The following is a 56,834-nucleotide window of genomic DNA, read 5'->3' as shown; positions in this document are numbered from 1 at the left end:
AAGACTGCGATCATCGATCCGGCCTGGCAGCAATTCTCCGTCGAAGTCTACATCTTCGTCGCCGGGATCTATTTTGTCTTCTGCTTCGCGATGTCGCGCTACAGCCGGAGCCTGGAGGCGACAAGCGAGCGGTGAGGATTCCGTGTCCCGGACAAGGTGCGGCGCGCCAGCGCTGCGCCGCAGAGCCGGGACCCAGGGAAGCACGGGAGGTCGCGGATCGTTGGCCCCCGGCTCTGCAGCGCAACGCTGAAGGAGCGCTGCGCTGCGTCACGAGCGGAGACTATTTCTTCGCCCGCGGATCAATCGGCGTCGTGCCGCGCAGGCCCAAAATATCCTCCAGCACCTTCGCGCCGGCGATCACCTGCGCATCCGCACGCGGAGCCCCGACGACCTGCAGGCCGACCGGAAGTCCCGACGCCGTGAAGCCGCAGGGCAGGGACAGCGCGGGACAGCAGGCGAGCGTGATGGCATAGACGATGCCGAGCCATTCGACATAGTTCTCGAACTTCTTGCCTGCGCATTCGGCGACATAGCGGTGCTCGACCGGGAAGGGCGGCACGATTGTGGTCGGTACCAGCAGCAGATCGTAGGTCTGGAAGAACTCGATGGCGCGCGCGGTCATGCCGACGCGCTGTGCTTCGGCGCGTTCGAGCTGCTCGACCGTGAGCTTGAGGCCTTCCTCGATGTTCCAGATCACCTCGGGCTTGAGCAGGTCGCGCTTTGTGCGCAGCAGCTGCGCCTTGCTGATCGCGAAGTCGAATGCACGCAGCACGTGGAAGCACTCATGCGCCTCGCGCCAATCCGGATGCGCCTCCTCGACGATGGCGCCGGCCTCGGCGAAGCGTTCCGCCGCCTTCCGCGTGATCGCTGTGACTTCGGGATCGACCGGCGTGATACCGAGATCTGGCGAGTAGGCGATGCGCTTCGGTTTCTTGCCTGCCTGCGTCGCCGAGAGAAACGACGTCAAGGGCGCCGGCAATGACAGCGGGTCGGCGGCATAATCGCCGCTCATGGCATCCAGCAGCAGAGCGAGGTCTTCGACGTTGCGGGCCATCGGACCGACGACGCCGAGGTTGCGATCGATGGCTGATTTGGGCGTGTGCGCGACGCGGCCGATGCTTGGCCGCATGCCGACGACGCCGCAGAAAGCTGCCGGACTGCGCAGACTGCCGCCCATGTCGGAGCCTTGCGCGAGCCAGGCCATGCCGGTGGCGAGCGCAACGGCCGCGCCGCCCGACGAACCGGCTGCCGATTTGGACGTATCCCAGGGATTGAGAGTTGCGCCGAACACCTCGTTGAAGGTGTTGGCGCCCGCACCGAATTCCGGCGTGTTCGACTTGGCATAGATGACGGCGCCGTTGGCCTCGAGATTTTCGACCAGGATGTCGGACTTCGCCGGGATATTGTTCTTGAAGATCGGCGAGCCCTGGGTGTTCAGCACGCCTGAAACATCGGTCAGGTCCTTGATCGGCACCGGCAGGCCTGCGAGCAATCCGCGCGCACCGGCCGGCTTCTGCATCAGCGCCCTTGCGCTATTGCGCGCGCGATCGAAGCACAGCGTCGGCAGCGCATTGACCTTGCCATCGACGTCGCTGATGCGCTCCTCCAGCACATCCAAGAGCTCCAGCGGTGAGACGTCGCCGGATCGCAGCTTGTCGACGACGGCGCAAGCGGTTTCGCGGATCAGGTCCTGAGACAATTATTTACTCCTGTGCTTATTCTACACTCCGTCATTGCGAGAAGCGAAGCGACGAAGCAAATCCAGACTTTTGCCGCAGATACATTCCTGGATTGCTTCGCTTCGCTCGCAATGACGTGGATAGAGTTAACCCCATCCCGCGCTGATGCCGCCATCCACCGTGTAGATCACGCCGGAGGTATAGCCGGCGCGATCCGACGCCAGGAACGCCATGAGATCCCCGATCTCGCGCGCATGCGCAGGTCGGCCGAGCGGCAGGCTCTTCTGGAATTCCTTGTAGCGGCTCTCGTCGCCGAACTGGTGCTTTGCCCGCGTCTTCAGCAGGGTGACATGACGGTCGGTGCCAACAGGGCCGGGATTGATGCCGACTACGCGGATGTTGTCGGCGAGGCTCTTTCCCCCGAGCGCGCGGGTGAAGGCCATCAGTGCGGCATTGCCGGCGCTACCGCAAATGTAGTTGGCGTCAAATTTCTCGCCGGCCGCGCCGATGTCGTTGACAATGACGCCGCCGCCCTTCGCCTTCATCTGCGCATAGATCATGCGCGTGAGGTTGATATAGCCGAACACTTTCAACTCCCAGGCGTGTCGCCAGGTCGCCTCGTCGATCTTGTCGATGGAGCCGCCGGGGATGTCGCCGGCATTGTTGACGAGCACGTCGAAATCGGCGGCTTCCTGGGCGAGCCGTGCCAAATCCTCGCTCTTGCGCAAATCGACGATGCTCGTGGCGGCGTCGATCTGGTGCGCCGCGCGCAAGCGCTCGGCCAGAGCCGTGAGCTGATCGCCGTTGCGGGCGGCGAGCAGGAGATGAGCGCCTTCCTCGGCGAACGCTTCGGCGGCAGCTGCGCCGATACCCTTGGACGCGCCTGTGATCAGGACGCGTTTGCCACGCAGATGCAGATCCATGGGAGTTACTCGCAGGACAGGAACAGGATGAAATCAGTAGGCGGTCGGCCGCGCCATGGTCAACATTGCAGTGCAGCGTTGCACTGCCGCCGCGTTTGGTCCATTGCAGTGCGGTCAAAAAGGGCGGCGGCTGCCGGACCAATCAAGGACGTTCTCGATGAGCAAGAAACAATACCGGATCGCAGTCATTCCCGGCGACGGCATCGGCAAGGAAGTGATGCCGGAGGGTCTGCGCGTTCTGGAGACCGCGGCGAAGAAGCACGGCGTGTCCCTTCATTTCGATCATTTCGACTTCTCGTCCTGGGACTATTACGAGAAGCACGGCCAGATGATGCCGGACGATTGGAAGGACAAGATCGGCAAGCACGATGCCATCTATTTCGGCGCGGTCGGCTGGCCGGCCAAGATTCCCGACCACGTCTCGCTGTGGGGTTCGCTGATCAAATTCCGCCGCGAGTTCGACCAGTATGTGAACTTGCGTCCGGTGCGGCTGATGCCGGGCGTGCCGTCGCCGCTGGCAAACCGCAAGCCCGGCGACATCGATTTCTGGGTGGTGCGCGAGAACACTGAAGGCGAATATTCGTCCGTCGGCGGCCGCATGTTCCCGGACACCGACCGCGAGTTCGTGACGCAGCAGACGGTGATGACCCGCATCGGCGTCGACCGCATCCTGAAGTTCGCCTTCGAGCTCGCGCAGTCGCGGCCGAAGAAGCACCTGACCTCGGCGACCAAGTCGAACGGCATCTCCATCACCATGCCCTATTGGGACGAGCGCGTGGAGGCGATGGCGAAGAAGTTTCCGGGGGTGAAGTGGGACAAGTACCACATCGACATCCTGACCGCGAACTTCGTGCTGCACCCCGACTGGTTCGACGTTGTGGTCGGCTCCAATTTGTTCGGCGACATCCTGTCCGATCTCGGTCCGGCCTGCACCGGTACCATCGGCATCGCGCCGTCAGGCAACATCAATCCCGAGGGCAATTTCCCATCGGTGTTCGAGCCGGTGCACGGCTCGGCGCCTGACATCGCGGGGCAGGGCATCGCCAATCCGATCGGCGCAATCTGGTCCGGCGCGATGATGCTCGAGCATCTCGGGGAGAAGGAAGCCGGCAAGTCGATCGTCGAAGCGATCGAGCGCACGCTGGCAGAGCGCACGCTCCGCACCAAGGATCTCGGCGGCAACGCCGACACGACGGCTTGCGGCAAGGCAGTCGCGGACATGGTGGATTAGTCTGATCCGCTAACCGCGGGGGTGGTCGTCCCGGCCTCGCCGGGACGACATGGAGGCTACCCGGCGATCTTCTCGATCGCCGCCTGATCCAGCCCGAACTTCTTCCCGGCCTCCAAAATCTCCTGCCAGGTGGTCGGATCGACCGGGATGCCTTCAGCAAGCCGCTTCTTCTTGGTCTCGCGCTCGGGCTCGCCGGCGATCTTCACCTTCTCGACGCCCGGGGCGGACGGCGAGCCGGTGTGCCAGGCGACGAAGCTTTCCACTTCGCGCGCGAGATTCTCCGCGGTGCCGAGCTTGGTCGGATCGATGATGATCGAGAGCATGCCGTTGAGGACGTTGTGCTTGCCGTCGGACGGACCCTTGACCACCTGCCCGCCCGAGAGTGCGCCGCCGAGGATCTCGCACACCAGCGCGAGCCCCGAACCCTTGTGCTCGCCGAACGGCAGGATGGCGCCGTGCGGTGGGATCACGGTGTAGCGCGGATTGACGGTCGGCTTGCCTTCATTGTCGATAATGGTGCCGGGTTCGAGCTCGACGCCCTTGTTGTGGGCGACGCGGGTCTTGCCCTGCGCGATCCTGCTGGTGGCGAAGTCGAGCACGATCGGCTCCTTGCCTGCGCGCGGGATGCCGACGCAGAACGGGTTGGTGCCGTGGCGCGCGTCGCTGCCGCCCCAGGGCGCCACGATCGGGCGCGAGATCACGTTGACGAAGTGGATCGAGACCAGCCCATGGCCGATGCACTGCTCGGCCCAGTGGCCGATGCGGCCGATATGATGCGAGTTGGAGAGGCCGACGAGACACACGCCGTTGCGCTTGGCGCGCTCAGCCGCCAGCTCCATCGCTTCATAGCCGATCACCTGGCCGTAGCCGGTGAGGCCGTCGAGGGTGAGAAGCGGACCAGTGTTGAGCACGATCTTGACGTGCTGGTTCACGGCGAGGCCGCCCGTGGTGACGCTCTGGACATAGCGCGGGATCATGCCGACACCGTGCGAGTCGTGTCCCTTCAGATTGGCCTCGACTAGGTTGGTGGACACGAGTTCGGCCTCGCGGTCTGTCGACCCGCCGGCCTTGACGATGGCACTGATAGCTTCGATGAGCGGCTTTGCCTTGATGGTGCGATAGTCGGCCATTGTTGTTGCTCTTAGCCCTTTACGATTCTGCGGCAGTGCTCCCATGCCGCATGAATGAGGTTCTCGCTCGCCTCGGGCGTGCGGAACGCCGAATGCGCCGACAATGTTACGTTCGGCAATTTTGTCAGCGGATGATCGCCGGGCAATGGCTCGACGTTGAAGACGTCGAGGCCGGCATGGCGGATGTGGCCCGACCTCAGCGCGTCGATCATGGCGGCCTCGTCGACGACGGCGGCGCGCGCGGTATTGATGAGGATGACGCCTGGCTTCATCCTCGCGATCATCTCGCGCGTGATCATGCCGCGGGTCTCGTCGTTGAGCAGCAGATGCAGCGATACGACGTCTGCTCTCGCCAACGCCGTGTCGAGATCGACGAATTCCACGCCCGGATGGCTCTTCGGCGAGCGGTTCCAGGCAATCACCTTCATGCCGCTGCCCGAGGCAATGCGTGCGACCTCCGCGGCAATACCGCCGAAGCCGATCAGGCCGAGCGTCTTGCCAGTGAGCTGCATGCCATCCTCGCGCAGCCAGTTGCCGCCGCGCATCTCGCGGTCCATCATCGCGATGCCCCGCGCCGAGGCCCACATCAGCGCGATCGCGGCTTCCGCGACCGCCGTGTCGCCATAGCCCTTGATCAGGTGCACGGAGATGCCGAGCTCAGCGAGCTCCTCCGGATTCATGTAGCTGCGCGCGCCGGTACCGAGGAACACGACATGCTTTAGCCCCGTGCACTTCTTCGCGACCTCGGTCGGCAGCGCGGTGTGGTCGACGATCGCGATCTCGGCGCCGTCGAGGATTTCCGGGTACTGCTCGGGCTTGATGTCGGGATCCCTGTGGATCCGCACCTTGGGATCGCCGGGCTGCTCCAGCCGCTCCATGATCACGGCCAGGGCTTCGTTGGCGTCGACGAAAACTCCGCGCATGACTCTCTCTCCGGTCAGGATGCGACGCCGGCGATCGCCAGCACCGTGTGCATGAGGACATTAGTGCCCGCGGCGCAATCGGGTTGCGTGGCGTCTTCCAGCTCGTTGTGGCTGATGCCGTCCTTGCAGGGCACGAACACCATTGCGGCCGGCATGATTGTGTTGAGATTGCAGGCGTCGTGGCCGGCGCCGGAGGTGATGCGGCGAGAGGAGTAGCCGAGCGTCTTCGCCGCGTTCTCGACGGCCGCAATCAACTTGGGATCGAAATGCGTCGGCGGCTTGCGCCAGACCAGGTCGATCTTCACCTCGACCTTGCGGCGTGCGGCGATCTCGGCAATCGCGCTGCGCAGATCGCGATCGAGCGCATCCATGATCGCGCCATCCGCACTGCGGCAATCCATCGTGAAGGCGATCTCGCCGGGAATGACGTTGCGCGAGGGGTTTGCGATCACGGCTTCGCCGATGGTGCCGACTGCTTTCGGCCCGTGCTTCCTCGCAATGGCCTCCATCGCCAGCACGATCTCGGACAGCGTCGCCAGCGCATCGCGCCGCAGCGGCATCGGCGTCGATCCCGCATGGCTCTCGAAGCCGGAAATTTTGCCGTCGTACCAGAGCACGCCCTGGCCGGAATCGACCACGCCGATGGTCTTGCCTTCGGCTTCCAGGATGGGGCCCTGCTCGATGTGCAACTCGACGAAGCAGCCGAGCTTCTGGAAGCCGACCGGCTTGTCGCCGCGATAACCAATGCCATCGAGCGCCTGCCCGACGGTGGTTCCATCGACGTCCTTGCGCGACAGGATGTCGTCGGTGGTGAAGTCGCCGACATAGGCGGCCGAGGCCATCATCGCGGGAGCGAAGCGCGAGCCCTCTTCGTTGGTCCAGTTGACGACGCAGATCGGCGCCTCGGTCTCGATGCCGGCGTCGTTCAGCGTGCGGATCACTTCGAGAGCACCGAGCGTTCCCAGAATGCCGTCATACTTGCCGCCGGTGGGTTGGGTGTCGAGATGCGAGCCAATGCCGACCGGCAGCTTCGACATGTCGCGTCCCTTGCGCAGGCCGAACTGCGAGCCGAGTGCATCGGTGTGCACTTCAAGGCCGGCGTCCTCGCAGGCCTTGCGGAACCAGTCCCGCACCTGCTTGTCCTCGGCGCTCAGTGTCAGTCGCCGCACCCCGCCCTTGGCCGTCGCGCCGAACTGCGCGGTCTCGTGAATGGAGCCCCAGAGGCGGGCGGAATCGATTTGCAAGTTGGTGGCGGCTCGGCTCATGCGGTCAGTCTCTCAGTGGTCCGGCGCCTGTTTCAATGACGCGCCGGCGCGGGCGCGTCAACTGCGAGGCTGCCCTGCGCAATCTGACATGCAAGCTCTGCAACGCGCTCCACCGCCACGACGTCGGGCGAGGCGAGCCAGCTTGCGGTGAATGTCAGCGGCGCGATTTCGAGATCCGTATCGAGCAGTTGCAATCGCCCGTCTGCGAGCTGGTTCTCGACGATGGCGGCGGGGATCACAGCGATGCCGAGGCCCTCGATCGCCATGTGGATCACGGTCGCAAGCGAGGCGGAGGCGTGCAGCCGGATCGGCGGCAGCTCCGGCCGGTCGAACACTTCGCGCACGACCTCGTAGGGCCGCGTCTTCCGCGGGAATGTGATGATCGGAAACCGCGCGAGCTCAGCCCGCGTGACCGGTCCATGGCCGAGGCCGAGCGAGGGGCTGGCGAGAAAGCCGATCGGATAGTCGGCAAGCAGGCGATTGTGCACCCCGGAGGCCGAGAGCGGGCCGACGACGAAAGCAAGCTCGATCTCCTGCGCAAGCAGGCGCGCGGTGAGGTTCGGCGTGATGTCGACCTCGATCTCCAGCGACAAGTTCGGATAGACCTCGTTCATGCTCTTCACCAGCCGCGGCAGCCAGGTGTGCACGATGGTCTCGGCGACGCCGAGCCGCATCACGCCGCGCATCGCGGAGCGGTCGCCGATCTCGGCAATCATTGCGGCGCGCAGGCCGATCAGCTTCTCCGCGTAGACCATCATCTGCCTGCCGCTTGGCGTCGGCGAGGCCACGCGGTGGTCGCGATTCAGGAGCTTCACCCCCATCTCGCGCTCGAGCTGGGCGATGCGCTGGGAGATCGCCGGCTGGGTCGTGTTGAGGCGTGCTGCGGCGCCGCGAAAGCTGCCGAGCTTCACAACCCAGAGGAACGTCTCGATCGATCTGAAGTCCAGCATTGGAAGGATTTTCCCAAGCGATAAATGAAATTTATCGATATTGATTAGAAAGGAAGATTAGACTTTATAGCATGCCTGGTGTTGGCTGTCTTTGTCGAGTTTATAGGCAGATCGATCACATGACTGTTTTGGTGGCAGTGCAGCAAACTGAAACGCCCGACACCCTCCCCAGCCGCAAGGCGCGGCTCGCCTATCGCGAGGGGCTGGTCGCCTCCACCGCCGGCGTTGCCCCCGGCTTCGTCCAGGGCAATCTGGCGATCCTGCCGGCGGAATATGCCAGCGCCTTTCACCGCTTCTGCCAGCTCAATCCCAAGCCGTGCCCGATCATCGGCATGTCCGATGTCGGCAGTCCGCACATCCCGGCGCTGGGCGCCGATCTCGACATCCGCACCGACGTGCCGCGCTATCGGGTCTGGCGCGACGGCGAGGTCGTGGATGAGCCGACCGATGTGACAAAGCATTGGCGCGATGATCTCGTGACGTTCGTGCTCGGCTGCTCGTTCTCGTTCGAAGAGGCGCTGCTCGACGAGGGCATGCCGATCCGCCACATCGAGCACAATGTGCGCGTGCCGATGTATCGCACCAACATCGCCTGCGGCGCCTCCGGTCCTTTCGCCGGCCCCATGGTGGTGTCGATGCGTCCGTTCAAGCCGGCGGACGCGATCCGCGCGGTGCAGATCACCTCGCGCTATCCGGCCGTGCACGGCGCGCCCGTCCATCTCGGCCATCCGCATCTGATCGGCATCAAGGACATCACCAAGCCCGATTATGGCGATCCGGTGCCGGTCGCCGACGACGAGATTCCGGTGTTCTGGGCCTGCGGCGTGACACCGCAATCGGTCATCAACGCTGCCAGGCTGCCGTTCGCGATCACGCATTCGCCCGGCCTGATGCTGGTGACGGATCTCAAGAACAGGACCATGGCCGTGATTTAGTGGGCAGCGTTTGCTGCTTCTTCGGGCTTTACCGCATCCATCAATCGCTTCATTCGATCAGCCGAAATTCAGTAACAGGGGACTTGCCATGACGATCACTCGCCGCGACGTACTGTTGGGAGCCACCGCTACAGCCGCGCTGGTGCCGCTGGCAACGCGCGCACAGACTTCCGAAGTCGTGATCGGCGTGATCTATCCGTTCTCCGGCGGCAGCGCGCAGCAGGGCGTCGACGCGCAGAAGGCCTATGAGACCGCGCTAGAGGTCATCAACAAGGACACCGACTTCGACCTGCCGCTGGCGAAGGGCGAGGGCTTGCCGGGTCTCGGCGGTGCAAAGGTCCGGCTTGTTTTCGCCGACCACCAGGCCGATCCGCAGAAGGGCCGCGCCGAGGCTGAGCGCCTGATCACGCAGGAGAAGGTCTCCGCCATCATCGGCACCTATCAGAGCGCAGTCGCCGTCACCGTCAGCCAGATCTGCGAACGCTACCAGATCCCGTTCGTCTCCGCTGACAACTCCTCGCCCAGCCTGCACCGTCGCGGTCTGAAATATTACTTCCGCGCCGCGCCGCATGACGAGATGTACTCGGCCGCGATGTTCGACTTTTTCGATGCCTTGAAGAAGAAGGGCACCAAGATCGAGACGCTGTCGCTGTTCCACGAAGACACCATCTTCGGCACCGATTCCGGCAACGCCCAGGCCAAGATCGCCGGCGAGCGCGGCTACAAGATCGTCACCGATGTCAAGTATCGAGCCAACTCGCCCTCGCTCTCGGCCGAGGTGCAGCAGCTCAAGAGCGCCAACGCCGACGTGCTGATGCCCTCGAGCTACACCACCGACGGCATCCTGCTGGTGAAGACCATGGCCGAGCTCGGTTACAAGCCGAACTCGATCGTGGCGCAAGACGCCGGTTTCTCCGAGAAGGCGCTCTACGACGCTGTCGGCGACAAGCTCGAAGGCGTGATCTCGCGTGGCACTTTCTCGCTCGATCTCGCGCAGAAGCGCCCGATGGTCGGCAAGATCAACGAGATGTTCAAGACGCGGTCGGGCAAGGATTTCAACGATCTCACCTCGCGTCAGTTCATGGGCCTCATCATCCTCGCGGATGCGATCAGCCGCGCCAAGTCGACCGACGGCGAGAAGATCCGCGACGCGCTGGCCGCCACCGACATCCCGGGCGAGCAGACCATCATGCCCTGGAAGCGCGTCAAGTTCGACGAGATGGGCCAGAACAACGACGCGGACCCGGTGCTGCTGCAATATGTCGGCGGCAAGTTCGTCACCATCTTCCCGCCGCAGGCCGCGATCGCTGAAGCGATCTGGCCGATGAAGTAGGTTTCACAGAGCGGGAGCTCAGATGTAGCTCCCGCCCTCATCCCGAGGAGCGGGCGCAGCCCGCGCCTCGAAGGACGAGGGCGTGGCCATCCTCGGAGACGCGCGCAGGGGCGCGCTCCTCAGGATGAAGGTGTAATTCGGGGGACAGACTTTTGACAGCCCAAGCCATTATCCAGAGTCTCGCGAGCGGCCTTCTCATGGGCCTGCTCTACGGACTGATCGCCGTCGGTCTCGCGCTGATCTTCGGCCTGATGGACGTCACGAACTTCGCTCATGGCGAGTTCCTGATGATCGCGATGTACCTGTCCTTCTTCCTGTTCGCTTTCTTCGCCATCGACCCCCTGCTGTCGGCGCCATTGGTCGCCGCGGCAATGTTCGTGTTCGGGGCAGTGGTCTATCTACTCATTGTACGCTTCGCCATGCGGGCCAAGGCCAATGCGGGAATGGTGCAGATCTTCACCACCTTCGGCCTTGCCATCCTCATGCGCGGCCTCGCGCAGTTCTTCTTCACGCCGGACTATCGCAGCATTCCGCAGTCCTGGGTCGGTGGCAAAACCATCTCGATCGGCGGCATATTCCTGCCCGAGCCGCAACTGATCGGCGCGCTGGTCTCGATCGCGGCCTTTGCCGGTCTCTATTTCTTCATCCACCGCACCGATTTCGGTCGCGCGCTGGAAGCCACGCGTGAAGATCCGGGCGCTGTCGCACTCGTCGGCATCGACAAGAACCGCGTGTTCGCGTTCGGCTGGGGCCTCGGCGCCGCGCTGGTCGGCCTCGCCGGTGCGATCATGGCGGTGTTCTTCTACATCTATCCCGACGTCGGCGCGTCCTTTGCGCTGATCGCCTATGTCACGGTCGCGCTCGGCGGTTTCGGCAGCGTGTTCGGCGCCTTCGCCGGCGGTATCATCGTCGGCCTTGTCGAGGCGACCACCGCGTTGTTGCTGCCGCCTTCGTTGAAGTCGGTCGGCATCTATGCCGTCTATCTCCTCGTCGTCTTCATCCGGCCGCGCGGCCTGTTCGGATCGATGTGATGGACAAGACTTTTGCAGCGCGGCGCCGCCGCGACCTCATTATCGCCGCGGTGTTGGCCGGGCTCGCAGCGCTCGCGCCGCTCTTCATCAAGGATGTCTACGTCCAGAACATCCTGATCCTGACCTTGATGTATGCGGCTCTGTCGCAGAGCTGGAACATTCTCTCCGGCTATTGCGGACAGATATCGCTGGGACACGCGCTCTATTTCGGCATCGGCGCCTACACCACCGAGCTCCTGTTCACCAAGTTCGGCGTGCTGCCCTGGTTCGGCATGCTGGCTGGCGGGGTAATTGCCGCGATCATTGCGATGGGGCTCGGCTATCCCTTCTTCCGCCTGCGCGGCCATTACTTCGTGATCGCGACCATCGTCATCGCCGAGATTGGACTGCTCCTGTTCCAGAACTGGGAATGGGCGGGGGCAGCGATGGGAATCACCATTCCCGTGCGCGGCGACAGCTGGCTGAAATTCCAGTTCATGCGCAGCAAGCTGCCGTACTTCTATTTCGCACTGGTGCTGTGCAGCCTCGCCTGGTTCGTCACCTGGTGGTTAGAGGACTCCAAATGGGGTTTCTGGTGGCGCGCGGTGAAGGATAATCCGGAAGCTGCTGAAAGCCTCGGCGTCGTCGTGTTCAACTCGAAGATGGGCGCGGCTGCCGTCTCCGCCTTCCTCGTTGCCATCGGCGGCGCCTTCTATGCGCAGTTTCTCGCCTATATCGATCCTGAAAGCGTGATGGGCTTCCAGTTCTCGCTGCTGATGGCGCTGCCGGCCGTGCTCGGCGGCATCGGTACCCTCTGGGGTCCGGTGCTTGGCGCCGCCATCCTGATCCCGATGACGGAGCTGACGCGCTCCTACATCGGCGGTTCCGGCCGCGGCGTCGACCTCATCGTCTATGGCGCACTGATCGTGGCGATCTCGCTGGCCCTGCCGCAAGGTCTGGTGAGTCTGTTCTCGCGCACCAAAGCGAAAGGAGCCACGCGATGACCGCGCTCCTTGAAACCCGCGGCGTCTGGCAGCGCTTCGGCGGCCTCGTTGCCAACAGCGATGTCTCGATCTCGGTCGGCCGCGGCGAGATCGTCGGCCTGATCGGCCCGAACGGCGCCGGCAAGTCGACGCTGTTCAATCTCATCGCTGGCGTGCTGCCGCCGACCCAGGGTACGATCTGGTTCGACGGCGAGGATGTCACGGCCTTGCCGGCGGCGGAACGCTGCCAGCGCGGCGTCGGCCGTACTTTCCAGGTGGTCAAGAGCTTCGAGACCATGACCGTCATCGACAATGTCATCGTCGGCGCCCTCGTGCGCAACACCGTGATGCGCGAGGCGCGCCGCAAGGCGCATGCGGTGCTCGAATTCACCGGCCTTGCCGCGCGCGCCAACGTGCTCGCGAGCGACCTCGTGCCGGCCGAAAAACGCCGCCTCGAAGTTGCGCGCGCGCTTGCAACGGAACCGAAACTCCTGCTGCTCGACGAAGTCCTCACTGGTCTTACGCCGACGGAGGCGCAGACCGGTGTGGCGCTGGTGCGCAAGGTGCGTGACGCCGGCATTACCGTGCTGATGGTCGAGCATGTGATGGAGATCGTGATGCCGCTGGTCGATCGGGCCATCGTGCTCGATCTCGGCAAGGTGCTGGTCGAGGGCAAGCCCACTGAGGTCGTCCGCGATCCCAAGGTGATCAGCGCATATCTGGGAGATCGTCATGCTGTCGGTGCGTGAAGTCACGACCGCCTATCAGGGCCTGGTCGCGATCTCCGCGATCTCGATCGAGGTCCAGAAGGGCGAGATCGTCTGCGTCGCCGGCGCCAACGGCGCGGGCAAGTCGACGCTGCTGAAATCCATCGCCGGCGCCGAGCGCCCGCGTTCGGGCACGGTGACGTTCGACGGCAGGCGGCTTGACGGCATGGCGCAGTACCACACCACCGCCACCGGCATCGCCTATGTGCCGGAGAACCGCCGCTTGTTTCCACGCCTCTCGGTGCGCGACAATCTTCGCCTCGGCAGCTATCTCTACCGCGGCGAGGCCGACCGCGAGAGCCCGCTCGATCTCGTGTTCCAGCTGTTTCCGCGCCTCTCCGAACGGCTCGAACAGCGCGCCGAGACGCTCTCAGGCGGCGAGCAGCAGATGCTCGCGATCGGCCGCGCGCTGATGACACGCCCGCGGCTGTTGATGCTGGACGAGCCCTCGCAGGGCATCATGCCGAAGCTGGTCGACGAAATCTTCCAGGCGGTGAAGCGCATCCGCGATGCCGGCATGACCGTCTTGATCGTCGAGCAGCGCATGGCGGAGTGCCTGGAAATCGCCGACCGCGCCTACATCCTGCAAACCGGCCGCGTGCTGATGCAGGGCGCAGCGAGCGAGATCAAGGGCAATCCGGACGTGCGCAAGGCGTATCTGGGGCTGTAGGCAGCCACATCCTCCGTCATTGCGAGCGTAGCGAAGCAAATCCAGACTGCCGCTGCGGAAAGATCCTGGATTGCTTCGCTGCGCTCGCAATGACGAGGCTAGAGCCGAGCTTAGTGCTCGTGCCCATGCTCCGGCAACGCCACCCCGAACACCTTCACCAGATCCGTCACCTGCTCCGGCGACAGATAGCGCGGGTTCATCCCGCGGAGCAGGAGATACAGCTTCGCCGTCTCCTCTAGCTCCTCCGTCGCAAACACCGCGGCTTCCAGCGTGTCGCCGGCGACCACCGGGCCGTGATTGGCGAGCAACACCGATGAGTATTTCCCCGCCAGCCCCCTGATCGCATCCGCGACCGCGGGATCGCCCGGGCGGTAATAGGGCACAAGCGCGGTGGCGCCGCATTTCATCACATAATATGCCGTCATCGGCGGCAGCGCGCCGCGCGGGTCGATCTCCGGGAGCATCGAAAGCGCGACCGAATGGGTGGAATGCAGATGCACGATCGCCCTTGCGCTCTCGCGCGTGGCGTAGAGCGCGGTGTGCAGCGGAACTTCCTTGGTCGGCGCATCGCCCGAAACCAGTTGGCCCTGATTGTCCAGCCGCGACAGTTTGGCGGGATCGAGGAAGCCGAGCGAGGCATTGGTCGGCGTCACCAGCCAGCCGCCGCCGTCCAGCCTGACGCTGATATTGCCGGAGGAGCCGGGCGTCAGCCCGCGCTCGAACAGGGACCGTCCGAAGCGGCAAATGTCCTCGCGCAACCGTGTCTCGTTGCCCATGGCCGTCATGTCCGTTTGTCTCACGCTTTGGCAGCGCGGCCAAGCCGTGTTATTCGATTTGCCAAGCTGCCGCAAAGGGCGGCCGTCCGGGAACGTCGCAAGGATCAGTTGCATGTCTGCCTCCACCTCACAGAATCAGCGCATTGCCGTTGTCGGGCTCGGCTCGATGGGGTTCGGCATGGCGACCTCGCTGAAACGGGCCGGTCATATCGTCACCGGCTGCGACGTCTCGGCTGATGCGGTCGCGCGCTTCGTGACGGACGGCGGCGCCGGCGCTAGGACACCGGCCGAAGCCGCCAAGGACGCCGACATTGTCGTCAGCGTCGTCGTCAATGCCGCGCAGACCGAGGCGATCCTGTTCGGCAAGGATGGCGTCGCTGAAACCATGCCCAAGGACAGCGTCTTCCTGTCGTCGGCGACCATGGATCCCGACGTGGCGCGGCGTCTCGCCAAGCAGTTGGAAGCGACCGGCCGGCACTATCTGGATGCCCCGATCTCCGGCGGGGCGCAGCGCGCAGCGCAGGGCGAGCTGACGATACTCGCCTCCGGCAGTCCGGCTGCGTTTGAGAAAGCCCGGCCCGCGCTCAATTCCATGGCCGCAAAGCTCTACGAGCTTGGCGATGCCGCCGGCCAAGGCGCCGCCTTCAAGATGATCAACCAGTTGCTCGCCGGCGTGCATATCGCCGCCGCCAGCGAGGCGATCGCGTTCGCGGCCAAGCAGGGGCTCGACATCCGCAAGGTCTATGAGGTGATCACGGCGTCCGCCGGAAATTCATGGATGTTCGAGAACCGCATGCCGCACGTGCTCGACGGCGATTACACGCCGCGCAGTGCGGTCGAGATCTTCGTCAAGGACCTCGGCATCATCCAGGACATGGCGCGCAGTGCCAGATTCCCGGTCCCGGTCTCCGCCGCGGCACTCCAGATGTTCTTGATGACATCAGCCGCCGGCATGGGCCGCGACGACGATGCGTCGGTGGCGCGGATGTATGCGCAGGTCACCGGCGTCAAGCTGCCCGGCGACAAGTAGACAAGAGGATTCCGATGCCCCGTTTTGCCGCCAATCTCTCGATGATGTTCACCGAGGTGCCGTTCCTCGACCGCTTCGATGCCGCAGCGCAGGCCGGCTTCACCGCCGTCGAGTTTCTCTTTCCCTATGAGCATCAGGCGGAGGCGGTCGGCGAGCGGCTCAAGCGCAATGGCCTCACCCAGGCGCTGTTCAACCTGCCGCCGGGCGACTGGAATGCCGGCGAGAAGGGTTTTGCGGCTCTCCCCTCGCGATTCGCCGAACTCAAGGCGAGCCTGGCGACCGCGCTGCCCTATGCCAAGGCGACCGGCGTCAAGCGGCTGCATTTGATGGCCGGCATCGCCAACCGCGGCGAGCGCGTCGCCATCGAAGCCTTCTACAAGTCGGTGGCGTGGGCCGCGGAATTCTTCGCGCCGCACGGCATCGACATCGTGCTCGAGCCGATCAATGCGCGCAATGTGCCCGGCTATTTCCTCAACGATTTTGGATTTGCGCGTGACCTGATCCAGGAGCTGAGGCTTCCGAACCTGAAACTCCAGTTCGACATCTATCACTGCCAGATCATCCATGGCGACGTCACGATGCGGCTGCGCGAGATGATGCCCGTGATCGGCCACATCCAGATCGCCAGCATTCCCTCGCGCAACGAGCCTGACGGCGAGGAGCTGAACTATCCGTTCCTGTTCAGCGAGCTCGACCGGCTCGGCTATGCCGGATTCGTCGGCTGCGAATACAATCCGCGCGGCAAGACCACCGACGGCCTTGCCTGGTTCAAGCCTTATGCGGGAGTGAAGCCGTGACACTTGCAGCGAAATTATCACTTGGCTGCATCGCCGACGATTACACCGGCGCCTCCGATCTCGCCAACACGCTGACGCGCGCGGGCCTGCGCACGGTGCAGACCATCGGCGTGCCGGCGGACGATCTGGCGCTGCCCGAGGTCGACGCCGTCGTGGTGTCGCTGAAGAGCCGTTCGATCGAGGCCGGCCTTGCCGTGTCGCGTTCGCGCGCCGCGGAGACATGGCTGCGCGGCCGTGGCGCCGGCCACGTGCTGTTCAAGATCTGCTCGACCTTCGATTCCACCGTTTCAGGCAATATCGGCCCGGTGATGGACGCGCTGCGCGCCGATTGCGGCGAGGCGGCCGTGCTGGTGACGCCGGCCTTCCCGGAGACCGGCCGCACTGTCTACCAGGGCAATCTGTTCGTGGGCGCCGTGCCGCTGAACGAGAGCCCGCTGAAGGACCATCCGCTCAACCCGATGCACGATTCCAACCTGGTGCGCGTGCTAGCGCGCCAGAGCAGGACGCAGATCGGCCTCGTCGACCTCGCCACCGTCACGCGCGGTGCGGATGCCGTGCGAGCGCAGCTAGCCGAACTCGCGGACAAGGGCATTAGTGCGGCGATCATCGACGCCGTCTTCGATCGTGACCTTGAGACCATCGGCCTCGTCGCTGTCGAGCATCGGCTGTCGGTCGGCGCCTCCGGCATCGGCCTTGGACTTGCGCGGGCACTGGTCTCGACAGGCAAGGTCAAATCAGCGGCGGCCAGCAGCGATACGGGCGCCGCCATCGGAGGACCGGCGGCGTGCCTCGCTGGAAGCTGCTCGCAGGCGACGCTCCAGCAGATTGCGAATGCCGAACGAATGATGCCGGTGCTGCATCTCGATCCGGACCGTATTATTACGGGCGGCGGCGAGGCGCAGCGTGCGCTGGCCTGGGCGAAACCGCGACTCGCCGACGGTCCGGTCCTGATCGCATCGAGCTCGACGCCGGATCAGGTCGCAGCGCTCCAGGCGCGCCACGGCCGCGACGCGGCCGGTCACGCCATCGAGCAGGCGATGGCCGACATCGCCGAGGGTCTGGTGCAGGCCGGCGTCAAGCGCCTGGTCGTTGCCGGCGGAGAGACATCCGGCGCCGTGGTCGATCGGTTGAAGATTCCCGGATTTCTCGTGGGAGTAGAGATCGCGGCGGGCGTCCCGGTGTTGCGCGCGGTCGGTGCTGAAAAAGGCGACATGTTGCTTGCTTTGAAGTCCGGAAATTTCGGCGGCGCGGAGTTTTTCTCCGACGCGCTTAGGCTCATGCGCTGAGCGCAGGGCGTTCTTAGCGCCGTATTCATTTGTTTCCGGCTTTCGTACTCCTACGGAGTCGTAGTTAACATCTGCTCAGGTGCTCTGGTGTTTGATGTCGGTGCTGCTCCCTCTGGTTGATTCGTAAACTTCCGGGCGCGCCACCGCTCCAGCACAAAGAGACCCGATTATGCTCGCCACCATTTCCATCCGCGCCAAGATCATCAGTGTCGTGGCGTTCCTGCTGGTCGCGATGGCCGGCATGGGTCTACTCGCCGTCATGAAGATGCGGTCGATGAACGCCAATACCATCGAAATCACCACGAGCTGGATGCCGAGCGTGCGGGTGCTCGGCGAGCTTCGGGCCAGCGTGATCACCTATCGAAACGTGGTTCGTCAGCACATGCTGTCCGAAACACTCGAGGACAAGCTCGCGAATGAGAAGACCGCCGGTACCGTGATCGAGGCGCTCTCCAAGGCGCGCAAGGCCTACGAGCCGATGATCACCTCACCCGAAGAGCGGAAGCTGTACAGCGACTGGGGTAAGCTCTGGGACGACTACAAGAAGGGCACCGAAGACGTCATGGCGCTGTCGCGCAAGGAAGCCGGCAAGGTCCCGCACGAGGCCCAGGAGCTGAACACCAAGACGGTCAACAAGATCGGCCTTGCGTCGGATGAAGTGCTGACCAAGGACATCGAGCTCAACACCAAGGGCGGCGACCAGGCTGCCCAGGATGCCGCCGACAGCTATTCCTTCGCTTTCATGCTGGTCTCGATCATTCTCGGCGGTGCCGTCATCACCGGCATCGGCGTCGGCTTCTACTTGGTCCAGGACGTCTCCAGCGGCATCAACTCGATCATCGAGCCGATGCAGGCACTGGGCAAGGGCGAGCTTTCCGCCGAAGTGCCGCATCGCGGTGAGAAGACCGAGATCGGCGCCATGGCCGACGTGCTCCAGATCTTCAAGGAGGCGCTGATCGCCAAGAGGGGCGCCGACGAGGCCGCGGCTGCCGATGCCGAAGCCAAGATCGAGCGCGGCCGCCGCGTCGATAACGTCACCCGCGAATTCGAAACCATGATCGGCGAGATCGTGCAGACCGTGTCGTCGGCCTCGACCCAGTTAGAGGCCTCGGCCTCGACGCTGACCTCGACCGCCGACCGCTCCCAGCGGCTGGCGACCACGGTCGCCGCGGCTTCGGAGGAAGCCTCGACCAACGTGCAGTCGGTGGCCTCGGCGACCGAGGAAATGGCTTCGTCGGTGGGCGAGATCAGCCGCCAGGTGCAGGAATCGGCGCGGATGGCGGGCGATGCCGTCGGCCAGGCCCGCGCCACCACCGAGCGCGTCAGCGAGCTTTCCAAGGCCGCTTCACGCATCGGCGACGTCGTCGAGCTCATCAATACCATCGCAGGCCAGACCAACTTGCTGGCGCTGAACGCGACCATCGAGGCGGCCCGCGCCGGCGAAGCCGGCCGCGGCTTTGCCGTGGTGGCCTCCGAGGTGAAGGCTCTGGCAGAGCAGACCGCGAAGGCGACGGGCGAGATCGGCCAGCAGATCTCCGGCATCCAGGCGGCGACCAACGACTCGGTCGGCGCCATCAAGGAGATCTCGTCGACCATCGAGCGTCTGTCGGAGATCTCGTCGGCCATTGCGGCCGCGGTGGAAGAGCAGGGCGCGGCAACCCAGGAGATCGCCCGCAACGTTCAGCAGGCGGCCCAGGGCACCCAGCAGGTTTCGTCCAACATCACCGACGTGCAGCGCGGTGCTACCGAGACCGGCACGGCCTCCTCGCAGGTGCTGTCGGCGGCACAGATGCTGTCCAATGACTCGGGCCGGCTGAAGAGCGAGGTCAGCAAGTTCCTGACCAACGTTCGCGCAGCGTAGTCCAGAAACCATGGCAGATCCTGAAAGCGGCGCCTTCGGACGCCGTTTTTTTACCAATAGGGAAGCGGGCTCTGTCATCTGTCGGGCGGGATCTGCATATGTGGAATGCGATTTCGCGGTGCGATAGCAGGGAAGTGACTGCAAGTGACGCAGCGTCGTTGGCCATTTGGGCGGTGTTCAGGTAAATCACCTTTGGAACCCGCGGGGCCGGTGTTTCCTGTCCCTGATTTGGAATTGCCTGACGAATGATTGCTCTGGTTCGTATTGCCTTGAGCCGGCCCTACACGTTTGTCGTGCTCGCGCTCCTGCTTCTGATCATCGGACCGCTGGCGGCGCTGCGGACGCCGACCGACATTTTTCCGGACATCCGCATCCCCGTGATCGGCGTGGTCTGGCAGTATACCGGCCTGCCGCCCGATCAGATGTCGGGTCGCATCACCACGCCGTTCCAGCGCGCGCTGACGACGACCGTCAACGACATCGAGCACATTACTGCCAATTCCTATAACGGCTTTGGCATCATCAAGATCTTCTTCCAGCCGAACGTCGACATCCGCACCGCCAACGCGCAGGTCACCGCGATCTCGCAGACGCTGATCAAGCAGATGCCGCCGGGCGCGACGCCGCCTCTGATCCTGAATTACTCCGCCTCGACCGTGCCGATCATCCAGGTGGCGTTGTCGGGCGATGGCCTCACCGAGCAGAACCTCGCCGATATCGGCATCAACCAGCTCCGTACGCCGCTAGTCACCGTGCCTGGCGCCGCGATCCCGTATCCGTTCGGCGGCAAGCAACGCCAGGTCCAGATCGACCTCGACCCGACCGCGCTTCAGGCCCGCGGCTTGTCCGGCCAGGACGTCGCCAATGCGCTCGCGGCCCAGAACCTGATCACGCCGGTCGGCACCCAGAAGATCGGGCAGTTCGAATACAACATCCAGCTCAACAACTCGCCGCTGAAAATCGACGAGCTCGGCAATCTGCCGATCAAGACCGTCAACGGCGCGATGGTCTATGTGCGCGACGTCGCGACCGTGCGCGACGGCAATCCTCCGCAGACCAACATCGTCCATGTCGACGGCAACCGCTCGGTGCTGATGATGGTGCTGAAGGCGGGCGCGACCTCGACGCTCGACATCATCGCGGGCATCAAGCAGAAGGTGATCGACGTCAAGGACCAGCTTCCGGACGCGCTCAAGATCGGCTTCATCGGGGATCAGTCGGTGTTCGTTCGCGGCGCCATCGAAGGCGTCGCGTTCGAAGGCGTGATTGCGGCGCTGCTCACCAGCGTGATGATCCTGCTGTTCCTCGGCAGCTGGCGCTCGACCGTCATCATCGCGGTCTCGATCCCGCTCTCTGTGCTCGGCGCCATCATCATGCTGTCGGCGATCGGCGAGACGCTGAACATCATGACGCTCGGCGGCCTGGCGCTCGCGGTCGGGATTCTCGTCGACGACGCTACCGTCACGATCGAGAACATCAACTACCATCTGGAGCAGGGCAAGCCGGTCGAGCAGTCGATCCTCGACGGCGCCAACCAGATCGTGACCCCGGCCTTCGTCTCGCTGCTCTGCATCTGCATCGTGTTCGTGCCGATGTTCTTCCTCACCGGCGTGGCACGCTTCCTGTTCGTGCCGATGGCGGAAGCGGTGATGTTCGCGATGATCTGGTCGTTCCTGCTGTCGCGCACGCTGGTGCCGACCATGGCGAACTATTTGTTGCAGGCACATGTCCATCACGAGGACGGCCCGCCGAAGTCGCGCAATCCCCTGGTGTGGTTCCAGCGCGGCTTCGAGGCTCGCTTTGATCGCATTCGCGGCGGCTACCACAATTTCCTTGGGCTTGCGCTCGCGCACCGTCCGGTGTTCGTGATCGGTTTCCTGTGCGTGGTCGGCGCGTCCTTCGCGCTGGTGCCGTTCCTCGGGCGCAACTTCTTCCCCGCGGTCGATGCAGGCAACATCCTGATGCACGTCCGCACCCAGGTCGGCACCCGCGTGGAAGAGACCGCGAACCAGCTCGCCGACGTGCAGAAGGCGATCCGCAAGCTGATCCCGGGCGAGATCGAAACGCTGACCGACAATATCGGCATGCCGATCTCCGGCATCAACATGACCTACAACAACACCGGCGTGATCGGCCCGCAGGATGGCGACATCCAGATCAAGCTGAAGGAGGGACACAAGCCGACCGAGGAGCATGTGCGCGTGCTGCGTGAGCAATTGCCGCGGCTGTTCCCCGGTGTCAGCTTCGCCTTCCTGCCCGCCGACATCGTCAGCCAGATCCTGAATTTCGGCGCGCCGGCGCCGATCGACCTGCAAATCCGCGGTGCGAATATCAGCGCCAACTTCGCCTATGCCAATAATCTGCTGGCCAAGGTCCGCAGGATTCCCGGCGTCGCGGATGCGCGCATCCAGCAATCGCCGAACAATCCGACCTTCAACATCGATGTCGATCGCACCCGCGCGCAATATGTCGGCCTGACCGAGCGCGACGTCACCAACAGTCTCGTGGTCAACCTTGCCGGCTCCTCGCAGGTTGCCCCGACCTACTATCTCAATCCGGATAACGGCGTGTCCTATTCGATCGTGATGCAGACGCCGCAATATCAGATGGATTCGCTCAGCGCGCTGCAGACGCTGCCGATCACGGCCGCCGGCAATTCGCAGTCGCCGATCCTCGGCGGCATCGCCGACATCAAGCGCTCGACCTCGAGCGCGGTGGTCTCGCAATACGACATCCAGTCGATGGTGCAGATCTTCGCCACGACCTCGGGCCGCGATCTCGGTGCGGTCGCGACCGACATCCGCCAAGTGATCGCCGACACCGCCAAGGAGGTGCCGAAGGGTTCTTCCGTGGTGCTGCTCGGCCAGGTGCAGACCATGAACAGCGCTTTCACCGGCCTGCTGTTTGGCCTGCTCGGGGCGGTCGTGCTGATCTATTTCCTGATAGTCGTGAACTTCCAGTCCTGGTCCGATCCCTTCGTGATCATCACGGCGCTGCCCGCCGCGCTCGCCGGCATCGTCTGGATGCTGTTCGCGACCGAGACGACGCTGTCAGTGCCTGCGCTGACCGGCGCCATCATGTGCATGGGCGTTGCAACAGCCAACAGCGTGCTCGTGATCTCGTTCGCCCGCGAGCGCTACGAGGAGCTCGGCGATCCCGTCGCAGCGGCGCTGGAAGCCGGCTTCGTCCGGTTCCGCCCGGTGCTGATGACCGCGCTCGCCATGATCATCGGCATGGCGCCGATGGCCCTGGGGCTGGGCGAAGGCGGCGAGCAGAATGCGCCGCTCGGCCGCGCCGTTATCGGCGGCCTGATCTTTGCAACCTTCGCCACGTTGATGTTCGTTCCCGTGGTGTTCAGTATGGTACACAAGAAGCAAGGCGCCAAAGCCGCCGCCTCCCTGGAGACTCCGCATGCCGCCCACTGAACCCCGCTCCCCGGTGTCGCACCGGAAACTGGGCATCTTCGGCGTGGTGGCGCTGATCGCGGCGGGCCTCATCGTGGGCACCGGCATCCGCGCGCGCGAGGAGCAGGGCTCCAAGCTGAAGGAATGGACCGACGATCAGGCTGTTCCAAGCGTCGCGGTGACGCTGCCCAACGCCAAGGCCCTCAGCGGCAGCCTCGACCTGCCGGGGCGGTTGGAAGCCTATTACCGCGCGCCGATTTTCGCGCGCGTGTCGGGCTACCTGAAGAGCTGGAGCGTCGACATCGGCGCCCGCGTCAAGGCCGGTCAGGTGATCGCCCAGATCGAGGCGCCCGACCTCGACCAGCAACTCTTGCAGGCGCGCGCCGACCTCGCCAGCCAGCAGGCGAGCGCCAGGCTGTCGGAGGCAACGCTCAACCGGCGCAAGACGCTGGTGGCCTCCAACTTCGTCTCCGCGCAGGAAATCGACGAGCGCACCGCCGATCTCTCCAACAAGAACGCCGCCGTGCATTCGGGGCAGGCCAATGTTGAGCGGCTTGAGGCGCTTGCCGGCTACAAGAAGATCACCGTTCCATTCGACGGCGTCGTCACCGCGCGCGACACGGACGTCGGTGCGCTGATCAACGCGGGCGGTGGCTCGGGGCCGGCGATGTTCGTGGTCTCCGACATCACCAAGCTGCGCGTCTACGTCAACGTGCCCCAGAACTATGTGCCGGCGATCAAGATCGGCGCCAAGGCCAGCATCGTGCTGCCGGAGTATCCGAACCGGACCTTCCAGGCGACGGTGGAGGCCTCCTCACAGGCGGTTGACGTCGCCTCCGGCACGACGCGCATGCAACTCGGTCTCGACAATTCCTCGGGCGAACTGATGCCCGGCGGCTACGCCAGCGTGAAGCTCAGCCTGCAGCGCGATACCGCGCCGCTCAGCATTCCCGCCAGTGCGCTGATCTTCAACGGCAACGGCCTGCGCGTCGCAACTGTCGGTCCGGACGACAAGGTCCTGTTCAAGCCCGTGACCATCGCCCGCGATCTCGGCCGCGAGATCGAGCTCGCCTCGGGAATTGCAGCGGATGACCGCGTCATCACGGCGCCGCCGGACGGCCTTTCCGACGGCGACCAGGTCCGCGTGACCGGGGCCGGCGCCAAGGGCAAGCCGGCGACGGCGTCGGAGAAGCAGGCGCCGAAGGGGTAGGGCGAGTTTCTGGGGTGGGTTACGCTTCGCCGCTGGCCACTACGCCACCCTCCACTCCGGCACGCCATCGGCGGCCATCGTGATCTCGCCCAGCGAACCCACCGGCGTTCGATCCATGTCGAGCAGATGCGCCAGCGTCGCCGTATCGCCTGCCGGAACCCGCGCCAGCGTGCGCCTGTCGTCTTCCGTCCGCAGCATCACCACGCCGTGCTCGACATCGCCGCCACGGCCATAGAGCACTGTAAAGCTCTCGACCTTGCCCTCGCCTGAGACATCCGTGACGAACTCAGGCACCGCGCGCTTGTTGCTGTCGGCTGCCGCCTGCACGCTCGTCTCCTGTGCCAATGCTTCACGCGGCGGCATCTTCGACACGGCCAGCGCATGATGTTTGGTGACGAAGCCGCCCTGGCCGTAGAGCAAGCCGAGCTTTGCGCCGTCGCGCACACGTCGCACCATCGCGCAGGCCGCATGCGTCATGTAGGTGTTGAGCGGCGCGCCGAAGAAGGTGAGGCCGCCGGTCACGGTCGGCTGCACGTCCGGGCTCAGGCCCAGCGTACGCCGCGCCATCTTGGGCACGCAGGGGAAGCAGCTATAGAGCTCGATCGCGTCGAACTTTCTGCCGTCGCCGCCGACGAGATCCATCACGGCGTTCAAAACGGCATTCTGCGGATGGCTCTCGTAAAACTGGTCGCGCAGGAGATAGTCGCGCGGCTCCTCGGCCGAGGCGCCGCCGAGCGGATAGACCAGCTTGTCATCGGCAATCCCGGCGGCGCGCGCCCTGGCGAGGCTGGACAGCAGCAGCGCGCCGCCCATGTTGACGCTCGGGTTGGCAACCATCAGCTTGTTGTAGGGCCACGCGATGAGACGGTTGTCCGCCGTCGGCGTCGTGATTTCGTCAGGCGCATAGCGGCGCTTGAGCCAAGCGTTGGGATTTTGCGCCGCCGCCTCGGAATAGCGTGACCACAGTGTGCCGGACTCTGCCATGGCTTCGCGCGGCGTCTGGCCCCAATGCGCGGAGGAGGCCGCCTCGTAGAACGGGTAGACGGTGACGGGGCGGAACACACCGAGCTTCACGGCCAATGGCTTCTGAAATGCCGCGCCGCGCTTCGGTTCCTCGACATCGTGCGCGAAAGGCGTCCATGGCAGCTTCGTGCCGGCGCGCTCCGCCTTGGTCGCCGTCGACTGCGCCTCCGCGCCGCAGATGGCGGCCACCGTGCATTCGCCGCGCGCGATGCGCTTTGCTGCCTCGTGGATGTAGCGGATCGGGCTTTCGCCGCCGACCGGCCCGTAATAGCAGTGCGAAGGCGTGATGCCGAGCCGTTGCGCCAGCAGCTTCTCCGGGTCGCGATAGCGCCAGCTCAGGAAGTTGACGACGTCGAGCGACTGTACCTGGCCGAGCAGCTTCGCGCCGGCATCTGCTTCCGCGCGCCGCAGCGCCTGTTCGAGCAGCTCAAGCGGCTCGAGGCCATCGGTGATCTCTTTGGGTCGGTCGACGATTTCGCCGATGCCGACGATGACGGGGATGCGGTCTTCGGGAATGTTTTTCTTGTCTGTCATGCTTCAATTCACGATGTCAGTTGTTTCGTCATTGCGAGCGCAGTGAAGCAATCCAGAATCTTTCAGCGGTGGCAGTCTGGATTGCTTCGCTGCGCTCGCAATGACCGTGTGTGGCAACTACTCCGCCACCAGCGCATTCATGTGCTCGACGGCTTCGGCAAACTCTTCCTTGAACTCCTGCACCACCGCGCCGGCGGACTTGACGCTGTCGATCAGCCCGACGCCCTGGCCGACGAAGTAGCTCACGAGATCGCGCGCCTTGGCGTTGCCGCCCGCCGCTGCGCGGTCGATCGAGTTGAAGGCGTCGCGGCTGACGATGCTTTGCAGCGGCATAGGCAACGCGCCGGGGCTCTCAGGCGCGCGGTCCCAGGCGTCGGTCCAGACCGAGCGAAGCTGCCGCGCCGGCTTGCCGGTGCGGCCCTTCGAGCGCACCGCATCGCGCGACGATGCGGCGATCATCTTCTCGCGAAAGATCTCCGTAGTCTCGGCCTCGACGGTGGCAAGCCACACCGAGCCGGTCCAGGCGCCGGCCGCGCCCATGGCCATGCACGCCGCCATCTGTCGTCCCGTCATGATGCCGCCGGCGGCGAGCACCGGCACGTCGCGGATCGGCTTGATCGCCTTGATCACCTCCGGCACCAGCACCATGGTGGAGACCTCGCCGCAATGGCCGCCAGCTTCGGTGCCCTGGACCACGAGGATATCGACGCCGGCCGCGACCTGGCGCAGCGCGTGCTCCTTGGCGCCGACCAGCGCCGCAACCGGCACGCCGTGCTTCCTGCCCATCTCGATCATGGCCTTCGGCGGCACGCCAAGCGCATTGGCGATCAGGCGGATCGGGTGGTTGAACGAGACCTCCAGCAGCTCCAGCGCGGTCCTGCCATCGAACGGCTGCGGCTGGCTGTCGGCGACCTCAGTGGTCGTGAGTTCGATGTCGTATTTCTTCAGGAGATCGCGCGTGTAGTTGCGGTGCTCCTGTGGCACGCGCGCTTCAAGGCTCTTCCAGGTGACGTCTTTTTCGCCCGCAGTCGAGATGTTTTCGGGGATCAACACGTCGACGCCGTAAGGCTTGCCGTCAACGTGCTCGTCGATCCATTGCAGCTCACGTTCGAGCGTATCGGGCGTGTGCACGGTGGCACCTAACACGCCGAAGCCGCCGGCACGGCTGACGGCGGCGACGACATCGCGGCAATGGCTGAAGGCGAGCAGCGGGAACTCGATGCCCAGCATGTCGCAGATCGGCGATTTCATCATTCCTCCCGGCGGCCTTCGCGTCTCGTTGCTTTAGCGGGCGAAGCGGCGGCGACGCTAACTCATCATTGCCGGTGATGCCACGCCGGATTCCGCCGCGCTGCTTGCGTGCAGGCGTCGTCAATTGGGACAGCCATTCCGTCGTGCGGCATCCTTCCGCGCGCGCCCGGTGACGGGCTGGTCGCATGACGCCGGCCTGAGGCCCGCGCCTCGCGCAGATCGGGCAGGGCTTGTCATTGACCGATTGCAGGCTAATTAATGCAGACGCATCTTTCCGCCGGAGCCAATTGCATGACCGACACCCCCGCCTACGTGCCGCCGAAAGTCTGGACCTGGAACAAGGAGAACGGCGGGCAGTTCGCCAGCATCAACCGGCCGATCGCCGGTCCCACCCACGACAAGGAGCTGCCGGTCGGCCGCCATCCCTTCCAGCTCTATTCGCTGGCGACGCCGAACGGCGTCAAGGTCACCGTGATGCTGGAGGAGCTTCTGGCGCTCGGCCACAAGGGCGCGGAATACGACGCATGGCTGATCAGAATCGGCAATGGCGACCAGTTCGGCAGCGGCTTTGTCGACATCAATCCGAATTCCAAAATCCCGGCGCTGATGGATCGCTCCGGCCCGGAGCCGATCCGGGTGTTCGAGTCCGGTTCGATTCTGTTCTATCTTGCGGAAAAGTTCGGCGCCTTCCTGCCGAAGGACATCAAGAGCCGCACCGAGGCGATGTCGTGGCTGTTCTGGCAGATGGGCAGCGCGCCCTACCTCGGCGGTGGCTTCGGCCACTTCTACGCCTACGCGCCCACCAAGATCGAATATGCCATCGACCGCTTCGCGATGGAGACCAAGCGCCAGCTCGACGTGCTCGACCGCCGGCTCGCCGACAACGAATATCTCGCCGGCAGCGAATACACCATTGCTGATATGGCGGTGTGGCCATGGTACGGCGCGCTCGCCAAGGGGCTGGTCTACGGCGCGGGCGAATTCCTGTCCGTGCAGGACTACAAGCACGTGCAGCGCTGGACCGACCAGATCGCGAAGCGCCCGGCCGTCAAGCGCGGCCGCATGGTCAACCGCGTCTCCGGCGATCCCGCCAGCCAGCTCCACGAGCGGCATGATGCCAGCGATTTCGAGACCAAGACGCAGGACAAGATCGCGCCCGCGACGTAGGGCGGTACTTCTTTTCCCTCTCCCGTAAGAACGGGGAGAGGGAAAGGAGAGGCTCTTACGCCATGCTCAGCTCGTGGCGTCCCACCACCATCCAGTGCACTTCGTCCGGACCGTCGGCGAAGCGCAGATGGCGGACGTCCTGGTACATTTCGGCGAGCGGGGTCCAGTGCGAGATGCCGGTGGCGCCGTGCATCTGGATCGACTGGTCGATGATCTTGCAGGCGCGCTCCGGCACCATGGCCTTGACCATGGAGACCCAGACGCGGGCCTCCTTGTTGCCGAGCACGTCCATGGCCTTGGCGGCCTTTAGCACCATCAGCCGCATCGCCTCGATCTCGCAGCGCGCCTGCGCGATGATCTGCATATTACCGCCGAGATGGGCGATCTTCTTGCCGAAGGCTTCGCGGGTGAGGCCACGCTGCACCATCAGGTCGAGCGCTTTCTCGGCCTTGCCGATGGTGCGCATGCAGTGATGGATGCGGCCCGGGCCGAGCCGGAGCTGCGAGATCTCGAAGCCGCGGCCCTCGCCGAGCAGGATGTTCTCCTTGGGCACGCGCACGTTGTTGAAGCGCATGTGCATGTGGCCGCGCGGCGCGTGGTCCTGGCCGAACACATACATGGGCCCGAGCACCTCGACGCCGGGCGTGTCGCGCGGCACCAGGATCTGTGACTGCTGCTTGCTCGGCGCCGCATCCGGATTGGTCTTCACCATCACGATGAGGATCTTGCAGCGGGGATCGCCGACGCCGGAGATGTAGTACTTCTCGCCGTTGATGACCCATTCGTCGCCGACGAGCTTCGCGCTCGTCGAGATGTTCTTGGCGTCGGAGGAGGCGACGTTCGGCTCGGTCATGACATAGGCCGAACGGATCTCGCCGTTCATCAGCGGCTTCAGCCACTTCTCCTTCTGCTCCTTGGTGCCGACGCGCTCCAGCACCTCCATGTTGCCGGTGTCCGGCGCCGAGCAGTTCATGCTCTCCGAGGCCAGCGGGCTCTTGCCGAGCTCGGATGCGATATAGGCGTAGTCGAGATTCTTCAGGCCCTGGCCGGTCTCGTCGTCGGGCAGGAAGAAGTTCCAGAGACCTTCCTGCTTGGCCTTGTTCTTGGCCTTCTCAAGCACCTCGAGCTGCTTCGGCGTAAAGCTCCAGCGGTCTTGCTTGCCTTCGCCTGCCTTGGCGAACTCGATCGACATCGGCTCGACGGTTTCGCGGATGAACTTCCTGACGTGATCATAGAGCGGCCGGACCTGGTCCGACATCCTGAGGTCGTTGAGCTCGTCGCCGGGATTGAGGGTGTAGTTGGTGGTGCGCGGAATATAGGTGTGTTTTGTCATTGTTCCTCCCGGGGGCGCTGAGATCGTGTTGGCCGAGAGAATAGTCGCAGCGAGGACAAAGCGCGAGCGCGCATTTTTCACGCGGGCCATGCCATGCGATGGAATATCGCCAGGGCGTTTGAAATGTTGTTTGAATGGAGACAGCATTCTCGCTGTCTTCGCCCGACTCGATCGGGCGATCCAGTACTCCGAGGCGTCTGCAGTCGATCGAGAAGCCGCGGCGTACTGGATCCCTGCCGTCGCGGGGAATGACGGCGGTACGTGTCGCTAGCTGGCCATCCGATGCATCGCGCAAATCTTGTTGCCGTCGAGGTCACGCAGATACGCAATATAGAGGTTGACGCCCGGGCCTTGGCGGACTCCGGGCGGATTCTCAATCGGCGTTCCGCCGGCGGCGACGCCGGCCGCGTGCCACTTGTCGACCTGTTCAGGCGAGTTGGCGGCAAAGCCGATGGTGCCGCCATTTGCGCACGTCGCCGCCTCGCCATTGATCGGTTTCGTGACCGAGAACACGCCGGTCTTGGTGATGTAGAAGATCCGGTGGCCGTCGACCCTGGCCGCCCGCACCTCAAGCGTGCCGAGCAGGCTGTCGTAGAACGCCTTGGCTTTGTCGAGGTCGTTGGTGCCGATCATGATATGTGAGAACATTTGCCCTTCCGCCCTGTTGAATTATGTAGCCCGGATGATTCAAAACGCCGTATAGCCGCCGTCGATCACGAACGTATCCGCCGTGTGATACGACGATGCCTTGCTCATCAGATACACCGCGATGCCGCCGAAATCGCTGGCCTCTCCGAAGCGCCGCACCGGAATGCGCGGCATCACGTTGGCGACGAACTTGTCATTGGCCATCAGCCCTGAGGTCATGTCGCTCTTGATCCAGCCGGGCAGGATCGCATTCGCGGTGACGCCGTGGCGCGCCAGCTCGACGCCGAGCGCGCGCACCAGCGCGTTGATCGCGGCCTTGGTCGCGGCATAGTGCTCGTTGCGTGCGGTGCCGAAGATCGAGGCGAGGCTCGAAGTCGCAACCAGCCGGCCGAAGGGATCGCCGGCCTCGGCGCGCGCGGTCATGTGTTTTGCGGCAGCCTGAAACGCGTGGAATACGCCGTCGAGATTGGTCGCAAACATCGTGCGCCATTCCTCTTCGGTGCGTTCGATGAAGGAGCGCCGGCCGCCGCCGCCGATGCCGGCATTGGCGAAGCAGCCGTCGACCCGGCCGAAAATGTCTAGCGTGGCCTTCATCGCGGCGTTGACCGAAGCCGGGTCGGTGACGTCGCAGACCCGCGCGTCGACCTTGCCTGATAGCCCCGCCAGGCTCGCGGCAGCAGCCTTGTTCTTGTCAGCATTGCGACCCCAGATCGAGACGTTGCAGCCCTGGCCGGCGAGCGCCTGAGCGATCCCGAGTCCAATGCCGCCATTGCCGCCGGTGATCACGGCCACGCGGCCGGTGAGATCGAAAGGGTTCATGGCGCGTTTCCTGTTTTTGGCAAGTCTGCTCGGTATGCGGCGCATCAGCCGCTGCGCGCAAGATTGCTTGCTATGCTCTGATCACCATGGACAAGACCGCGCCAAAAATCAAATATGCGCCCCGGCAAAAGCAATTCCGGTCTGCGAAACTGACCCAGGCCGCAACTCACGAGGAAACCATGCAGTTCAAACACGTCACGCTCGATCTCGATGGTTCGGTCGCGATCCTCAAGCTCGACCATCAGGAGGTGATGAACGCGGTTTCCGTGGACATGCTGGGCGGCCTCGCGGAAGCGCTCGACGCGATCGAGGAGAAGAAGGACGAGGTGCGCTGCGTCGTGCTGACGGGCGCGGGGCGGGCGTTCTGCACCGGCGCGAATCTCCAGGGCCGCAACAACCAGTCGAAGAAGACCAAGGCCGGCCTGACGCTCGAGACCGGGTTTCACCCGTTCCTGCGCCGCATCCGCAATCTGCATTGCCCGATCGTGACCGCGGTCAATGGACCCGCGGCCGGCGCCGGCATGAGCTTCGCGCTGCTCGGCGACATGATTTTGTGCGCGCGGTCCTCTTACTTCCTTCAAGCGTTCCGTCGCATCGGTCTCGTGCCGGATTGCGGCTCGACCTGGCTCTTGCCGCGGCTGATCGGCAAGGCCCGCTCGATCGAATTGTCGCTGATGGGCGAGCGGCTGCCGGCCGAGAAGGCGCTGGAATGGGGCCTCGTCAACCGCGTCTATGATGACGGCGTGCTGATGGATGAAGCGATGAAGCTCGCGCATGATCTTGCGAACGGCCCGACGGTCGCGCTGGCGCTGATCCGCAAGCTCTACTGGGACAGCCCGGAAAATTCCTTCGAGGATCAGCTCAATCTCGAATTCCAGTGCCAGCTCCGCGCCGGCGACACCCAGGACTTTCGTGAAGGCGTCGGGGCGTTCCTGGAGAAGCGCCCGGCGCAGTTCAAAGGCAAATGATCGAGGCCGAGCTCTCCCGCAGCGTTCGGCGCTGGTGCCCTGGTGCGACCGGTGTCGCCGGCGTGGCAAGGCTGTCCGGCGGCGCCAGTCAGGAAACCTGGCGCTTCGACATCGTGCATCCCGATGGGCCGATCGGCGCGATCCTGCGCCGCTCGCCGAAGGGCTATGGCGCGGCGCCGACGCGCGCGGCGGGTCTCACCGCTGAAGCGCAGCTGATGCAGCTCGCCTATGAGGCCGGCGTCCCGTCGCCGCGCGTGATGCATGTGCTGGTGCCGGCGGATGATCTCGGCACCGGCTTTGTCATGCAGCGGGTCGAGGGCGAGACCATTGCGCGCAAGATTCTTCGCGACGACGAGTTCGCGGCGGCGCGGCCGCAGCTCGCACGGCAGATCGGCGGCGTGCTCGCGAAGCTGCACAGGCTACCAGGCGACAAATTGCCCGAGCTGCGCAGCCGGTCCGCGACCCAGGAGATCAGCGAGTTCGATCGCGATTATCGCAGCCTGGACTGGCCAAAGCCGGTGTTCGAGCTGGCGCTGCGCTGGCTGCGCGACCACGATCCCGGTCCGTCCGCCGAGATGACGCTGGTGCATGGCGATTTCCGCAACGGCAATCTCATCATCGGTGCCGACGGGGTGCGCGCGGTGCTCGACTGGGAGCTCGCTCATCTCGGCGACCCCATGGAGGATCTCGGCTGGGTCTGCGTCAACTCCTGGCGCTTTGGCGAGATCGACAAGCCCGTCGGCGGATTTGGCTCGCGTGAGGAACTGTTCGCCGGCTATGAGGCCGCTGGGCGCAAGGTTGACCCATCACGTGTAAAATTCTGGGAAGTGATGGGCACGCTGCGCTGGGGCATCATGTGCGGCGGCATGATGCAGCGATTTCGCGAAGGCCCGGACCATTCGATGGAGCGCGCCATGATCGGCCGCCGCGCCTCCGAGACCGAAATCGATCTATTGCGGCTGCTGGCGCCGCGCGGGAGTTGACCATGCAGGACGAACCGACTCCGATCGAGCTGACCAAATCGGTCGCCGATTTCCTCCGCAACGATATCGCGCCGTTGATCTCCGGCCACGAGGCCTTCAAGCTGCGCGTCGCCATCAACATCCTCGAGCTCGTCACACGGCAGCTGACGCGGGAGGAGGGGAGCGATGCTGCGGAAGTGGAGCGGCTGCGCGGGTTGCTCGGCGTCGACGGCTCGGTGGCCGATCTCAACCGCGCGCTCGCCGAGCGCATCGCCAAGGGCGAGGTCGATCTCGCAACGCCCGGCCTCGCCGAGCACCTCTGGCAGACGACGATGGACAAGCTCGCCGTGGATCAGCCGAATTACGCGTCGTACAAGCGGGAGCTGGGGCGAGACAGGTAGGCGGCCCTCCATCCTCCGTCATTGCGAGGAGCCCTTGCGATGAAGCAATCCAGACTGCCTGCGGAGGCAGTCTGGATCGCTTCGCTGCGCTCGCAATGACGAGGGGGGAGTTTACTTCCCCACCCATTTCGGCGGCCGCTTCTCCGCAAACGCCTTCGGGCCCTCGATGTAGTCCTGCGAGGCCACCATCGCTTTCACCGCCGGATACTCCCGCTGCTCTTCGATCGCCTGCTCCAGTGAAACGCCGAGGCCCTTCTGGATCGCCTGCTTCGAGGCGCGGATCGACATCGGTGAATTCTTAGTGATCGTCTCGGCCCAACGCAGCGCGGCGTTGAGCGCCTCGCCCTGCGGCACCACCTCGTTGACGAAGCCGAGCTCGAGACCTTCCTTGGCGCTGACATGGCGCGCGGTGAGGATCATGCCCATGGCGCGCTTCAGCCCGATCTGCCGCGGCAGCCGGTGCAGGCCGCCGGCGAGTGCGGCCAGCCCAACGCGCGGCTCGGGTAGCGCGAAGGTCGCGTTCTCCGAAGCAATGATGAGGTCGCAGGCGAGCGCGATCTCGAAACCGCCACCCATGGCGACGCCGTTGACCGCGGCGATGATCGGCTTGTCGCAGTCGAAGCGCGCGGTGAGGCCGGCAAAGCCGCCCTTGTCCCAGCCGCGCTTGCCGCCGGCCGCCTGCCATTTCAGATCATTGCCGGCGCAGAACGCCTTGTCGCCGCTGCCGGTGATGATCGCGATCCACTGCTCGGGATCGACGGAGAAATCGTCGAACACCTTGTTGAGCTCGAAATGCGCGTCGGTGTGCAGCGCGTTGTAGACCTCGGTCCGCGACAGCGTGACGATCGTGATCGGCCCCTTGCGTTCCAGCTTTGAGAACTTCAGCTCCATGGTCGCTCCGCATTTTCTCGTGAAGGAATATTGCGGCTATATTAGCGCGCGGACGCGTTTCAGCACCATCGAATTGCGCGGGCGCGCCTTGCGCCTCCCACACGTCTCGCATTGCTTGACTTGCGCGAGCTGTTCTCACCTTAATCGCGAGAAGCAAAAGCGCGCATAGCGCCTTAACGCAAAATCGATTCGGGAGAGAACCGTGGATTTCTCACTGCCTGCCGATCTTGTCGCCTATCTCGCAGAGCTCGACCGTTTCATCGAACGCGAGATCAAGCCGCTGGAGGAGGCCGACGACAACATCCGCTTCTTCGACCACCGCCGCGAATGGGCGCGCACCGATTTTGAGAATGGCGGCCTGCCGCGCCATGAATGGGAAGCGCTGCTGCGCAAGGCCAAGGATCTCGCAGACGCTGCCGGTCATCTGCGTTTTCCGGTGCCGAAGCAATATGGCGGCAAGGATGGCTCCAACCTCTGGATGGCCGTGATCCGCGAGCACTTTGCCGCCAAGGGGCTCGGCCTGCACAACGACCTCCAGAACGAGCATTCCATCGTCGGCAACTTCCCCGTCGCCACCATGCTCGATCGCTACGGCCGCGAGGACCAGAAGGCGATGATCGACGGCTCGATCAAGGGTAAGTACCGCATCACCTTCGGTCTCACCGAGCCAAACCACGGCTCGGACGCCACCCACATGGAAACGCGCGCGGTGCCCGCGACCCGCGACAACGTCAAGGGCTGGATCATCAACGGCGAGAAGATGTGGACCACCGGCATGCATGTCGCCACCCACTGTGCGCTGTTCGCGCGCACTGGCGGCAATGACGGCGATGCGCGCGGCATCACCTGCTTCCTGGTGCCGGCCAAGAGCCATGGCGTGAAGATCGAGGAGTACATGTGGACCTTCAACATGCCGACCGATCATCCCCGCGTCAGCTTCACCGACGTGTTCGTGCCCGAGGACGCGCTGTTCGGCGAGGTCGGGCGCGGCCTGTCGCTGGCGCAGTGCTTCGTGCACCAGAACCGCATCCGTCAGGCGGCGAGCTCGCTCGGCGCGGCTGCTTACTGCATCAACGAGAGCGTCAAATATGCGCGCGAGCGAAAACCGTTCGGCAAGGCGCTGGCCGAAAACCAGGCGATCCAGTTCCCGCTGGTCGAGCTTGCGACGCAGGCCGAGATGCTGCGCCTGTTGATCCGCAAGACCGCCTGGGAGATGGACAAGCTCACCGAGGAGCAGATCGAGCGCACGCTCTCCGACCGCGTCTCGATGTGCAACTACTGGGCAAACCGGCTCTGCTGCGAATCCGCCGACCGCGCCATGCAGGTCCACGGCGGCATGGGCTATTCACGCCACAAGCCGTTCGAGCATATCTACCGCCATCACCGCCGCTACCGGATCACCGAAGGCAGCGAGGAGATCCAGATCCGGAAAGTGGCGGGGTTCTTGTTCGGGTACATGGGGCCGGGGAAGCATTAGCCGTTGCGCGATCTCTTTCCACGAGTCGTCCCGGCGAAGGCCGGGACCCATAACCCCAGGGAGGAGCGAGGGACGAGATGGTCACCACGAGTCTTCGCAAAACCCAATCCTGTGGCTATGGGTCCCGGCCTTCGCCGGGACGACAGTGAAAATCAATTCACCCGCCGGTCGTTCCCCGCCCAGTACGGCTCCCGCAACTGCCGCCGCAAAATCTTGCCGCTCGGGTTGCGCGGCAGGGCCGGCAAAAACTCCACGCTCTTCGGCGTCTTGAACCCGGCGATGCGCTCGCGGGTGAAGTTGATGATGTCGGTGGCGGTCGCCTCTTTGCCCGGCTTCATCACCACGATGGCCTTCACCGCCTCGCCCCATTTGTCGTCGGGTATGCCGATCACGGCAGCTTCCGCGACGTCAGGATGATCGCACAGTGCGCTCTCGACCTCGGCCGGGTAGATGTTCTCGCCGCCGGAGATGATCATGTCCTTGATGCGGTCGTGGATGTAGAGATAGCCGTCTTCGTCCATGTAGCCGGCGTCACCGGTGCGCAGCCAGCCGTCGCTGCGCAGCGTCGCGGCGGTCGCTTCAGGCAAATTCCAGTAGCCTGCCATGTTGGAGCCCGAGCGCGTCGCGATCTCGCCGACCTCGCGCGGCGGCAGCGGCTTGCCGTCGACATCGAGGATGGCGATCTCGACGCCGGGGAGCGCCTTGCCAGCCGAGCGCATCCGCTCCAGCCCCTCGATGTGATCCTCCGGCGGCAGCGCGACGATGGTGCCGGTGGTCTCCGTCATGCCGTACATCTGCACGAAGCCGCATTTGAAGATCTCGATGCATTCCTTCAGCAGCGCCGCCGGTATCGGCGAGGCGCCATAGAGCATGTATTTCAGCCGCGAGAAATCGAGCGTCTTGGCGCGCGGCTGCCGCACCACGAACTGCATCGCCGCGGGCACCATGAAAAGCTTTGTGATGCCCGACTGTTCGAAGAAATCCAGCACCTTGGTGGCATCGAACTCGCGCGCGATCACGCCGCGGGCGCCGTGATAAAGCCCCATCACGCCCCACCCGGAGCCGCCGATGTGGAAGATCGGCATCGCGACCAGCGACACGTCGTCGGTCGACCACCGGTTCCACTCCGGCTTGTCCTCGGCGTTGCCTGTTTGCACCAGGTTGAGGAAGTTGGCATGCGACAGCATCGCGCCCTTCGGCTTGCCTGTCGTACCCGACGTATAGAGCTGGATCGCGATGTCTCGGGTGTCGATCGGCACCTTGGGGTCGTCGCCGCTCTCTGCATCGCGCCAGGCCGCAAAGTCAGGCCATTCCGGTGCGCTGCCCTCGGTGGTGATGACGCTACGCACGCCCGGCAATTGGTCTTTGATCTGGCTGACCTGCGCGATGAACTCGGGCCCGACGAACAGCACGGGCGCTTTGCAGTCGCTGACGATGAAGGCGACCTCGGGGCCCGCAAGCCGCCAATTCACCGGTGCCATCACCACGCCGGACTTCATGGCGCCCATCAGCAGCTCGAAATAGATGTCGCTGTTCTTGCCGAGATAGGCGATGCGCTCGCCCTTGTTCACACCCATCGCGATCAGTGCATTGGCCACCCGACTGGTCTTGACGTCGAACTCGGCAAAGCTCGTGACGCGGCCTTCGAACTCAAAGGCAATGGCGTTGCCGCGGCTCGTCGCGCGCTCGCGCACCATGTCGGCGAGATTCGCCAATGGCGGTGTGGTCATGTTTCTCCCGCAGGCGTTTGTTTTTCTAGCGCGGAGTGTGGCGTCATCCGCGGGCGATGACAAGATGGGACGAGGGGAGTGCGCGCGCACCGCTCTCGCTGCGTCGTCGTCCCGGCCTTTGCCGGGACGACGCGCCAGTGTGGAGCGACGAGAAATCACCCCCGCTGCGCCCGATCCTTCTCGTTCTGCGCCTTGATACTGTCCCGCGCATTGGCCCAATCGTCGTCGCTCCAGTCGCGGAGCTGGTAGAAATTGCCGCCCATCGCCAGCGCCTGGGCGCCGTCCATGGCGATGGTCTCGCCGCTGATCCAGTCGCAGCCGCCGGAAATCAGGAAGACCGCGACGTTCTGCAATTCCTCCATGGTGCCGACGCGGCCCATCGGGTTCATCGCCTTGGTGCGCGCGCCGGCTTCGTCGCCCGGCTTGATGCGCTTGCTCATGCCCTCGGTCGGGATCTCGCCCGGCGCGATCGTGTTGAGCCGGATGCCGTAGCGGCCCCATTCGGTCGCGAGCGACATCGTCATGGCGTGGATCGCGGACTTGCTCATCGCCGACGGCACCACGTAAGGCGAGCCGTTGCGTACCCAGGTCGTGGTGATCGAGACGACGTTGCCGGGCTGCTTCAAGGCGATCCAGCGTTTGCCGACAGCATGCGTCACGTAAAACGTGCCGTGCATGACGATGTTGGCGACTGCGTCGAAGCCGCGCGGCGAGAGGTCCTCGCTGCGCGAGATGAAATTGCCGGCGGCGTTGTTGATGAGATCGGTGAGGGGAGCATCGCGAAAGATGTTTTCGACCATCTCCTCGACCGCGAGCGCGTTGCGGATGTCGACGCCGTGGCTGGTGACGCGGCCGCCATACTGATCCATCAGCTCGGTCGCGGTCTCGTCGCAGACGATCTTGCGCCGGCCGCAGATGTGCACCTCGGCGCCGAGCTGGAGGAAGCGCGCCGCCATCGACTTGCCGAGCCCGGTGCCGCCGCCGGTCACGAGGATGCGCCGTCCCGTCAGAAGATTTTCCTTGAACATGGCTGTTTCCCCTGTCGCGATTGTCGGTTAATTGATCGATTGACTAAATCCGGCCGCCGTCGTCCTGTATAGCGGCACCGAACAAGAACAGCCAGGAACCAGGGGAGAATTCATCCATGGAAGAGCGCGTCTCGATCTCGATCTCGGAAGGTGTGGCCGATGTTCGCCTGGTGCGCGCGGACAAGATGAATGCGCTGGATCTGGCCATGTTCGAGGCCCTTGTGGCCGCAACCGACCGGCTTTCGAAGGAGAAGGGCGTGCGCGCCGTCGTGCTGTCCGGCGAGGGCCGCGCCTTCTGCGCCGGTCTCGACATGGGGCGTTTTGCCGCCATGAAGGAGAAGGGCGGCAACGGAATTCCGGGTGGCGAAAATCGCGATCTCACCAAGCGCACGCATGGCCAGGCGAATTTTGCGCAACAGGCGGTGTGGGGCTGGCGTCAGCTTCCGGTCCCGGTGATCGCCGCGATCCAGGGCGTTGCCTTCGGCGGCGGCTTCCAGCTCGCGTTGGGTGCCGACATGCGCTTTCTCACCCCCGACGCACGGATGTCGGTGATGGAGATCAAATGGGGTCTGGTGCCCGACATGGCGGGCACGCCGATCCTGGCCTCGCTGGTGCGCGACGACATCTTGCGCGATCTCACCTACACCGGCCGTATCTTCTCCGCGCAGGAGGCGATGGCTTACGGTCTCGCCACGCGCATCTGCGACGACCCGCGCACTGCCGCGCTTGAAGTCGCGCGCGAGATCGCCGGCAAGAGCCCCGATGCGGTCCGCGCCGCAAAGCGCCTGCTCAACAATCTCTCGGTTGATCCCGGCCCCGCGCTGCTCGCTGAATCGGTCGAACAGCAGAAGCTGATCGGCAGCGCGAACCAGACCGAGGCCGTGCGCGCCAATCTGGAGAAGCGCGCACCGAAGTTTGCGGACTGACGTTCTCCGTCATGGCCGGGCCTGTCCCGGCCATCCACGTTCTTAGCCTAAGGCGACGAAGCAAGAACGTGGATCACCGGGACAAGCCCGGTGATGACGACTAACTGACATCTGACAACAAAGAAAAACAAATGAGCGAAACCTCCCAATTTCTGGGCATTGTCTCCGGCGAGCGCCGCCGCTCCCATGCCGACGTCGCCGGCCGCGCCGACCGCATCGCGAATGGCCTCAGCAAGCTCGGCGTCAGGCAGGGCGATTGTGTCTGCATGCTGATGCGCAACGACATCGCTTTCCTCGAGGCAGCCTATGCGGCGATGCGGCTCGGCGCCTATGGCGTGCCGATCAACTGGCACTTCAAGCCGGAGGAGATCGACTACATCCTGAAGGACACCGGCACGTCCGTGCTGATCGGCCATGCCGACATGTTGCACGGTCTGCGCAATGCGATCCCCCGCGGCGTCACCGTGCTCAGCGTGCCGACGCCCCCCGAGATCCTGTCCAACTACAAGATCGATCCCGATCATCTGAAGACGCCGGACTTCGCGATCGATTTCGAATCCTGGCTCGCGCAGCACCAGCCCTATGACGGCCCGGTCGTGCCGCAGCCCATGAACATGATCTACACTTCGGGGACGACAGGCCATCCCAAGGGCGTGCGGCGCAATGCGCCGACGCCGGAACAGGCGGCAGCCGGCGAGCGCATGCGCGCGATGATCTACGGGCTGAAGCCAGGTGCTCGCGTGATCCTGCCGGGCCCGCTCTATCACTCCGCGCCGAACTCGTTCGGCATCCGCGCCGGCAAGCTCGGGGGCGCGCTGGTGCTGATGCCGCGCTTCGAGCCCGAAGAACTTCTCGGGCTGATCGAGCGCTACAAGATCGACACCATCTTCATGGTGCCGACCATGTTCATCCGCCTGATGAAGCTGCCGGAGAACGTGCGCAAGCAATACGACGTCTCCTCGCTGCGCCATATCATCCATGCCGCCGCGCCCTGTCCGGCGGACGTCAAGCGCGCCATGATCGAGTGGTGGGGGCCGGTGATCTACGAATTCTACGGCTCGACCGAATCCAGCGCCGTCACCTTCGCGACCTCCGAGGACGCACTGAGGAAGCCCGGCACGGTCGGTAAAATTTCGCCCGGCGCCGAGCTGCGCTTCATCGGCGAACGACGGTCGCGTGCTGGGCGTGGGCGAGATCGGCGAGATCTATTCCCGCATGCCGGAGATGGCCGATTTCACCTACCACAACAAGCCGGACAAGCGCGCCGAGATCGACCGCGACGGCTTCATCACCTCGGGCGATGTCGGCTATATCGACGAAGAGGGCTACGTCTTCATCTGCGACCGCAAGCGCGACATGGTGATCTCGGGCGGCGTCAACATCTACCCGGCGGAGATCGAATCGGTGCTGCACGCGGTGCCCGGCGTGCACGATTGCGCCGTGTTCGGCATCCCCGATTCCGAGTTCGGCGAAGCGCTGATGGCGGTGGTCGAGCCGCAGGCGGGCATCACGCTCGACGCCGGCGATATTCGTACGCGGCTGAAGGCGTCACTCGCCGACTACAAAGTCCCAAAGCACATCGAGATCCGCACCGGGCTGCCGCGCGAAGATTCCGGAAAGATCTTCAAGCGCCGCCTGCGCGATCCCTATTGGGAGCAGGCCGGGCGGAAGATCTGACCCAACGCAAAACCAGCGGGCTTGGGCGCGCGCCTGGATACGAGAACCTGTCCCGCACGCAGGAGTAGCAAGTTCTGCGCGGCTCGGCTAGGTTGTGGTGCTTGCCACATTCGTTTGCGATGACTCATGGCCATCTACCGCACCAGCCCCGGCTTCTTCGAAGCCCCACACGCAGCACTCTACGCCGTGATGACGGCGACCGTCCTGGCCTCGGGCCTCTGCCTCACGCAATCGGGCGGCGGCTCGTCGGCGCCCGCCGAACTGCTGTATCGCTACGGCGGGATGTATTCAGGTGCATTGCCGCGGCATGAGTATTGGCGACTGTTCGCCTATGGCTTCCTTCACGTCAATTTCGTCCACCTCACGACCAACATGCTGTGTCTGGTTCTGTGGGGCGGGCATCTCGAGAGGCGGGTCGGGCCGGCCTATTTTCTGATCATCTATTTCTGCGCGATGGCGTTCGGCGCCATCGTTGGCAATGCCATTCATGCGAGCCCTTACCTGACGGTCGGTGCGTCCGGCGCCACTTCGGGCATCCTGGGGGCGCTGCTCTGCCTGTCGATTCTGGGCAAGCTCAATCTGCGGTTCGACTTCTTTGCCATCAATATCGGACTGAACGTGACTTTCGCGATCAGCAATTCCCGCATCGACTGGGGTGTGCACCTCGGCGGCTTTGCGGCCGGCTTGATTGCCTGCGCGCTGCTCGACCTCGTCGAGAAGGCGAACGCGTATGCGCTTCGCTGCAGGTTTCCGGAAGCCGTGAAAGTCAACCTTGCTCTGCTTTTCTGCGCAGCCGGTCTCTTGGTTTTGACAGGTCAGGCACGGGGCCAAGTCCTGGGAGTCTCGGGATGGGGCGCGGCGATCATGTTTGCGGTGGCATGCGCTGCGATCGTCAAGCTGGTCGATGTCGGGCTCTCGATGAAGAAGGGGCTCGCGATCGTCGTCACGACACTGGCCGGCGCGAACGCAGTCGGCGTATTGCTGGGCGGGTGGGCCGTCGCGTCGTCGGAATGCATGGCGCGCTGGCCGAGCGGGCTCCCGCTGGTCGATAATCTTCTTGGGGCATTCTGTTCGAGCCCCGTCATCGTGACCGCCTTGACGTCGATTGGCGCTTTCGCACTCACGCTCTGGATTTGCTCAACCGAGATCCACCGCGGGATCGAAGATGTCGGATTCGTCGGCGCATCACTTCGCGCCGAACGGCGTCGCCGCCAGGGACTCTGATCTGCACGGAACGACTGGCCAATCCAACGGCCGATCCCGGCAGGGCTTGCGGGCATCGGCACTGTCTTCGCAGCGACAGCTTTCGAGCTTATATAGGACCAATCTTGAATCCGGATCGTCCCATGGCTCCCGTTTCCATCCTGCTCAACCTGCTCTGGATTCTCATCGGCGGCGCCTGGATGGCGCTCGGCTGGCTGGTCGCCGCGGTCATCATGGCGCTCACCATCATCGGCCTGCCCTGGGCGCGGGCGGCGTTCAACATCGCCGTCTACACGCTGCTGCCGTTCGGCTCGCGAGCGGTCAATCGCTATGAGGTCACCGGTGTCGAGGATATCGGCACCGGCCCGCTCGGGGTGATCGGTAACATCATCTGGTTCGTGCTGGCCGGCTGGTGGCTGGCGCTCGGCCATCTCGTGACGGCCCTGGTGCTGGCCGTGACCATCATCGGCATCCCGTTCGCCTGGGCCCATCTCAAGCTCGCGGGCATCGCGCTCTGGCCGATCGGTAAGGTGATCGTACCGGCTTAGGGGATTTGCGGGGCATGCCAGCTGATGACGCTGAGCTGACGCTCAGAACGTGTTGGCAGCCGCTAAAGACGTCGCCGTCTCAGCAATCGTCGCGTCAGCTGCCCGCCAAATACCAGACTGCTAAGAAGCGCAACAGCGAAGACGTGAGGTGGGCTGAAATAAAAGTGAACCATGAAAGATTTGACACTAAGCTCGTCGCTTAGAAGCGAGCCGCCTACGACGTAGATGAACGCGCGGACGGCAAAAGCGTGTGGTCCTGACGCCCGGGGTCTGTGCGTCAAGGCTTGCGGTGGTGTGAGCTGCCCGACCGGGTGCGCGCATCTGAGATCCGCAAGGCGACGGGGACAATAATGCATCGCTCCGCGGGGAGAGCGCGCCATAAGCCGTAAAACCATTGCGCAGGGAAGGCCGGGATGTCCCGGCGTCACCTGTGGTCACCCCGCGTGCGTTTTTCGCGTGCGGACCCTGGGTGCCAGCCGGCGCCCGGCCTTCCCTGCGCCCTTTCTTCTCGATGAGGGCGAAACGGACGGCAAAGCTCGGGCGCCTGCGCCGCGAGACCGCGGATATGCGCCCGCCCGTCAGCGCGGCGCACGGATGATCGGCGATGTTGCCGCGCCGCCCCCAAGTTCATCTTGCGCTGCGGCAAAAAACTTGCACACTCGTTAGGCCGGGGAGCCATAGGCTGCTCTAGAAGAGGAGCGAACCGATGTCCCTCCAGACCGTATCATCCGACACCGAAGACCAGCGCCCCAACCGCCCCGAGGACGTCCAGGCGCTGGAGGCAGATGCGCGGCTGCGGGACGACATCCGCCTGCTCGGGCGAATCCTCGGCGATACGGTGCGCGACCAGGAAGGCGCCGAATTGTTCGACCTGGTCGAGCGCATCCGGCAGACCTCGATCCGATTCCACCGCGATGAGGACCGGCTCGCCCGCCGCGAGCTCGAGCAGATCCTCGACAGCATGTCGACCTCGGAGACAGTGCGGATCGTCCGCGCCTTCAGCTATTTCTCCCACCTCGCCAACATCGCCGAGGACCAGAACAACATCCGCCAGATGCGGGCCCGCAGCGCCGCCAAGGAAGCCGGAACCCGTGGCGGCTCCGGGGAGCTGGCGGAGACGCTGGCCAAGGCGCGGGCCGCGGGGATCGGCTCCGAGGCCTTGCGCAGCTTCTTCAAGACCGCGCTTGTTAGTCCGGTGCTGACCGCGCATCCGACCGAGGTGCGTCGCAAGAGCACCATGGATCGTGAGATGGAGATCGCAGCCCTGCTCGACCGCCGCGAGCGGGTTGTGCTGACGGAGGACGAGATTGCGGCGAGCGACGAGCAGCTTCGCCGCGAGGTGCTGACGCTGTGGCAGACCAACCTGCTGCGCCGGACCAAGCTGACCGTGCTCGACGAGGTCGCCAACGGCCTGTCATTTTATGACTACACGTTCCTGCGCGAGGTGCCACGGCTGATCAACGCGCTGGAGGACCGGCTGGAGGAGGGCGGCGAGCAGGCGGCCGGCGAGCTCGCCTCGTTCCTGCGGATGGGCAGCTGGATCGGCGGCGACCGCGACGGCAACCCCTTCGTCACCGCCGACGTGATGCGCGGCACGCTGCGGCTGCAGTCGAGCCGGGTGATGCAGTTTTATCTCAACGAGCTGCACGTGCTCGGCTCCGAGCTGTCGATCGCGGCGCATCTCGCCGACGTCTCCGAGGAGTTGCGCACCCTGGCGGAGCGCTCGCCCGATACCTCGCCGCACCGGAGCGGCGAGCCTTATCGCCTCGCGGTCTCCGGCATCTATGCGCGCCTCACCGCCACGGCCGAGATGCTCCAGGTCGAGATCACACGCCGTCCCGTCGGCAAGGGAAAGCCTTACGCCAGCGTCAGCGAGCTGCAGGCCGATCTCGACGTGCTGCACCGCTCGCTGATCTCCAACAATGCCCGCGTCATCGCCCGGGGCCGGCTGCGGCTGCTGCGGCGCGCGGTCGATTGCTTCGGCTTCCATCTGGCCCGGCTCGACATCCGCCAGAATTCGGCGGTGCACGAGCGCACCATCGCCGAGCTGATGGACGCCGCCAACCCCGGCATGTCCTATCTCGCGCTCGGCGAGGACGCGCGTATTTCGCTGCTCACCAACGAATTGCGCAGCACGCGCTCGCTGGTGTCGCCCTTCGTCAAGTACAGCGACGAGACCATGGGCGAGCTCAACGTCTTCCATGCTGCCGCGGAGGCGCATGCGAAGTTCGGCTCGGACGCCATTCCCCAATGCATCATCTCGATGTGCAAGGGCATGTCGGACATGCTCGAGGTTGCGGTACTCTTGAAGGAGGTCGGCCTCGTCCATCCCTCCGGGCGCAGCGCCATCAACATCGTGCCGCTGTTCGAGACCATCGAGGATTTGCAGGCTTCCAGCGCCATCATGGACCGGATGCTGTCGCTGCACGATTACCGCCGCCTCGTCGACAGCCGCGGCAGCGTGCAAGAGGTCATGCTCGGCTATTCCGACTCGAACAAGGATGGCGGTTTCGTTACTTCTGGCTGGGAGCTCTACAAGGCCGAGATCGGCCTCGTCGAGGTGTTCGAGCGACATCACGTGCGGCTGCGCCTGTTCCACGGCCGCGGCGGTTCGGTCGGCCGCGGTGGCGGACCGAGCTATGACGCGATCATCGCCCAGCCCGGCGGTGCGGTGAACGGCCAGATCCGCATCACCGAACAGGGTGAGATCATCTCGTCGAAATATTCCAATGGCGAAGTCGGCCGCAACAATCTCGAGATCCTTGCGGCCGCGACGCTGGAAGCGAGCCTGTTGCATCCGCGCCAGAGCGCGCCGCGCCGCGAATATCTGACCGCGATGGACGAGCTTTCAAATCTCGCCTTCAAGGCCTATCGGGGCCTCGTCTACGAGACCGAAGGCTTCGTCGATTATTTCTGGGCCTCGACGGTCATCAACGAGATCGCGACGCTGAACATCGGCAGCCGCCCGGCCTCGCGCAAGAAAACCCGGGCGATCGAGGATTTGCGGGCGATCCCCTGGGTGTTCTCGTGGGCGCAATGCCGCCTGATGCTGCCCGGCTGGTACGGCTTCGGCAGCGCGGTCGAGCAGTGGATCGCGGAGCATCCCGACAAGGGCATGCCGTTCCTGAAAGAACTCTACAAGGAATGGCCGTTCTTCCGCATGCTGCTGTCGAACATGGACATGGTGCTCGCCAAAAGCTCGATCGCGATCGCCTCGCGCTATGCCGAACTCGTGCCGGACGAGGCGCTCCGCGAAAAAATCTTCGGCCGCATCCGCCGCGAATGGCATTCCTGCATCGAGACGCTGCTGGACATCATGGGCCAGGACCGTCTGCTTCAGGGCAACCCGCTGCTGGAACGCTCGGTGCGCCACCGCTTCCCCTATCTCGATCCGCTCAATCACGTGCAGGTCGAGCTGCTGAGAGAGCATCGCGCGCAGAACCCGGACGAGCAGGTGCTGCGCGGGATTCAGCTCACCATCAACGGGATTTCGGCGGGGTTGAGGAATACGGGTTGAGGCGAGGCGGCTGCCACACCCTCAGTCGTCGTGCCCGGGCTTGTCCCGGGCACCCACGTTCTTCGCACGTGGCAATACGTGGATGGCCGGGACAAGCCCGGCCACGACGCAGCAGCTATCACGGCTTCATCGCGCCCTGCACACTCGTGTAGACGGCATAGAGCGATGTCGAGCCACAAATATAAAGCCTGTTTCGCTGCTGACCGCCGAAGCACAAGTTAGCGACTGTTTCCGGAATATGAATCTTGCCCAGCAAGTCGCCCGAGGGCGTATAACAGCGCACACCGTCTTCGTTGGGATCGCCCCAGCCCACCGAACACCAGACCCGTCCTTCGGTGTCACAGCGGACGCCGTCGGTAATGCTCGGTTTTGGCATCTCTGCAAAGACCTTGCTGTTCGACACCTTCCCCGCGGCCACGTCGAGGTCGAACACGCGGATGTGCGATGGATTGTCTGGTCCGTCCGTGAATCCCGTTTCGCAGATGTAGATCTTCTTCTCGTCCGGCGAGAGGGTGATCCCGTTCGGCTCCACAAAATCGTCGACGACGACCTTGACATCTCCGGATTTCGGATCAACTCGGTAGACGTTCTTCTTCTCCTGCTCGGGCTCGGCTTTGATCCCCTCGTAGAAGCCGCCGATGCCGTAGGCGGGGTCGGTGAACCAGATCGCGCCATCGGCGGTGACGACCGCATCGTTCGGCGAGTTCAGTCGCTTGCCATTGAATTTGTCGGCGATGATGGTGATCGAGCCGTCGAGTTCAGTTCGCGTCACGCGCCGACCACTATGCTCGCACGTGATCAGGCGTCCTTCGCGATCGATCGTGTTGCCGTTCGAGTTCATAGAGGGCTGGCGATAGACACTGACGTGACCGTCGTCCTCGGAGAAGCGCATGATGCGATTGTTCGGAATGTCGCTGAACAGCAGGTATCGTCCGGCCGCGAAATACACGGGTCCCTCGGCCCAGCGGAAGCCGGTTGCGACGCGCTCGACGGCCATGGTGCCGGCGAAGGCGGGAAAACCGGAGGGCCCGAATGATGGCGGCCCCTTCTTGGCGGATTCCAGGTGGGCGTCGGGATAGCGGCTGCCCGGCAGTGGCCCCAAGGGTAATGGCGCGGTCGATCTTGTCGGTGCACCCGTCTGGCCCAAGGGCGTTACGGACGCTGCCAGGGCTGCGTTCATGGTTACGCCCGTCGCCGCGATTGCCGCCGCGCCCTTGAGCAGGGTGCGGCGCGCGAGAAAAGGCTCATTGACTTCAGTGGAGATGGTCAGTGGGTTTGTCATAGTCGCCTCCCATTTTTTTGTTGGGAGAAAACTATCCGACCGCAATCAGGCGTAAAACGGGCGATCCCGGGCCGGACAACCCGAGATCGCAATGCAGCAATAGCTGGAATTCGCTTATACGGGATCCCAGGGGAAGATGTCGGCGGAGCGGTCGAGCTTGTAGAACGAGCCCTTCAGCGCTGGCATGCCGTGTTCGGCGATCGACTGCGGCGTCCAGCCTTCGCTCCGATGCACCGAGCGCAGCGGGCGGTTCTGGCTGAACAGGAACAGCTCGTTCATGCGCGCGCCAAAAATCTGTCCGGAGACATCCTTGGCCGCATCGGACAGCAGATAGGCGCAGATCGGCGCAATCTTCTCCGGTCCCATCTGCTTGATCTTCTCGACGCGCGCCTTCTCCGCTTCGGTCTCGGTCGGGATGGTGCCGATCATGCGGGTCCAGGCGAACGGCGAGACGCAGTTGGAACGGACGTTGAAGCGGCCCATGTCGAGCGCGATCGACTTCGAGAGGCCGACGATTCCGAGCTTGGCGGCGGCGTAGTTGGCTTGTCCAAAGTTGCCGATCAGGCCAGAGGTCGAGGTGAAATGCACGAAGGAGCCGGACTCCTGCTCGCGGAAGATCCGCGCCGCGGCGTGGCTGACGTAGAACGAGCCCATCAGATGCACCTTGATGACGGCCTCGAACGCTTCCACACTCATCTTGTGGAAGATCATGTCGCGCAAGATGCCGGCATTGTTGACGACGCCGTCGAGCCGGCCGAAATGATCGGTCGCGGTCTTGACGATCTTGCTGGCGGGGATCGCCTCCGCCACCGACTCGAAATTGGCGACCGCGGTGCCGCCGCGCTTCTTGATCTCCTCGACCACCTCCTCGGCGGGCGTAGCGCTCGTGCCGGCGCCGTCGGCGGCGACGCCGGGATCGTTGACGACGACCTTGGCGCCTTCCGCCGCGCAAAGCAGCGCGATCTCCCGCCCGATGCCGCGGCCTGCGCCGGTGACGATGATGACCTTGTCTTGCAGTGATTTTGTCATGTGGATTACCTCTCGTTCGTAAACACGATCGTGCCCGACGCGGCGAACATGCCGCCGACGCCGTGGCACACTGAAATCTTCGCGTTGGCGACCTGTGCCGGCGCGATGCCGCGCATCTGCCGCACGCTCTCCTGGAGCGCGTACATGCCGTACATGCCCGAATGCATGTAGCTCAATCCGCCGCCATTGGTGTTGAGCGGCAGCTTGCCGCCCGGACGCGTGTTGCCGTCGGCGATGAACTTGCCGGTCTCCTCGTGCGGCATGAAGCCGAGATCGCCGAGGCCGAACAGCGGCAGATGCGCAAACGCGTCGTAGATCATCAGATGATCGACGTCCTTGTGCGCGATGCCCGCTTCCTTGAAGGCCAGGGGACCGGCGGTCTTGAACGCGCGCGAGGAATTAAAAGTCTCCATCTGGCTGACCATCGGCGTCGCCACGCTCTCGCCGGTCCCCATGATGTAGACCGGCTTGCGGGGAAAATCCTTGGCGCGGTCCGCCGAGGTCAGGATCAGCGCGCCGCCGCCGTCGGTGACCAGGCAGCATTGCAGCAGCCGAAACGGATAGGCGATCATGCGCGAGTTGAGGACGTCTGCGACCGTGATCGGATCCTTCATCATCGCGCGCGGATTCTTCGCCGCCCATTCCCGCTGCACCACCGCAACCGAGGCGAGCTGCTCGTGCGTGATGCCGTAGGTCTTCATGAAGCGCAGCACGGGAATCGGGAACATGCTGGGAGGGCCGTAGACGCCGAACGGCGCCTCGAACTGGCCCTGCAGGCTGTCGGCGGGAATCGAGCGCGGCGCCTTGCCGATCATCGACTTGCCGCTCTCGGCATGGGTGATCAGCACGGTCTTGCACAGGCCGGCCTCGATCGCCGCCGCGGCATGACGGACGTGCAGCATGAAGGAGCAGCCGCCGACCGAGGTGCCGTCCACCCAGGTCGGCTTGATGCCGAGATAGTGGCAGACCTGCTGCGGCGTTTCGACCGCGGTGGCGAAGCCGTCGATGTCCGACAGCTTCAGTCCGGCATCGGCAATGGCATTGAGCGCCGCATCCGCATGAAGCTGGAGCTGCGAGGCATTTGGGATGATACCGAGCTCGGTGGTCTCGGCCGCGCCGACGACGGCAACCTGGTTGCTGCGCATGGTCTATCCCTTCGCCGGACGAAATACGGGGAGGGTGATCTTGTCATCGAGCGCCTCGAAGGCGACCTCGAGTTTCATGTCGAGCTCGAGCGCCTCCGGCGTCTGCGGGCAGTCGATGATGTTGCTCATCATGCGCGGCCCCTCGGCGAGCTCTACCACCGCGATCGCGTAAGGCGGCGTGAAGCCGGGCGCGGCGGGACGGTGATTGATCACGTAGCTGTAGAGAAAGCCCTTGCCGCTCGCCTTGAAGATGGTGACCTTGCGCGAGGCGCAGGACGGACAGAACGGGCGCGGCGGGAAATAGACATGCGCGCAGGCGTCGCAGCGCTGCAGACGCAATTCGCCCGCCTTGGTGCCGTCCCAGAAATGCTGGGTCTCGGGCGTCGGTTTCGGTCGCGCGCGCTGCGGTTCGGCCATCTCGGCAGGTCCTCCCAAGGCCAAGCTTAGCCCGGCTGTTGCGATCTTGATGCGACAATCGACCATGGCGCGTCAACGGTCCAGCAATGCGCATGCATGCCATCATGCGCACAATGCTTGTGTCGCACTGAGGCGGCGCTATAGATTGCGCGAAATATTCCGTGAGACAGACATGCCCGATTTTCCGACACTGGCGAAGCTCGCCGACGACTTTGAGAGCGGCCGCACCACCTCCCGCAAGCTGGTTGAGGCGTGCCTCGCCAAAATCGCCGATCCGGCCGGCGAGGGCCAGCGTGCTTTCATCCATGTCGACAAGGACGCTGCGCTCGCGGCGGCGGATGCCATGGACGGTTTGCGCAAGGTGAAGGCGGCGCCGTCGCGCTACGCCGGTATCCCGGTCTCGATCAAGGATCTCTTCGACATCAAGGGCCAGGTGACGCGCGCCGGCTCGCGCGCGCTCGACGATTCCTCGCCGGCCGAACAGGATGCCCCCGCGGTGGCGCGGCTGCGCAAGGCCGGCTTCGTCGTGATCGGGCGCACCAACATGACCGAGTTCGCCTATTCCGGCATCGGCATCAATCCGCATTACGGCACACCAAAGGGCGCCTGGAACCGGGGCGTGGGCCACGTGCCCGGCGGTTCGTCCTCGGGCGCCGCGGTGTCCGTGCTCGACGGCATGGCCCATGGTGCGCTCGGTACCGACACCGGCGGCTCCTGCCGGATTCCGGCGGCCTATAACGGCATCGTCGGCTACAAGCCGACGCAGCGCCGCGTGCCGCTCGACGGGGCTGTGCCGCTGTCGTTCTCGCTCGACAGCATCGGCCCGCTGGCACGATCGGTCAGTTGCTGTGCCATACTCGATGCCGTGCTCGCGAACGAGCCGATCGCCGCGCTGAAGTCGCGGCCGGTGAAAGGCATGCGGCTCGCGGTGCCGACCACGATCGCGCTCGACGACCTCGACGCGGAAGTGGCCGAAACGTTCGAGCGTGCGCTCAAGAGCCTGGCCGATCACGGGGCGGTCATCGAGCGCATCGAGATGGCCGAATTCCACGACATCGGTCCGATGAATGCCAAGGGCGGCTTTGCCTCGGCTGAAAGCTACGCCTGGCACCGCTATCTCCTCACGTCCAAGGGCGACGTCTACGACCCCAGAGTCTCCGTGCGCATCATGCGCGGGGAGGCGCAGAGCGCGGCCGACTATATCGATCTTCTCCACGAGCGCCGCTCGCTGATCGCGCGTGTGAATGCACGCATCGCGCCCTTCGACGCGCTGGTGCTGCCGACCACGCCCAACACGCCGCCGAGAATCGCCGACCTTGTCGATGACAAGGCATTCACGCGCGAGAACATCCGCGCCCTGCGCAATTGCAGCCTCATCAACATGATCGACGGCTGCGCCATCTCGCTGCCTGCGCATCGCGTGGGCGAGATTCCCGTCGGCGTGATGCTGGCGGGGACGGGCGGATCGGACCGCCGCATCTTCGAGCTTGCTGCCGGCATGGAGGCCGTAATTCGTGTTTGACCTGACTTTCACCGTCGACGCCCAGGACACCACCACCCCGCTGACGCTGGCGATCGACCAGATGGTCATCGCCGGCTGGACCGGGCGCGATCCCGTCGCGCGCGACAAGCACATCGCCGAGCTCGAGGCGGTCGGTATCGCCCGGCCGGCCTCGACGCCGATCTACTATCGCGCCTCGGCGCGGCGGCTGACTATGGAAGACAGCATCGAATGCACTGGCGGCGATTCCAGCGGCGAGGTCGAGTTCGTGCTGATCGGCTGGCAGGGCCGCATCTTCGTCGGCTGCGGCTCCGACCACACCGACCGCAAGGTCGAGGCCTACAACGTCACGGTGTCCAAGCAGATGTGCGACAAGCCGATCGCATCCACGCTATGGGAGCTCGAGGACGTCATCGGCCATTGGGACAGGATGATTTTGCGCTCCTGGGCCACCATCAAGGGTGAGCGCGTGCTCTACCAGGAGGGTACGCTGGACGCGATGCTGCCGGTCGACGACCTCATCGCGCGCGGCTTTCCCGGTGGCAAGCTGCCCGACGGCTGCGCCATGTTCGGCGGCACCTTTGCCGCCAAGGGCGGCATCCGTCCCGCCGACCGCTTCGATTTCGAGCTGGAGGACCCCGTGCTGAAGCGGACGATCAAGCACGGCTACGACGTGGCGACGCTGCCGGTGCTGGGCTGATCTGCCTCCGCACCCTCATTGCGAGCGGAACTCTCTCCGCCGTCATTGCGAGGAGCCCTTGCGACGAAGCAATCCAGGTTGGTTCCGTGGCGGGATTCTGGATTGCTTCGCTTCGCTCGCAATGACGAGGAGAGAGTCGGAAATCGGGTGGCAGAGGGCGGGCGGCCTTGCGAAAGTCAGAGCGATGACAGCAACAGCACGCAAATCGACTCAATCTCCGGCAGCCGACATTGCCGCCCACATCGATGCCCTCGACTGGACGCAGATCACCGGCGAACTCGACTCCCAGGGCTGCGCCGTCCTGAAGCGCCTGCTGACGCCGGACCAATGCCGCGCCATCGCCGCGCTCTATCCTGACGACACGCACTTCCGCAGCCGCATCGTCATGGGCCGCCACGGCTTTGGGCGCGGCGAGTACAAATATTTCTCCTATCCATTGCCCGATCTGATCGCGCAATTGCGCCCGGCGCTATATGCGCATCTCCAGGGCGTCGCCAATCGCTGGAATGGGGCGATGGGAATCGACATCCGCTACCCCGCCGAACAGGCCGCGTTCCTGAAGCGCTGCCACGACGCGGGGCAGGCGCGGCCGACGCCGCTGCTGCTGCAATACGAGGCCGGCGATTTCAATTGCCTGCATCAGGATCTCTATGGCGAGCACGTGTTCCCGCTCCAGGTCGCGATCCTCCTGTCCGAGCCGGGACGCGATTTTACCGGCGGCGAGTTCGTGCTGACCGAGCAGCGCCCGCGCATGCAATCCCGCGCCGAAGTGGTGCCACTGGCGCAGGGCGATGCGGTCGCTTTTGCCGTGCATCACCGCCCGGTGCAGGGGACACGCGGCACCTACCGGGTTAATCTGCGCCATGGCGTGAGCCGGATTCGCTCGGGACAGCGCCACACGCTGGGTGTGATCTTTCATGATGCCAAGTGAGCGTGACGATTGACGGCAGACTTGTTCGATAGTGTCGCCGAGGCGCAGCCGTCACGCGAGGAGATCGCCGACGGTGCTGTGCTGCTGCGCGGCTTCGTCAAGCCGATCGAGAGCGAGCTGATCGCAGCGGTGCGTGCGATCGTCGCGCAATCGGCGTTCCGTCGGATGACTACGCCCGGCGGCCACCTGATGTCGGTGGCAATGACCAATTGCGGCGAGCGCGGCTGGATCACCGATCATACCGGCTATCGCTATGACCCCATAGATCCGCGAACGGGCGCGCCATGGCCCGAAATGCCGCCCGTGCTCCGTGATCTCGCCCGCCGCGCGGCGGAGCAGGGCGGCTTCGCGGGCTTCGGGCCCGATGCCTGCCTCGTCAATCGTTACGAGCCCGGCACGCGGCTGTCGCTGCATCAGGATAAGGACGAGCTGGACTATTCGGCACCGATCGTCTCGGTCTCGCTCGGACTGCCCGCGACGTTCCTGTTCGGCGGCATGGCGCGCGGCGACAAGCCGCGCCGCTTCCGGCTGGTCCATGGCGACGTCGTGGTCTGGGGCGGGGCGAGCAGGCTCGCCTACCATGGCGTTGCGCCGCTCGCCGACGGCGAGCATGCGCTACTCGGCCGGAAACGGATCAACCTGACGTTCCGCAGGACGCGCTAGTGTTCGGAGCAGTCGTTCCGGGGCGATGCGAAGCATCGAACCCGGAACCTCGAGATTCCGGGTTCACGCTTTCGCGTGCCCCGGAATGACGAAGACTACGGCTTCGGCGGGTGAATGAACGCCCAGGGGCTGACTTCCGAATCCCGCGTCACTTCCACCGAGATCAGATACGGCCCGCCGTGGGCGAGCGCCTTCTCCATCGCCGCCTTGAACTGGTCGGGCGCTGTGACGCGCGCTGCCGCGACGCCAAAGGATTCCGCGAGCTTGACGAAATCGGGGTTGACCAGATCGGACGCCACCACGCGGCCGTCGAAACGTTCGCGCTGGTCGCGGCGGACATTGCCGTAGGCGTTGTTATTGAACACCAGCGTCACCACGCCGATGTTGAACTGCACGGCGGTGGCAAGCTCCTGCACGCCGAACATGAAGCCGCCGTCGCCGGTGATCGCCACCACCGGCTTGTCGGGATTGGCGACCTTGGCGCCGAGCGCGGTCGGGAAGCCCGAGCCGAGCGTACCCTGATAACCTGATGTGATGAAGGTGCGGGGCTCGTAGATCGGGAAGCCGTACCAGGATGCGAAACCGAACTGGGACAATTCATCGGTCACGATCGCGTTCGGCGGCAGCACCTCGCGCAGGATGGTGAGATACGCCATCTGCGGCTGGATACGCTGGATCTCGGCTTGCGCGGTCGCAGTGGCCTCGCGGATTTCTCCCCGCCGGCCGCTCGTCCTCGCATAGCCGGCCCTCTTCACGGCTGTGACGAGATCCGCTGTGCCGGTCTTGGCATCGGCGACAATAGCGATGTCGGAGGCGAGCCGGCGCATCTCGGCCGGATCGATATCGACACGAATGGATTTCAGCCCCTTCGGCTGATACGGCCAGCGGAAGCCCGATGCCGGCAGTTCCGCGCGCGTGCCGATTGCGATCATCAAATCGGTCTTCGGCCACAACTTGTAGGCCGCCGCCATCGTCAGACCGAGCTCATGCGCGTTGGAGACGATGCCGCGGCCGCTGCGGAAGGCGACGACAGGCGTGTCGATCATCTCGGCGAGCTCGAGGATCTCCTCTCGCGCTTCGATCGCGCCGCTGCCGACGAAGATCATCGGCGCCTTGCTGTTCTTGATCAGCGCGGCAGCCTGGTTGATCATGTCAGAGTCGGGCTGCGGCGCGGGCAGCGGCTCCAGCACCTTTGCGGCGGCCGTGTCGGCGCGCTGCGTGAACACATCCCACGGCATTTCAACCGAGGCGGGGCCACGCCGGCCGGACGTCATCTCCTGGAAGGCGCGCGCGACGGTGGACGGCGCATTGCCGGGATATTCGATCCGGTCCGCCCATTTCACATAAGTGCGCAGGGTCGCGAGCTGATCCGGCATCTCGTGCAGATGGCCGCGGCCCTTGCCGAGAAATGGCGTCGGTACTTGTCCGGTAACGCACAGCACCGGCTCATTGCAGCCGAAGGCGGTGAGCAGTGCCGCGCTGGCGTTGAGCACGCCGGGACCGGGCACCACGCTGAACACGCCGGGCCTGCCGCTCGATCGCGCATAACCGAACGCCATGTAGCCGCAGGCCTGCTCGTGGCGCGCGCCGATCACCTTGAGCTGCGCCTGGTGGAAGGCGTCGAACAGGCCGTAGACCTGCGCGCCGGGCAGGCCGAACACGGTGTCGACACCGTGGGCGACAAGGCCGCTTACGATTGCTTCGCCGCCGGTAAGGGTGGTCATGGCATCATCCCATTTCGATTATTGTTCAGGCTTCGTCGACGACGCCGTTACGTAAAGATCCGATGCCCTCGGCCGCGACTTCGATCATATCGCCTGGCTTTAGATAACGAGGCGGATCGAACCGCGCACCAGCCCCCGTCGGCGTGCCCGTGACGATGATGTCACCGGGAACGAGCGTCGCGAAGGTCGAGATATAGCTGATGAGGTAGCGGAACGGAAACATGAGCCGGCTGGTGCGGTCGTCCTGGCGCAGCTCGCCGTTGACATGCGTGGTGAGGCGGATGTCGGCGATCTGCGATTCCTGTGTGTAGGGCACAAGCCACGGGCCGAGGCTGCCGCTGGAATCGAAGTTCTTGCCCTGCGTGACGTTAAACTTGGCGTGGCGCAGCCAGTCGCGCACCGAGCCTTCGTTGCAGAGGGTCAGCGCGGCGATGTGATCGAGCGCGGCGCTTTCAGCAATGTGCCGGCCGGCCTTGCCGATCACCAGCACGATCTCGCCCTCATAGTCGAGCTGCGCGGAGGCGCGCGGGCGCACCAGCGGCGTGTCGTGGCCGACGAAGGAGCGCGGCGAGCGCATGAACATGCTCGGATATTTCGGTGCGTCCTGGCCGTCCTTGTACTCGGCATTGCGGTCGGGATAGTTGACGCCGATGCAGATGATCTTTTCCGGCGCGGGCACCGGCGGCAGCCAAATGATGTCACCGAGCGCGTGATCCGGCGTGCGGCCGGCAGCCTCTTCGGCGAGGCTCGCGAGCTTTCCTGCCGCGATCACCTCGCGCAGCGTCGGATAGTCTTTTGCGTGGCGCGCGGAGAGATCGACAATGCCGCCGTCGACGACGGCGCCGTAGCGGACAGCATCCTTGACGGAATAGGTGGCGAGGCCAGGGAGTGTCATCGCTTAATCCGCCACCAGCACGTCGGCCACGAACTTCGGCTCACGCACGGTTTGCCCAGCGAATGGCGAGCCCTGCTCGAACCAGGAGCGCGGGGCGGGCGCGCCCCACAAGGTCTGGCGGCGTGGATCGCGCAGCGACCAGCGCAGCGGCTCGTGGTCGTGATCGCCGGTGAAATAGTCGCTGGTGTAGAGTTCGAGACGGTGTCCATCGGGGTCGCGGACATAGAGGAAGAACGCATTCGAGATGCCGTGGCGGCCGGGACCGCGTTCGATGTTCTTCA

49 protein-coding genes and 1 pseudogene (2 of these 50 cut by a window edge) are annotated in these 56,834 nt (G+C 64.5%); 28 read left to right on the top strand and 22 right to left on the bottom strand.

The window, feature by feature from the left end:
• Positions 1-135, top strand: the 3' end of a protein-coding gene (locus tag IVA88_RS07525; RefSeq protein WP_247496647.1) for an amino acid ABC transporter permease. 972 nt of this gene lie to the left of the window's left edge; only the last 135 of its 1,107 coding nucleotides appear in the window; the start codon falls outside the window, past its left edge; it ends in the stop codon at positions 133-135.
• Between the two features lie 145 nt (positions 136-280).
• Here IVA88_RS07525 and IVA88_RS07520 read toward each other — a convergent pair whose 3' ends face one another.
• Entirely contained in the window at positions 281-1,699 is a 1,419-nt protein-coding gene (locus IVA88_RS07520) for an amidase family protein (protein ID WP_247496646.1), read from the bottom strand.
• A 126-nt stretch (positions 1,700-1,825) separates the two neighbouring features.
• Positions 1,826-2,602, bottom strand: coding sequence for an SDR family oxidoreductase (locus IVA88_RS07515; protein ID WP_247496645.1), 777 nt, complete (start codon positions 2,600-2,602; stop codon positions 1,826-1,828).
• Positions 2,603-2,759: 157 nt separating this feature from the next.
• Between IVA88_RS07515 and IVA88_RS07510 the strand changes: the two genes are divergently transcribed.
• Positions 2,760-3,833, top strand: a complete 1,074-nt coding sequence (locus tag IVA88_RS07510) for a tartrate dehydrogenase (RefSeq protein WP_247496644.1) — start codon at positions 2,760-2,762, stop codon at positions 3,831-3,833.
• Positions 3,834-3,889: 56 nt separating this feature from the next.
• On the opposite strand, the gene IVA88_RS07505 is transcribed toward IVA88_RS07510, so the two are convergent.
• The 4 genes from IVA88_RS07505 to IVA88_RS07490 are packed head-to-tail and all read right to left on the bottom strand — an operon-like array spanning position 3,890 to position 8,101.
• On the bottom strand, positions 3,890-4,963 hold the full coding sequence (locus IVA88_RS07505; protein ID WP_247496643.1) for a malate/lactate/ureidoglycolate dehydrogenase: 1,074 nt from the start codon (positions 4,961-4,963) through the stop codon (positions 3,890-3,892).
• 11 nt (positions 4,964-4,974) lie between these two features.
• Positions 4,975-5,886 carry an NAD(P)-dependent oxidoreductase gene (locus IVA88_RS07500; protein WP_247496642.1) on the bottom strand — a complete coding sequence of 304 codons (912 nt, stop codon included), beginning with the start codon at positions 5,884-5,886 and terminating at the stop codon, positions 4,975-4,977.
• Between the two features lie 14 nt (positions 5,887-5,900).
• Positions 5,901-7,151 carry a Zn-dependent hydrolase gene (locus IVA88_RS07495; protein WP_247496641.1) on the bottom strand — a complete coding sequence of 417 codons (1,251 nt, stop codon included), beginning with the start codon at positions 7,149-7,151 and terminating at the stop codon, positions 5,901-5,903.
• A gap of 32 nt (positions 7,152-7,183) precedes the next feature.
• A complete protein-coding gene (locus IVA88_RS07490) occupies positions 7,184-8,101 on the bottom strand; it encodes a LysR family transcriptional regulator (protein WP_247496640.1) in 918 nt (305 codons plus the stop codon).
• A 119-nt stretch (positions 8,102-8,220) separates the two neighbouring features.
• Between IVA88_RS07490 and IVA88_RS07485 the strand changes: the two genes are divergently transcribed.
• The 6 genes from IVA88_RS07485 (at position 8,221) to IVA88_RS07460 (ending at position 13,799) form a co-directional block, all read left to right on the top strand.
• Positions 8,221-9,036 (top strand): putative hydro-lyase, encoded by an 816-nt coding sequence (locus IVA88_RS07485; protein WP_247496639.1) that lies wholly within the window; start codon positions 8,221-8,223, stop codon positions 9,034-9,036.
• Positions 9,037-9,124: 88 nt separating this feature from the next.
• On the top strand, positions 9,125-10,369 hold the full coding sequence (locus IVA88_RS07480) for an ABC transporter substrate-binding protein (protein ID WP_247496638.1): 1,245 nt from the start codon (positions 9,125-9,127) through the stop codon (positions 10,367-10,369).
• Between the two features lie 152 nt (positions 10,370-10,521).
• A complete protein-coding gene (locus tag IVA88_RS07475; RefSeq protein ID WP_256466766.1) occupies positions 10,522-11,400 on the top strand; it encodes a branched-chain amino acid ABC transporter permease in 879 nt (292 codons plus the stop codon).
• Positions 11,400-12,383 (top strand): branched-chain amino acid ABC transporter permease, encoded by a 984-nt coding sequence (locus IVA88_RS07470; protein WP_247496637.1) that lies wholly within the window; start codon positions 11,400-11,402, stop codon positions 12,381-12,383. Before IVA88_RS07475 ends, IVA88_RS07470 begins: the two co-directional genes overlap by 1 nt.
• Complete coding sequence (locus IVA88_RS07465; RefSeq protein ID WP_247496636.1) at positions 12,380-13,111, top strand: ABC transporter ATP-binding protein; 732 nt, start codon at positions 12,380-12,382, stop codon at positions 13,109-13,111. Before IVA88_RS07470 ends, IVA88_RS07465 begins: the two co-directional genes overlap by 4 nt.
• Positions 13,095-13,799, top strand: a complete 705-nt coding sequence (locus IVA88_RS07460) for an ABC transporter ATP-binding protein (RefSeq protein ID WP_247496635.1) — start codon at positions 13,095-13,097, stop codon at positions 13,797-13,799. Before IVA88_RS07465 ends, IVA88_RS07460 begins: the two co-directional genes overlap by 17 nt.
• A gap of 110 nt (positions 13,800-13,909) precedes the next feature.
• Here IVA88_RS07460 and IVA88_RS07455 read toward each other — a convergent pair whose 3' ends face one another.
• The gene (locus IVA88_RS07455) at positions 13,910-14,584 is read right to left on the bottom strand and encodes an aldolase (protein WP_247496634.1); all 675 of its coding nucleotides are present in this window, start codon (positions 14,582-14,584) and stop codon (positions 13,910-13,912) included.
• A 103-nt stretch (positions 14,585-14,687) separates the two neighbouring features.
• On the opposite strand from IVA88_RS07455, the gene ltnD reads away from it, so the two are divergent.
• The 6 genes from ltnD (at position 14,688) to IVA88_RS07425 (ending at position 24,163) form a co-directional block, all read left to right on the top strand.
• Entirely contained in the window at positions 14,688-15,605 is a 918-nt protein-coding gene (ltnD, locus tag IVA88_RS07450; protein WP_247496633.1) for an L-threonate dehydrogenase, read from the top strand.
• 14 nt (positions 15,606-15,619) lie between these two features.
• Positions 15,620-16,402, top strand: coding sequence for a 2-oxo-tetronate isomerase (gene otnI / locus IVA88_RS07445; RefSeq protein WP_247496632.1), 783 nt, complete (start codon positions 15,620-15,622; stop codon positions 16,400-16,402).
• The gene (gene otnK, locus IVA88_RS07440; protein ID WP_247496631.1) at positions 16,399-17,688 is read left to right on the top strand and encodes a 3-oxo-tetronate kinase; all 1,290 of its coding nucleotides are present in this window, start codon (positions 16,399-16,401) and stop codon (positions 17,686-17,688) included. The genes otnI and otnK overlap by 4 nt, the downstream gene beginning before the upstream one ends.
• A 169-nt stretch (positions 17,689-17,857) precedes the next feature.
• Positions 17,858-19,549 carry a methyl-accepting chemotaxis protein gene (locus tag IVA88_RS07435; protein ID WP_247496630.1) on the top strand — a complete coding sequence of 564 codons (1,692 nt, stop codon included), beginning with the start codon at positions 17,858-17,860 and terminating at the stop codon, positions 19,547-19,549.
• Positions 19,550-19,794: 245 nt separating this feature from the next.
• Positions 19,795-22,974, top strand: coding sequence for an efflux RND transporter permease subunit (locus IVA88_RS07430; RefSeq protein ID WP_247496629.1), 3,180 nt, complete (start codon positions 19,795-19,797; stop codon positions 22,972-22,974).
• A complete protein-coding gene (locus IVA88_RS07425; RefSeq protein WP_247496628.1) occupies positions 22,961-24,163 on the top strand; it encodes an efflux RND transporter periplasmic adaptor subunit in 1,203 nt (400 codons plus the stop codon). The genes IVA88_RS07430 and IVA88_RS07425 overlap by 14 nt, the downstream gene beginning before the upstream one ends.
• Before the next feature lie 39 nt (positions 24,164-24,202).
• Here the strand turns inward: IVA88_RS07425 and IVA88_RS07420 are convergent, their stop codons facing one another.
• Together IVA88_RS07420 and IVA88_RS07415 are read right to left on the bottom strand one after the other, a co-directional pair.
• Positions 24,203-25,720 (bottom strand): acetyl-CoA acetyltransferase, encoded by a 1,518-nt coding sequence (locus IVA88_RS07420; RefSeq protein WP_247496627.1) that lies wholly within the window; start codon positions 25,718-25,720, stop codon positions 24,203-24,205.
• Between the two features lie 117 nt (positions 25,721-25,837).
• On the bottom strand, positions 25,838-26,971 hold the full coding sequence (locus IVA88_RS07415) for a nitronate monooxygenase (RefSeq protein WP_247496626.1): 1,134 nt from the start codon (positions 26,969-26,971) through the stop codon (positions 25,838-25,840).
• 291 nt (positions 26,972-27,262) lie between these two features.
• Between IVA88_RS07415 and yghU the strand changes: the two genes are divergently transcribed.
• Complete coding sequence (yghU, locus tag IVA88_RS07410) at positions 27,263-28,138, top strand: glutathione-dependent disulfide-bond oxidoreductase (protein ID WP_247496625.1); 876 nt, start codon at positions 27,263-27,265, stop codon at positions 28,136-28,138.
• 55 nt (positions 28,139-28,193) lie between these two features.
• Here the strand turns inward: yghU and IVA88_RS07405 are convergent, their stop codons facing one another.
• The 3 genes from IVA88_RS07405 to IVA88_RS07395 form a co-directional block, all read right to left on the bottom strand.
• Complete coding sequence (locus tag IVA88_RS07405; RefSeq protein WP_247496624.1) at positions 28,194-29,471, bottom strand: acyl-CoA dehydrogenase family protein; 1,278 nt, start codon at positions 29,469-29,471, stop codon at positions 28,194-28,196.
• 267 nt (positions 29,472-29,738) lie between these two features.
• Complete coding sequence (locus tag IVA88_RS07400) at positions 29,739-30,119, bottom strand: VOC family protein (protein WP_247496623.1); 381 nt, start codon at positions 30,117-30,119, stop codon at positions 29,739-29,741.
• Positions 30,120-30,158: 39 nt separating this feature from the next.
• Complete coding sequence (locus tag IVA88_RS07395; protein ID WP_247496622.1) at positions 30,159-30,938, bottom strand: SDR family oxidoreductase; 780 nt, start codon at positions 30,936-30,938, stop codon at positions 30,159-30,161.
• Between the two features lie 179 nt (positions 30,939-31,117).
• On the opposite strand from IVA88_RS07395, the gene IVA88_RS07390 reads away from it, so the two are divergent.
• From IVA88_RS07390 to IVA88_RS07380, 3 genes are read left to right on the top strand one after another with little or no spacing between them, the layout of a single operon-like run.
• A complete protein-coding gene (locus tag IVA88_RS07390) occupies positions 31,118-31,906 on the top strand; it encodes an enoyl-CoA hydratase/isomerase (RefSeq protein ID WP_247496621.1) in 789 nt (262 codons plus the stop codon).
• Positions 31,903-32,889: a phosphotransferase family protein gene (locus tag IVA88_RS07385; protein WP_247496620.1), complete on the top strand. Its 987-nt coding sequence runs from the start codon at positions 31,903-31,905 to the stop codon at positions 32,887-32,889. The genes IVA88_RS07390 and IVA88_RS07385 overlap by 4 nt, the downstream gene beginning before the upstream one ends.
• 2 nt (positions 32,890-32,891) lie before the next feature.
• The gene (locus IVA88_RS07380) at positions 32,892-33,269 is read left to right on the top strand and encodes a DUF6285 domain-containing protein (RefSeq protein WP_247496619.1); all 378 of its coding nucleotides are present in this window, start codon (positions 32,892-32,894) and stop codon (positions 33,267-33,269) included.
• A gap of 111 nt (positions 33,270-33,380) precedes the next feature.
• Here IVA88_RS07380 and IVA88_RS07375 read toward each other — a convergent pair whose 3' ends face one another.
• Positions 33,381-34,160, bottom strand: a complete 780-nt coding sequence (locus tag IVA88_RS07375; RefSeq protein ID WP_247496618.1) for an enoyl-CoA hydratase-related protein — start codon at positions 34,158-34,160, stop codon at positions 33,381-33,383.
• A 202-nt stretch (positions 34,161-34,362) separates the two neighbouring features.
• Here IVA88_RS07375 and IVA88_RS07370 point away from each other — a divergent pair, with 202 nt between their 5' ends.
• On the top strand, positions 34,363-35,637 hold the full coding sequence (locus tag IVA88_RS07370; RefSeq protein WP_247496617.1) for an acyl-CoA dehydrogenase family protein: 1,275 nt from the start codon (positions 34,363-34,365) through the stop codon (positions 35,635-35,637).
• 152 nt (positions 35,638-35,789) lie between these two features.
• Here IVA88_RS07370 and IVA88_RS07365 read toward each other — a convergent pair whose 3' ends face one another.
• Positions 35,790-37,367, bottom strand: a complete 1,578-nt coding sequence (locus IVA88_RS07365; RefSeq protein ID WP_247496616.1) for a fatty acid--CoA ligase — start codon at positions 37,365-37,367, stop codon at positions 35,790-35,792.
• A gap of 155 nt (positions 37,368-37,522) precedes the next feature.
• A complete protein-coding gene (locus IVA88_RS07360) occupies positions 37,523-38,395 on the bottom strand; it encodes an SDR family oxidoreductase (RefSeq protein WP_247496615.1) in 873 nt (290 codons plus the stop codon).
• Between the two features lie 116 nt (positions 38,396-38,511).
• On the opposite strand from IVA88_RS07360, the gene IVA88_RS07355 reads away from it, so the two are divergent.
• The 5 genes and pseudogenes from IVA88_RS07355 to ppc all read left to right on the top strand — a co-directional run bounded on the left by IVA88_RS07355 (position 38,512) and on the right by ppc (position 46,266).
• Positions 38,512-39,321, top strand: a complete 810-nt coding sequence (locus IVA88_RS07355; RefSeq protein ID WP_247496614.1) for a crotonase/enoyl-CoA hydratase family protein — start codon at positions 38,512-38,514, stop codon at positions 39,319-39,321.
• 131 nt (positions 39,322-39,452) lie between these two features.
• Positions 39,453-40,998 (top strand): annotated as a pseudogene (locus tag IVA88_RS07350) (acyl-CoA synthetase).
• Positions 40,999-41,124: 126 nt separating this feature from the next.
• Positions 41,125-42,222: a rhomboid family intramembrane serine protease gene (locus IVA88_RS07345; RefSeq protein WP_247496613.1), complete on the top strand. Its 1,098-nt coding sequence runs from the start codon at positions 41,125-41,127 to the stop codon at positions 42,220-42,222.
• A gap of 122 nt (positions 42,223-42,344) precedes the next feature.
• Positions 42,345-42,749 carry a YccF domain-containing protein gene (locus tag IVA88_RS07340; RefSeq protein WP_247496612.1) on the top strand — a complete coding sequence of 135 codons (405 nt, stop codon included), beginning with the start codon at positions 42,345-42,347 and terminating at the stop codon, positions 42,747-42,749.
• 706 nt (positions 42,750-43,455) lie between these two features.
• Entirely contained in the window at positions 43,456-46,266 is a 2,811-nt protein-coding gene (gene ppc / locus IVA88_RS07335) for a phosphoenolpyruvate carboxylase (protein WP_247496611.1), read from the top strand.
• 118 nt (positions 46,267-46,384) lie between these two features.
• Here the strand turns inward: ppc and IVA88_RS07330 are convergent, their stop codons facing one another.
• From IVA88_RS07330 to IVA88_RS07315, 4 genes are all read right to left on the bottom strand, one after another.
• Entirely contained in the window at positions 46,385-47,548 is a 1,164-nt protein-coding gene (locus IVA88_RS07330; RefSeq protein WP_247496610.1) for an SMP-30/gluconolactonase/LRE family protein, read from the bottom strand.
• Positions 47,549-47,662: 114 nt separating this feature from the next.
• Positions 47,663-48,577 carry an SDR family oxidoreductase gene (locus tag IVA88_RS07325; RefSeq protein ID WP_247496609.1) on the bottom strand — a complete coding sequence of 305 codons (915 nt, stop codon included), beginning with the start codon at positions 48,575-48,577 and terminating at the stop codon, positions 47,663-47,665.
• A gap of 5 nt (positions 48,578-48,582) precedes the next feature.
• Positions 48,583-49,722, bottom strand: a complete 1,140-nt coding sequence (locus tag IVA88_RS07320) for a thiolase (RefSeq protein WP_247496608.1) — start codon at positions 49,720-49,722, stop codon at positions 48,583-48,585.
• Positions 49,723-49,725: 3 nt separating this feature from the next.
• A complete protein-coding gene (locus IVA88_RS07315) occupies positions 49,726-50,139 on the bottom strand; it encodes an OB-fold domain-containing protein (RefSeq protein ID WP_247496607.1) in 414 nt (137 codons plus the stop codon).
• A 172-nt stretch (positions 50,140-50,311) separates the two neighbouring features.
• Between IVA88_RS07315 and IVA88_RS07310 the strand changes: the two genes are divergently transcribed.
• From IVA88_RS07310 to alkB, 4 genes are all read left to right on the top strand, one after another.
• On the top strand, positions 50,312-51,661 hold the full coding sequence (locus IVA88_RS07310; protein ID WP_247496606.1) for an amidase: 1,350 nt from the start codon (positions 50,312-50,314) through the stop codon (positions 51,659-51,661).
• Positions 51,654-52,340 carry a DUF2848 domain-containing protein gene (locus IVA88_RS07305; protein WP_247496605.1) on the top strand — a complete coding sequence of 229 codons (687 nt, stop codon included), beginning with the start codon at positions 51,654-51,656 and terminating at the stop codon, positions 52,338-52,340. The genes IVA88_RS07310 and IVA88_RS07305 overlap by 8 nt, the downstream gene beginning before the upstream one ends.
• Positions 52,341-52,524: 184 nt before the next feature.
• Positions 52,525-53,271, top strand: coding sequence for a 2OG-Fe(II) oxygenase (locus tag IVA88_RS07300; RefSeq protein ID WP_247496604.1), 747 nt, complete (start codon positions 52,525-52,527; stop codon positions 53,269-53,271).
• 9 nt (positions 53,272-53,280) lie between these two features.
• A complete protein-coding gene (alkB, locus tag IVA88_RS07295) occupies positions 53,281-53,934 on the top strand; it encodes a DNA oxidative demethylase AlkB (protein ID WP_247496603.1) in 654 nt (217 codons plus the stop codon).
• A 95-nt stretch (positions 53,935-54,029) separates the two neighbouring features.
• Here the strand turns inward: alkB and IVA88_RS07290 are convergent, their stop codons facing one another.
• The 3 genes in view from IVA88_RS07290 to hpaD are tightly spaced (at most 25 nt apart) and all read right to left on the bottom strand, a layout consistent with a single transcriptional unit that may run on beyond the window.
• Positions 54,030-55,658: a thiamine pyrophosphate-dependent enzyme gene (locus tag IVA88_RS07290; protein ID WP_247496602.1), complete on the bottom strand. Its 1,629-nt coding sequence runs from the start codon at positions 55,656-55,658 to the stop codon at positions 54,030-54,032.
• Positions 55,659-55,683: 25 nt separating this feature from the next.
• Complete coding sequence (locus IVA88_RS07285) at positions 55,684-56,553, bottom strand: fumarylacetoacetate hydrolase family protein (RefSeq protein WP_247496601.1); 870 nt, start codon at positions 56,551-56,553, stop codon at positions 55,684-55,686.
• 3 nt (positions 56,554-56,556) lie between these two features.
• On the bottom strand, positions 56,557-56,834 hold the 3' portion of the coding sequence (gene hpaD, locus IVA88_RS07280; RefSeq protein WP_247496600.1) for a 3,4-dihydroxyphenylacetate 2,3-dioxygenase. Its footprint extends 706 nt past the window's final position; only the last 278 of its 984 coding nucleotides appear in the window; its start codon lies beyond the right edge, outside the window — the gene reads right to left on this strand; its stop codon occupies positions 56,557-56,559.

This window comes from Bradyrhizobium sp. 149 (genome assembly GCF_023073915.1).
GTDB lineage: Bacteria > Pseudomonadota > Alphaproteobacteria > Rhizobiales > Xanthobacteraceae > Bradyrhizobium.
This window is presented reverse-complemented; position numbering and strand designations above follow the sequence as displayed.

What these genes read in the sequence shown, in the direction of transcription:
- IVA88_RS07515 (WP_247496645.1), bottom strand. Translation starts at nt 2,602, where the DNA reads ATGGATCTGCATCTGCGTGGCAAACGCGTCCTGATCACAGGCGCGTCC.
- IVA88_RS07510 (WP_247496644.1), top strand. Translation starts at nt 2,760, where the DNA reads ATGAGCAAGAAACAATACCGGATCGCAGTCATTCCCGGCGACGGCATC.
- IVA88_RS07505 (WP_247496643.1), bottom strand. Translation starts at nt 4,963, where the DNA reads ATGGCCGACTATCGCACCATCAAGGCAAAGCCGCTCATCGAAGCTATC.
- IVA88_RS07500 (WP_247496642.1), bottom strand. Translation starts at nt 5,886, where the DNA reads ATGCGCGGAGTTTTCGTCGACGCCAACGAAGCCCTGGCCGTGATCATG.
- IVA88_RS07495 (WP_247496641.1), bottom strand. Translation starts at nt 7,151, where the DNA reads ATGAGCCGAGCCGCCACCAACTTGCAAATCGATTCCGCCCGCCTCTGG.
- IVA88_RS07490 (WP_247496640.1), bottom strand. Translation starts at nt 8,101, where the DNA reads ATGCTGGACTTCAGATCGATCGAGACGTTCCTCTGGGTTGTGAAGCTC.
- IVA88_RS07485 (WP_247496639.1), top strand. Translation starts at nt 8,221, where the DNA reads ATGACTGTTTTGGTGGCAGTGCAGCAAACTGAAACGCCCGACACCCTC.
- IVA88_RS07480 (WP_247496638.1), top strand. Translation starts at nt 9,125, where the DNA reads ATGACGATCACTCGCCGCGACGTACTGTTGGGAGCCACCGCTACAGCC.
- IVA88_RS07470 (WP_247496637.1), top strand. Translation starts at nt 11,400, where the DNA reads ATGGACAAGACTTTTGCAGCGCGGCGCCGCCGCGACCTCATTATCGCC.
- IVA88_RS07465 (WP_247496636.1), top strand. Translation starts at nt 12,380, where the DNA reads ATGACCGCGCTCCTTGAAACCCGCGGCGTCTGGCAGCGCTTCGGCGGC.
- IVA88_RS07460 (WP_247496635.1), top strand. Translation starts at nt 13,095, where the DNA reads ATGCTGTCGGTGCGTGAAGTCACGACCGCCTATCAGGGCCTGGTCGCG.
- IVA88_RS07455 (WP_247496634.1), bottom strand. Translation starts at nt 14,584, where the DNA reads ATGACGGCCATGGGCAACGAGACACGGTTGCGCGAGGACATTTGCCGC.
- ltnD (WP_247496633.1), top strand. Translation starts at nt 14,688, where the DNA reads ATGTCTGCCTCCACCTCACAGAATCAGCGCATTGCCGTTGTCGGGCTC.
- otnI (WP_247496632.1), top strand. Translation starts at nt 15,620, where the DNA reads ATGCCCCGTTTTGCCGCCAATCTCTCGATGATGTTCACCGAGGTGCCG.
- IVA88_RS07435 (WP_247496630.1), top strand. Translation starts at nt 17,858, where the DNA reads ATGCTCGCCACCATTTCCATCCGCGCCAAGATCATCAGTGTCGTGGCG.
- IVA88_RS07430 (WP_247496629.1), top strand. Translation starts at nt 19,795, where the DNA reads ATGATTGCTCTGGTTCGTATTGCCTTGAGCCGGCCCTACACGTTTGTC.
- IVA88_RS07425 (WP_247496628.1), top strand. Translation starts at nt 22,961, where the DNA reads ATGCCGCCCACTGAACCCCGCTCCCCGGTGTCGCACCGGAAACTGGGC.
- IVA88_RS07420 (WP_247496627.1), bottom strand. Translation starts at nt 25,720, where the DNA reads ATGACAGACAAGAAAAACATTCCCGAAGACCGCATCCCCGTCATCGTC.
- IVA88_RS07415 (WP_247496626.1), bottom strand. Translation starts at nt 26,971, where the DNA reads ATGAAATCGCCGATCTGCGACATGCTGGGCATCGAGTTCCCGCTGCTC.
- yghU (WP_247496625.1), top strand. Translation starts at nt 27,263, where the DNA reads ATGACCGACACCCCCGCCTACGTGCCGCCGAAAGTCTGGACCTGGAAC.
- IVA88_RS07405 (WP_247496624.1), bottom strand. Translation starts at nt 29,471, where the DNA reads ATGACAAAACACACCTATATTCCGCGCACCACCAACTACACCCTCAAT.
- IVA88_RS07400 (WP_247496623.1), bottom strand. Translation starts at nt 30,119, where the DNA reads ATGTTCTCACATATCATGATCGGCACCAACGACCTCGACAAAGCCAAG.
- IVA88_RS07395 (WP_247496622.1), bottom strand. Translation starts at nt 30,938, where the DNA reads ATGAACCCTTTCGATCTCACCGGCCGCGTGGCCGTGATCACCGGCGGC.
- IVA88_RS07390 (WP_247496621.1), top strand. Translation starts at nt 31,118, where the DNA reads ATGCAGTTCAAACACGTCACGCTCGATCTCGATGGTTCGGTCGCGATC.
- IVA88_RS07385 (WP_247496620.1), top strand. Translation starts at nt 31,903, where the DNA reads ATGATCGAGGCCGAGCTCTCCCGCAGCGTTCGGCGCTGGTGCCCTGGT.
- IVA88_RS07380 (WP_247496619.1), top strand. Translation starts at nt 32,892, where the DNA reads ATGCAGGACGAACCGACTCCGATCGAGCTGACCAAATCGGTCGCCGAT.
- IVA88_RS07375 (WP_247496618.1), bottom strand. Translation starts at nt 34,160, where the DNA reads ATGGAGCTGAAGTTCTCAAAGCTGGAACGCAAGGGGCCGATCACGATC.
- IVA88_RS07365 (WP_247496616.1), bottom strand. Translation starts at nt 37,367, where the DNA reads ATGACCACACCGCCATTGGCGAATCTCGCCGACATGGTGCGCGAGCGC.
- IVA88_RS07360 (WP_247496615.1), bottom strand. Translation starts at nt 38,395, where the DNA reads ATGTTCAAGGAAAATCTTCTGACGGGACGGCGCATCCTCGTGACCGGC.
- IVA88_RS07355 (WP_247496614.1), top strand. Translation starts at nt 38,512, where the DNA reads ATGGAAGAGCGCGTCTCGATCTCGATCTCGGAAGGTGTGGCCGATGTT.
- IVA88_RS07345 (WP_247496613.1), top strand. Translation starts at nt 41,125, where the DNA reads ATGGCCATCTACCGCACCAGCCCCGGCTTCTTCGAAGCCCCACACGCA.
- IVA88_RS07340 (WP_247496612.1), top strand. Translation starts at nt 42,345, where the DNA reads ATGGCTCCCGTTTCCATCCTGCTCAACCTGCTCTGGATTCTCATCGGC.
- ppc (WP_247496611.1), top strand. Translation starts at nt 43,456, where the DNA reads ATGTCCCTCCAGACCGTATCATCCGACACCGAAGACCAGCGCCCCAAC.
- IVA88_RS07330 (WP_247496610.1), bottom strand. Translation starts at nt 47,548, where the DNA reads ATGACAAACCCACTGACCATCTCCACTGAAGTCAATGAGCCTTTTCTC.
- IVA88_RS07325 (WP_247496609.1), bottom strand. Translation starts at nt 48,577, where the DNA reads ATGACAAAATCACTGCAAGACAAGGTCATCATCGTCACCGGCGCAGGC.
- IVA88_RS07320 (WP_247496608.1), bottom strand. Translation starts at nt 49,722, where the DNA reads ATGCGCAGCAACCAGGTTGCCGTCGTCGGCGCGGCCGAGACCACCGAG.
- IVA88_RS07315 (WP_247496607.1), bottom strand. Translation starts at nt 50,139, where the DNA reads ATGGCCGAACCGCAGCGCGCGCGACCGAAACCGACGCCCGAGACCCAG.
- IVA88_RS07310 (WP_247496606.1), top strand. Translation starts at nt 50,312, where the DNA reads ATGCCCGATTTTCCGACACTGGCGAAGCTCGCCGACGACTTTGAGAGC.
- IVA88_RS07300 (WP_247496604.1), top strand. Translation starts at nt 52,525, where the DNA reads ATGACAGCAACAGCACGCAAATCGACTCAATCTCCGGCAGCCGACATT.
- IVA88_RS07290 (WP_247496602.1), bottom strand. Translation starts at nt 55,658, where the DNA reads ATGACCACCCTTACCGGCGGCGAAGCAATCGTAAGCGGCCTTGTCGCC.
- IVA88_RS07285 (WP_247496601.1), bottom strand. Translation starts at nt 56,553, where the DNA reads ATGACACTCCCTGGCCTCGCCACCTATTCCGTCAAGGATGCTGTCCGC.